This is a genomic window from Pseudomonas turukhanskensis (assembly GCF_027922365.1).
In the GTDB taxonomy this organism is placed as follows: domain Bacteria; phylum Pseudomonadota; class Gammaproteobacteria; order Pseudomonadales; family Pseudomonadaceae; genus Aquipseudomonas; species Aquipseudomonas turukhanskensis.
This window is the reverse complement of sequence record NZ_BSFN01000001.1, coordinates 644,291-699,254: the sequence shown is the minus strand read 5'-3', so window position 1 is coordinate 699,254 and position 54,964 is coordinate 644,291. Positions and strand designations below refer to the sequence as shown.

Sequence of the window (54,964 nt, the reverse complement as noted above, 5' to 3'; positions counted from 1 at the left end):
CGCCAACGCTGAAACCTTACAGATTGGCGCCGAAGACGATTGGTACCCCTACACCGCCCTGCGTGACGGCGAAATTCAGGGCATGTCGGTGGACATCGTCAAAGCCGCCTTCGCGGCGAGCGGCACCGAGATCGAGCTGGAGTCCTTCCCCTATTCTCGCTGCATGCAACTGGCGCTGCGCGGCCAGATCGTCGCCTGCTTCAACACCTCGCCAAATCCCAAGATTGCCGAAGAATACCTACTGCCCAAGCACCCGCTGTTTACCGACGCCATCCTGCTGTGGGCGCGCAACGATAATGCCGCGCCGCTCAACAGCCTCGACCAGTTGGTGGGCAAGACCGTAGCCGTCACCAATGGCTACGAATACGGCGCCGATTTTGACAACGACACCCGCTTGAGCCGCATTCTGGTACGTAAAGACCTCAATGGTTTTCTGATGCTGCAGCGCTCGCGGGTGGACTATATGGTGGCCTTTCGCGGCACGGCGTTGCAGCTGTTCGAGGAGTATCCGCAGTTGCGCGGGCAATTTATCCCGGTAATGACCGTGCACCGCCCCGATCTTTATCTATCCTTTTCTCGGCACCACCCCAAAGCCGCCGAGTTGCTGGAGCGCTTCGACCAAGGCATGCGCCTGATCGAAGGCAGCGGCCGCTACCAACAGATCATCGACACCTGGAGGAACAAGCAGAACGCCAGCCGTTGACTGGTCGCCACCACCCGCCACCCCTGCCCGCTTTCTGGGGTCACCACTGCGCCACCGACTCGTCGTCATGAGCGGGGCACCTCTACAAGAATCTGGAGCCAACATGTCATTTACCCCTGATCTGATTGCTGAGCTGGAAATTCTTGCCCTGTACAACCTTTCCAACACCAAGGAAGGCCTCAAGGTCCACCATATCGCGTCGCCAACGGCCATCGCCGCCACTCAGCGCCTGCATGAAAAAGGCCTGGTGACCCTGCCCGATGGCGGTTACCTGACCAGCCTGGGCCTGGATGCCGCGCAACATGCCCAGGACTTGCTGACCATTCTCACCGTCGAAGAAGCGGCCTAACCGGCCTCTGCTCCAGCCGGCAAAAACAGCCACCGAGCGACGTGCATCGTCTGCTTCAAGCTGTTTTTGCCTGGCGTGCCTAGCTGCAGTAAATCTGGCTCTGCCAACGGCGTTTCGCGGCTGCTAATCTAGCCGCACCAACTGGCATGAGTTAGCTATGACGCGCACCCAGGAAATTCGTCCCGATATCGACGATGGGATCGATCGCAAGGTTCTGACGCAACTGCGCGCGCGCTTTCTCACCGTGAATGCCGGGCGGCTGGACCGTGCCATGCAGGGCCTGTCGACGCGCCAGCAACTGGTGCTCAAGTTGCTGCCGCTGCTGTTTCACGTTAACCACCCTCTGCTGCCGGGCTATGTATCCGGGCTAACGCCGGCTGGCCTGTCCGGTTATGAGCCGGACGACGAACTGCTCAGCGAAGCCCAGCGCCTGACACGCTCCTTCGTTTATAAACCGCGCCGCGGCAACCCGCCCATGCCCATCCATGGCCTGTTTCTGATGGGCAGTTTGGGCACAGTGGCGCAGGCCGAACAAAGCGATATGGACGTGTGGGTGTGCCACGCGCCCAACCTCAGCGCACAGGAGGTGCAGGAACTGACCCGCAAATGCGCGCTGCTGGAGGCCTGGGCCGCGACGCAGGGCGCCGAAGCGCATTTCTTTCTGATTGATCCGGCACGCTTTACCGTTGGCGATCGCGAAGCCCAGCTGACGTCCGACGATTGCGGCACCACCCAGCATTACCTGCTGCTGGACGAGTTCTACCGCACCGCGATCTGGCTGGCCGGGCGCACGCCGCTGTGGTGGCTGGTGCCGGTGTATGAAGAGAAACGCTACGCCGAGTACACCCATCAGCTGTTGAGCAAACGGTTTATCCGCGCCGATGAAGTGCTCGACCTCGGCCACCTGGCCACCATTCCGCCCGGTGAATTTATTGGCGCCGGCATGTGGCAGCTGTTCAAGGGCATCGAGTCGCCGTACAAATCGGCGCTCAAACTGCTGCTCACTGAGGTGTATGCCAGCGAGCACCCTCACGTCGAATGCCTGAGCCTGCGCTTCAAGCAAGCGGTGTTCAGCAATCAATTGGACCTCGATGAACTGGACCCTTACGTGGTGGTGTACCGCCGCCTGGAGGAATACCTGAGCGGGCGCGGCGAGACCGAGCGCCTGGAGTTGATCCGCCGCTGCCTGTACCTCAAGGTGAACAAAAAAATCAGTACCCCGCCGCGCAACCGGCGCAAGAGCTGGCAGCGCTTGCTGTTGGAAAAGCTCACCGCCGGCTGGGGCTGGCAGCATCGGCAACTGGCGATGCTCGATAGCCGCAGCCAGTGGAAAGTGCGCCAGGTCAGCGCCGAGCGCCGGGTATTGGTGAACGAGCTGACCTACAGCTACCGTTTTCTCTCGCAGTTTGCCCGCACCCAGCAGGCCGCCAGCTCGCTCAACAGCCGCGACCTCGGCGTGCTGGGCCGGCGCCTGTACGCCGCGTTCGAGCGCAAGGCCGGCAAGATCGAATTTATTAACCCGGGCATCGCCCCGGACCTGGCCGAAGACAACCTGACCCTGGTGTTCAATGCCAACACCGATGGCAAAGACGACAGCCAGTGGGCGTTGTACAACGGCAGCATCAGCGGCCAGGAATGGCGCGACTTCGCCCCACTGAAACGGGCCCGAGAGCTGATCGAACTGCTGGCCTGGTGTCACCGTAACGGCGTAATCGACAGCAGCACACGCATCGCCCTGCACCCGGGCGAAAGCGACCTCACCGACTTCGAACTGGCCAATCTGCTCAGCAGCCTGCAACAGGCCGTGCCGCTTCCGCTGCCCGCCGTCAGTGAAGATGCCTTGCTGCACAGCAGCGCGCCGAGTGAAGTGCTGCTGCTGGTCAACGTCGGCATCGACCCGCTCAAGCAGCACAGCCAGCTCAATGTGCACATGACTACCGGCCGCACCGACTCGCTGGGCTACTCGGGAGTGCGCGAGAACCTGGTGCTGACCCTCGATCAGGTCAGCCTCAACAGCTGGAACGAGTTGTCGGTCAGCCGCTACGACGGGCCTCATGCCCTGCTCGACTGCCTGCGTGATTTCCTCAACAGCCTGCCAGCCGGCGGCAAATTGCCGACCCTGAAAGTGCGCTGCTTCTGCCGCAACCGCGCCCAGGCCATTGCCGAGCGAGTGGAAGAGTTGTTCCGCGACATCCTTTCCCACTTTGTGGGCGAGCGCGGGCAGCGCTATCTGGTGCAGATTCAACAGCAGTATCACGTGCTGCAACTGACGCCGGGGCATGTCGACCATGTGGCGCTGAACAACCTGCCGGCATTGCTCGAACAACTGGGTAATGAGCAGTCCAGCTACAGCGCGCTGCACCTGGACCGTCATGCTTTGGAAGGCGAAGACCTGGCGCTGATTCTGCCGCTGGGCCGGCCCAACTGCATTCAGGTGTTCTACCGTTTGCAGGAAGAAACCGCCGAATTGACGGTGCTGGATGAGCGCAATGCCTTGTGGCGGCAACGCTTGCCGTACCGCGACGAACAAAGCCTGCTCACCCCGCTGCAGCGCTTTCTGCAGTCGGTGTTTTACCGACGCAATGCCCAGCTGCCGCTCGATGCCGACCTCAGCCAAACCGACGCGCTGGAAATTCTCTACTACGAAGTGCTGCCACCGGCGCCCTCGCGTGCGCAGTTTCTGGAGCGCCGGGCGCCGCCGCAGTCGGCGGTCAGCCACCCGTTCTATGATGTGCAGGCCATCGTTGAACCGGCAGAGCAGGGACGCGTGCACGTCAGCCTGTTCTGTAACCATCGAGAGTTTTCCGAGCTGGAATATGGCAACGAACTGTTCAGTGCCGTGGCCCGCCACATTCTCTCGCAACGTAGCGGCCATGAGCGTTACCCCTGCTACATCACTGACCTGGACCTCTCGCGCGTGCTGGGCGAAAGCCAGACCCAGACCATTCATTACCTGCGCTACAAAACTCGGCTGGAAGCGGCGTTGAATAACGCCTTGCAGCGGGCCTAAGCCGCCGTCAGGTGCGCATCGGCGCCTGCGGATTGTTCAGCGCATACAGGTAGCAGTCAGCCAGGCTATGGTCGCCGGCCACGCTGGCGTAGCTCGCAGTAAAGGTAATGGCCTGGCCCAGGTGCTGATACAGCCAGTTGTCACTGACTCCCGGCGGCATCTGCGGCACCAGATCGCTGTCGTTCACCACACGGAAAGTCGGCACGCCCAGCGCGTTGTAATATCCGGCAAAAGCCGGCGATGCCAGCCGCGGGCTGGCGAAGTTATAGTGCTGAAGGCTCAGGCCCGGCCAGCGTTCACGCATGTCCACAACTGCCAGGCTCGACAGGCTGCTGCCCAGGCTGTGGCCGCAGACCCACAACGGACCTTCGGGACGCAGGTCGTCGACAACCTGCAAGGCCAGATCACGCAACGAGGTGTAAAGACGGAGAAAGCCGTCATGCACCAGGCCAACATCGGTTAACCAAGGGTAACTGCGTTGCTTCAGTTCCAGGTCATCGAGCCAGTCTTGCGCCGTGTCGGTGCCGCGAAATACCAGGTACACAGCCCCTTGGGGGTCGCGGGCGGCAAACCCGAAGGGTTCCGATTCATTGAGAAAATGTAGCTCGCTGAGCACGCTCCACACCGGCGCGGAAAACTGCCAGCCCTCCAGGGTTGGCAGTTGCCAGGTAAAGGCTTGCGGCTTGCGCGGTTTGCCTTGCGTCACCCACTGGTCGTACTGCAGATACGCGCAGTTGACCAGTTGGGCACAGAGCAACGCCTGAGGAAGGGAAAACGTGGGTGGGAAGTACATCGGTAGGCTGGGCATTGCGGCCTCCTTGCCAATAAATGAACCCCTACTTTATAAGCGCTCGCCGATCAGAGGCTATAGGCTCCGGCCGCCTCCGGTTGATACTCGACTGCCAACAGCGTCAGCTGAATCAGCTTGCCAGCCGGCGTCGGCCAATCGATATGCTGCCCCACCGACAGCCCCAGCAAGGCGCTGCCCACCGGGGCCAGAATCGATACCGTGCCCTCGCTGCCGGCATCGTCGGGGTACACCAGCGTCAGGTGGTACTCCTTGCCGCTGCTTTCCTCGCGGCACACTACCCGCGAATTCATCGTCACCACACCGGCTGGCACTTCGTCATGGCCCACCACCTGGGCACGCGCCAGTTCGGCCTCCAGCGCCTGGGCACCAGGGCCAAAGTCTTCCAGGCTGTCGAGCAGGCGTTCCAGGCGTTGCAGGTCGAGACGGGTAATGGTGATGGCAGGAGCATTCATGGCTCGGCACTCATATTCGGTGGGCGGTAAATCCCAGGCGGCAATAAAGAAAAACCCCGACCGGAGCCGGGGTTTGCAGGTGCCTCATTCGAGTAAGGCTGGGGCGACCGTAGCACAAGACATGACTACTTGGTCAACTCTGAAAGCATCTGCACTGGGTTAAGCGGCGTTGAAAACAGCCTTGCACTGCACAGTGGCTAGCGGTCGCTCGCTACTGGTCGTTACCTGAAAGGTGAAGGCTTAACCCGCGCCTGCGCCAGCTCGATAATGGCCCGGCGACGCGGGCTGTCGGCGGCTTTCCATTCTCGGATTTCCGATAGCAGGCGCCCACACCCTACGCACACATCCTCGTCATCAAGGCAGCATTCGCGGCGGCAGGGGGACAGCACGATATCTTCAGGCGGTGCTACGGTTCCGGCCACCGGCTCAAACAGAACGGCGCAGGAGGCTGGGCTTTCAGAGCTCATCGAACTCGATCGCCTCTTCCGCTTGCTCCAGGGTGATGCGGGCAAGCATCTCGCCCAACAGTTCGTCACTGGTATCGCAGATCCAGCGGTTGCTGGCGCTGTCATAATCAAAGTGGAAACCGCCGGAGCGCGCCGCCACCCAGAGCTGGCGAATGGGCACCTGACGGCTGAGGATCAGCTGTGTGCCGTTGGCAAAGCGTACGGTTAGGATGCCGGCGGAATTTTCCAGATCAAGGTCCAGGCCGCTGTCATCGAAAATGTCTTCTACCGATTCCTGGGTGGCATCCACCAGGTCGTGAAAACGCGCTTCGGTCAAACTCATAACGGGCACCTCAGGCAAAAAATAGGGCAGCGTCACTCAAGGGTGCGTTGCTTTCATGTGTATCGGCGACTTTAACCCAGCAGCGTACGGCGGTACTCGGCGGGGCTCTGACCGGTCCAGCGGCGGAACGCGCGGGCCAGTGAACCGGCTTCGCTAAAACCGACGAAAAAAGCGATGTCGGCGAGTTCCAGCGTCGGGTCGCGCAAATAATGCAGCACCAATTGCTGCCGGGTTTCATCGACAAGCTGGCTGAATGATAACCCGGTCTCGCGCAGACGGCGCTGCAAGGTGCGCGGGCTAAGCGCCAACGCCTGGGCCAGACGCTCCAGGTCGGGCCCCTCGTCGGCCAGTTGCCGGGCCAGTTCCACGCGCGCGCGGTCCAGCACTTGCTGGCCTTGGCGCAGCTCACTGAGCAGGCGGTCGGCATACCCATCGAGCATCTGCCGCACCTGCGCATCGGCCTGACCGAGCGGCGCCTGCAGCAACCGTTTGGGGAAAACCAGGGCGTTATCGGCTTGGGAAAACAGTACCGGGCAGCGAAAGATGCGCTGGTATTCGCCGGTATCAGCGGGGGCTGGGTGCTGGAAGCGCACTTCGGTAGGCGGAATATCCAGCCCACTGATCCAGTGGCCGAAGGTGGTCCAGCCCGCGAGCGTTTCTTCGCTCAGGTGGCGTTGCTGCTGCGCCAGCAACGGTTGCCAACTGTGCGCCACTTGCGGCTCGCGGCCCGGCTTGTCCGGCTCGTCGGCCAGATCCACCTGCCCCAGGCTGCCGACCAACGTCGCGTAACGCGCCTGGCGGTGCAGCGCATCGCCCAACGTGGCGCAACTCATCAGCAGGTAGCCGAGCACGCCGTAGTAACCCGGCCGCACCGCTTCGCCCAGGTGCAGGCCGAAAAACTCATCACCGCTAAGCGCGACGCCCCGCGCCATCAATTCCAGGTACACCGACGCCGCCACCCGCTGATCACGCTGAGCCAGCAGTTCGGGGCTCAGTTGCAGCTGTTCAAGCAGCGTCGGAACGGCCACGCCCTGGCGCTGGAGATAGTCCAACAGGCCCTGTAAATAGGCGACCGAGACCGAGCCTGCCAGCGGCGGTGACGTATCCATCGAAGCTCCTGATCCGGTCTCAAAGGGTGGCGGCATGGCCCCATACGATAGCGCCAGCGCCCGCCGCACGGGAGCCCCGGTAGATGGGGCTGGCGCATAGGCAAGGCGCCGGGGGGCCGGTATACTCGGGCCCAATCACTGCTTTTACAAGGAACCCGCCATGAAGCGGCTACTGACTGCCCTTATCGCGCTCGTCGCCATTTCGTCTCTGCTTAGCGGCTGTGGCCAGAAAGGCCCGCTGTACCTGCCAGGCGAAGATCAACCTTCCGCTGAACACACCCACTAAGGAGGCGGTATGCACGCCTTCAATTACCGCACAGGCGAACTGTTTGCGGAGGGTGTGGCGTTGTCCGCCATTGCCGAGCGTTTTGGAACACCCACCTACGTTTACTCGCGGGCGCATATCAGTGCGCAATTCAACGCCTACGCCGACGCCTTGCAGGGCGTAGCGCATCTGGTTTGCTACGCGGTCAAGGCCAACTCCAACCTGGCCGTTCTGAACCTGCTGGCCCGTCTGGGCGCCGGTTTCGATATCGTGTCGGCAGGCGAGCTGGAACGTGTGCTGGCCGCCGGTGGCGAGCCCGGCAAAATCGTGTTCTCCGGCGTTGGTAAAAGCCGTGACGACATGCGCCGCGCCCTGGAAGTGGGCGTGCACTGCTTTAACGTCGAGTCCACGGACGAGCTGGAACGCCTGCAACTGGTGGCCGCCGAACAGGATGTGATCGCACCGATCTCCCTGCGCGTGAACCCCGACGTGGATGCCGGTACCCACCCGTACATCTCCACCGGCCTCAAAGAAAACAAGTTCGGTATCGCCATTGCCGATGCCGAAGCGGTGTACGCCCGCGCCGCCGAGCTGCCCAACCTGAAGGTGCTCGGTGTGGACTGCCATATCGGTTCTCAGCTCACCAGCCTGCCGCCGTTTCTCGATGCGCTCGACCGCCTGCTGGCGCTGATTGACCGCCTTTCGGCGCGCGGCATCCAGATTCACCACCTCGATCTGGGTGGTGGTGTGGGCGTGCGTTACAAAGACGAAACCCCGCCGCTGGTCAGCGACTACATCAAGGCCGTGCGTGAGCGTACCGCCGGCCGCGACCTGAAGCTGGTGTTCGAGCCGGGCCGCTACATCGTCGCCAACGGCGGCGTGTTGTTGACGCAGGTCGAGTACCTCAAACACACCGAACACAAAGACTTTGCCATCGTCGATGCGGCCATGAATGACCTGATCCGCCCTGCCCTTTATCAAGCATGGATGGACGTGGTGCCGGTGCAGCCCCGTGAAGGCGCTGCGCGCGCATACGACATCGTCGGGCCGATCTGCGAAACCGGCGACTTCCTGGCCAAAGGTCGTGAACTGGCGCTGGAAGAAGGTGATTTGCTGGCGGTGTGTTCAGCTGGCGCCTATGGTTTTGCCATGAGCTCCAACTACAACACCCGTGGCCGTTGCGCCGAAGTGCTGGTCGACGGCGAACAGGCTTACGAAGTGCGTCGCCGCGAGACCGTGCAAGAACTCTATGCTGGCGAAAGCCTGCTGCCGGAGTAACGGTCATGCTGCTGCGATTCACCAAAATGCACGGGCTTGGCAATGACTTCATGGTCCTCGACCTGGTCAGTCAGCACGCGCACATCCTGCCCAAGCACGCCAAACAATGGGGCGACCGCCACACCGGCGTCGGTTTCGACCAACTGCTGCTGGTGGAGCCGCCGACCAATCCGGACGTGGACTTTCGCTACCGCATCTTTAACTCCGACGGCTCGGAAGTGGAGCAATGCGGCAACGGCGCCCGCTGCTTTGCCCGCTTCGTGCTGGACAAACGCCTGACCATGAAGCGTCAGATTCGCGTGGAAACCACCGGCGGCATCATCGAACTGGATGTACGCGCCGACGGCCAGATCAGCGTCAACATGGGCGCGCCGATCCTGGAGCCGGCACGCATTCCATTCCAGGCCGACAGCCAGGCACTGAGTTATGACGTCGACGTAAACGGCACGACGATAGCGCTGGCTGCGGTATCGATGGGCAACCCGCATGCCGTATTGCGCGTTGACGATGTCAGCACTGCCCCCGTGCACACGCTGGGGCCTGTGCTGGAACATCACCCGCGTTTTCCACAGCGCGTGAACGTCGGTTTTGTGCAAGTGCTCGACCGCCAGCATGCCAAGCTGCGCGTCTGGGAGCGCGGCGCCGGGGAAACCCAGGCCTGCGGTACCGGCGCCTGCGCGGCGGCTGTCGCGGCCATCAGCCAAGGCTGGATGGATTCCCCCCTGCAACTCGAACTGCCTGGCGGTCGCCTGTTTATCGAATGGGCAGGCCCGGGGCACCCCGTAATGATGACCGGACCCGCTGTCCGGGTTTATGAAGGGCAGGTTCGCCTATGACCGACAAGCAGCAAGACCCAAGCACGCCTCTGGACGCCGACGCAGTGGCCGCCTACCTGCGCGCCCACCCGGAGTTCTTCGTTGACCACGACGAGCTGATTCCCGAACTGCGCATACCGCATCAGCGCGGGGAATCGGTGTCGCTGGTGGAGCGTCAGGTCAAGCTGCTGCGCGAGCGCAACATCGAAATGCGCCACCGTCTTTCGCAACTAATGGACGTCGCCCGCGATAACGATCGACTCTTCGACAAAACCCGCCGCCTGGTCCTCGACTTGCTGGACGCGAATACGCTGGAAGAAGTGGTGAGCGCCGTCGAAGACAGCCTGCGCCATGAATTCCAGGTGCCCTTTGTCAGCCTTACCCTGTTCAGCGAAACACCTACCGGTGTCGGTCGCTCGGTCAGTTTTGCCGAAGCCCATCAAGCCATCGGCGGCTTGCTGGCCGACGGCAAGACGATCTGCGGCGTGTTGCGCAGCCACGAGCTGGCGTTCCTGTTTGGTGAAGAAGAGCAAGGCAGCGTAGGTTCAGCCGCCGTGGTTGCCCTCAGCCATCAGGGTCTGCATGGCGTGCTGGCCATCGGCAGCCCCGATCCACAGCATTACAAGAGCTCCCTCGGCACATTGTTTCTCGGCTATATCGCCGAAGTTCTCGCCCGCGTTCTGCCGCGCTTCGCCACGCCGCTGCGCTCAGTACGCTAACCAGCCTGGCAAGCAGCCCATGGCTGCCGCCTGGAGGAGCAAGACCTGATGCAAGCGGCCCTGGATGCCTACCTGCAACACCTGCGCAGCGAGCGGCAAATGTCGCCGCACACCCTGGATGCGTACCAACGCGACCTGCTGAAACTGCTGCAGCTTTGTGAAAAACAGGGCGTCGCCAGCTGGGCCAAACTCGATGTAAGGCACCTGCGCAGTTTCGTCGCCCGCCTGCACCAGCAAGGTCTGTCGGCACGCAGCCTGGCGCGCCTGCTGTCGGCCACCCGCGGCCTGTACAGCTACCTGATTGGCGAAGGCGTTTGCCAACACGACCCCGCCACCGGCGTGGCCCCACCCAAACGCGAACGACGCCTGCCACGTACCCTGGATGCCGACCGAACGTCGCAGCTTCTGGATGGCGCCGTGGAAGACGATTTTATCGGCCTGCGCGATCAGGCCATGCTCGAGCTTTTCTACTCTTCAGGCCTGCGTCTGGCCGAATTGGCTGGCCTCAATCTGCAACAGCTCGACTTGCCCGGCGGCCTGGTTGAAGTGTTCGGCAAGGGCAGTAAAACCCGCGTTTTGCCGTTAGGCCGTAAAGCCCGTGAAGCATTGGAAAACTGGCTGCCGCAGCGCGCCCTGGCGGGCCCGGCAGATGACGCCGTATTTGTCAGCGCCAAGGGCCGACGCCTGGGGCCAAGGGCCATCCAGTTACGCGTCGGTCAGGCCGGCGTGCGCGAGCTCGGCCAGCACCTGCATCCGCATATGCTGCGCCACTCCTTCGCCAGCCACATGCTCGAATCCTCGCAGGACTTGCGTGCGGTGCAGGAGCTGCTCGGCCACGCCGATATCGCCACCACACAAATCTACACCCACCTCGACTTCCAACACCTGGCTACGGTCTACGACGGTGCCCACCCCCGCGCCAAACGCAAAAGCAGCGAACCATGAGCATTCAACTGATCACCTTCGACCTCGACGACACCCTGTGGGACAACCTGCCCGTGATCACCGGTGCCGAGGCAGCGATGCGCTCCTGGCTGGCCGAACACGCCCCCTTGCTGGCGGCGCTGCCGGTGGAGCATTTGTGGGGCATACGCAGCCAGGTGCTGGCTGCCGAACCCGCGCTGCGCTATCGCCTCAGTGAACTGCGCAAGCGCACGCTGTTTCAGGCACTGGAAGGGGTCGGGTACAGCGCCGAGCAGTCCAAGCACATGGCCGAGCAGGCCTTCCACGCGATGCTCGATGCCCGCCACCGCATCACGTTTTTCGACGACACCGTGCCGACACTGGAGCACCTGACCGAGCGCTACACCCTCGGGGTGATCACCAACGGCAACGCCGATGTTCGCCGGCTTGGCCTGGCCGATTACTTCCGCTTCGCCCTGTGTGCCGAAGACCTGGGCATCGGCAAGCCCGACCCACTGCCATTCGTGACCGCGTTGCAGCATGCCGGCGTTGAAGCAAGCGCCGGCGTCCATGTAGGCGACCACCCCGCCGATGACATTCGCGGCGCGCAGAACGCCGGCATGCGCGCGATCTGGTTTAACCCGCAGGGCAAAAGCTGGGAAGGCGAAGGAAAGCCGGATGCGGAGATTCGGGCGCTGGCGGAGTTGCCGGGCGTTTTGCAGACGTGGGCGTAGGGCGAATACCGCCAGCGGCGATACACAAAGATGAACCGAAACCGAGAATCGGCGCAATGCGGATACGCCCCGAGCAGGGAACGGCCACTTTCAACGCTACAACGCCGACGCGCAGCCAATCGCCAAGCCAATAAAAAACCCGCCAAAACAGGCGGGTTTTTTATTGAGCCAAACCTAAATAGGGCGGCTGCCGTATTTGCTGTCGGGCTTCTTGGGCGGATCGGCGACCACATTCGGCTCGACTTCCTGCACCTTGCCACCACGGGACAAGAACTCCTGCATCGCACGCTCCAACGCATCGCGCTCCTTCTGCTTGGCTTCGATGCTCGGCAGCTCATCGATATCAACGGCGGCCTTGGCTTTCTTGCCAGACTTTACCGGGACATCGCTGTCACTGTCGCTGTCGTCGCCATCATCGGCTACGCCATCATCAGCAGCCGCCAGCTCTTCGCCGTCGTCTTCCGCACCACTTTCCAGGTCGTCTTGTTCCAGATCTTCGTCGCTCATGTTTAACCTCATGACTTGCGAAAAGCAGGTTAGTTATAGCCCAGCAATGCACGCTGTCGCGCATTGCCAGAAAAAATTCAAAGAGCCTCGCCCGAGAGGGTCGCCAGCACTCTTCTAGGGCCACCGTGATCGCGGTGCTCCCCCAGGTAGATCCCTTGCCAGGTGCCCAGTGCCAAACGTCCCGCACTAATCGGCAGCGTTATCTGACAGCCCAGCAAACTGGCCTTGAAATGCGCCGGCAGATCGTCCGGGCCTTCATCGTTGTGTTCGTAATCGTCGTCGTTCCTGCTATCGGCAAAAGCACTACCGGCTTGAGGTACCAAACGATTGAAAAACCGCTCAAAGTCGCGTCGCACAGCCGGGTCGGCGTTTTCATTGATAGTCAGAGAAGCCGAGGTGTGCAACAGCCACAGATGTAACAGACCCAAGCGATAGCTGCGCAGTTCCGGCAATTTGGCCAGCACTTCATCCGTCACCAGATGGAAGCCCCGAGGCCTTGCCTGCAAGCTGAATTGGCGTTGCTGCCACATATGCATCTCCGCCTTTTCGGCGCGCATTCTAGCGTGCTGCGAGAAAAAGCAAAGAGCGCAGGCCAGAGCGTTTGAGTTTATTTAAGCGATGAGAGTTTTCAAGCTTAAGCGGGCTCGACAAAGGTCGTAATTGTGCGTTAGCAAAAATGCAAAATGCCCGGCAGAGCCGGGCATTTTTTGTACAGGTACAGCCTATAAGAAGCGCTTACAGGTTGTAGCCACGCTCGTTGTGTTGCGCGAGGTCCAGACCAACAGTCTCTTCCTCTTCGCTGACACGCAGGCCAATCACCAGGTCCAGCACCTTGAGGATCACGAAGGTGACAATCGCAGTGTACAGAACGGTGAAGCCAACCCCTTTGAGCTGGGTAATCACTTGGGCGCCGATATCTTCGACGGTGCCGAAGCCACCCAGAGCAGGAGCCGCAAATACGCCGGTGAGGATCGCACCAACGATACCGCCGATACCGTGCACACCGAAGGCGTCCAGGGAATCGTCGTAGCCCAGTTTGCGTTTCAGGGTAGTGGCGCAGAAGAAGCAGATCACACCAGCAGCCAGACCGATTACCAGGGCGCCCATCGGGCCTACAGTACCCGCAGCCGGAGTGATGCCAACCAGGCCGGCAACCACACCCGAAGCGATGCCCAGCGCGCTTGGCTTACCGTGGGTGATCCACTCGGCAAACATCCAGCCCAGTGCAGCAGCAGCGGTAGCGATCTGGGTAACCAGCATGGCCATACCGGCAGTGCCGTTGGCAGCGACAGCGGAACCGGCGTTGAAGCCGAACCAGCCGATCCACAGCATGGCCGCACCGACCAGGGTGTAACCCAGGTTGTGAGGCGCCATCGGGGTGGTTGGGTAGCCTTTACGCTTGCCCAGCACGATGCAGGCAACCAGGCCAGCAACACCGGCGTTGATGTGCACCACCGTGCCGCCAGCGAAGTCCAGTACGCCCCAGTCCCACATCAGGCCGCCGTTACCGCTCCAGACCATGTGAGCGATTGGTGCGTATACCAGGGTGAACCACACAGCCATGAAGATCAGCATCGCGGAGAACTTCATGCGTTCTGCGAAGGCGCCGACGATCAGAGCCGGGGTGATGATGGCGAAGGTCATCTGGAAGGTGATGAACACGGCTTCCGGCACAGCATACGTCAGGCTGGCTGGGGTAACGCCGGCGAGGAAGGCCTTGGACAGACCGCCTACGAAGGAGTTGAAGTTAACAACGCCTTGTTCCATGCCAGTTACGTCGAACGTCATGCTGTAGCCGTAAACGACCCACAGAATGCTGATCAAGCCAGTGATGGCAAAGCATTGCATCATCACCGAGAGGATGTTCTTGGAGCGGACCATGCCGCCGTAGAACAGCGCCAGGCCAGGGATAGTCATAAACAGCACCAGCGCGGTGGCGGTGAGCATCCACGCCGTGTCGCCGGTGTTCAACACAACCTCGTCCGCCATGGCCAAGCCTGGGGTTACGAGGGACAAAAGGGCTCCTAGCCCTGCGAGCTTACGCAGAGTCATATTGTTTTCTCCTGGGGCGTTGGGTTCGGCGGCGGTTTAGATTGCGTCGGTGCCGGTTTCACCGGTACGGATGCGAATTGCCTGTTCCAGATTGACCACGAAGATCTTGCCGTCACCGATCTTGCCGGTGTTGGCCGCCTTGGTGATGGCTTCGATAACGCGGTCCAGCTGATCATCAGCAATGGCCACGTCGATCTTCACCTTGGGCAGGAAGTCGACCACATATTCGGCGCCGCGATACAACTCGGTGTGGCCTTTCTGACGCCCGAAGCCTTTGACTTCAGTGACAGTGATGCCCTGCACGCCGATCTCCGATAGCGACTCGCGCACATCGTCCAGCTTGAACGGTTTGATGATGGCAGTTACTAACTTCATGAAACTCTCTCCCGTATTGGTGGACTTGCCCCAGGAAAAACGAACCCGGCTCAAGTCTAAGCGCAGTGTCTGGCTTTGTAACGCATCGAACGTCCTCAGGGAGGGCTCTCGACACAACCAATCGCTCCTGGCGAAACGACTCCCCCGCTTCGCCTTACGCATCCGAACTGCATCGGTGCATGCGTCATAGGCCACTAAGCAGAAACCTTGCCAGCTCGCCGAAAAGCTTGAAATTCAGCGAGTTACCGCCGCTGAGCAGTGGCGTGACCAGACAGCGCGAGCGAGTCACGCGCAACAACAGTGCAGGCTCCGCTTCACCGACGCTCCAAAACCGTGCAAAACCCTGCAGCCGTTAGCCTAGATGCTGCGTGGTACACTGCCAGCCGTCTTTTCGGGAACCTATTTATGCTGCCGCCCAAAGCTTTGCTCGACGCCCTCAGCACCCACGCCTCGCGCCTGTTCAATGGTGAAACGCCATTGCCGCGCAGCGAATTCGAAACCCAGTTCAAAGCCCTTCTGCAAAGTGGTTTCAGCAAGCTTGATCTGGTCAGCCGCGAAGAGTTCGACAGCCAGATGGCTGTGCTTGCCCGCACCCGCGCGCGCCTTGAAGCACTCGAGGCCAAGGTCGTCGAACTGGAAGCCAAAATAACGCCGCCCAGCGAGTGAAATACCTCGTGTGAGCGGCATGTGATCAAGGAGTGATCCATGTCTCTGGCTGTCGTCCATAGCCGTGCCCAGGTCGGCGTCGAAGCGCCCACCGTGATTGTCGAAGCGCACCTGGCCAATGGGTTGCCTTCATTCACGCTCGTCGGTCTTCCAGAAACGGCGGTCAAAGAAAGCAAGGACCGCGTGCGTAGCGCGATTCTGAATTGCGCCTTTGAATTTCCCCAACGCCGTATCACCCTTAACCTCGCTCCCGCTGATTTGCCCAAAGACGGCGCACGCTTTGACCTCGCCATTGCCTTGGGCATTCTTGCCGCCAGCGGCCAGGTACCGGTCGCCGCGCTGGAGAATGTCGAATGCCTGGGTGAGCTGGCGCTGTCTGGCGCGGTTCGTCCGGTTCAGGGCGTATTACCCGCCGCGCTCGCCGCACGCGCGGCCGGGCGCACCCTGATCGTGCCGCGCAGCAACGCCGAAGAGGCAAGCCTTGCCTCGGGCCTGAGCGTATTGGCCATCGACCATCTGTTGGAGCTGACTGCGCACTTCAACGGCCTAACGCCCCTGACGCCCTACGAAGCCCAAGGCTTGCTACGGCAATGCGCGCCGTACCCGGACCTCAATGAAGTGCAGGGCCAACTGGCCGCCAAACGCGCTTTGCTGGTGGCGGCAGCAGGGTCACACAACCTGCTGTTTAGTGGTCCTCCAGGCACCGGCAAGACGCTGCTCGCCAGTCGCCTTCCGGGGCTGTTACCGCCGCTGGCAGAACAGGAGGCGCTGGAGGTGGCCGCTATTCAGTCGGTAGCCAGCCACACGCCCATGAGCGCCTGGCCACAACGTCCGTTCAGGCACCCACACCACACCGCATCCGGGCCGGCACTGGTAGGGGGAGGCAGTCGTCCGCAACCCGGAGAGATCACCCTGGCCCACCATGGCGTGCTGTTTCTCGATGAGCTGCCCGAGTTCGACCGGCGCGTGCTTGAAGTACTGCGCGAACCATTGGAAAGCGGCCAGATCGTGATAGCCAGGGCAAAAGACAAAGTGCATTTCCCCGCTCGTTTCCAGCTCGTGGCGGCGATGAATCCCTGTCCGTGCGGCTACCTGGGCGACCCGAGTGGCCGTTGTCGCTGCAGCACCGAGCAACTGCAACGCTACCGGGGCAAATTATCCGGCCCGTTGCTGGACCGCATCGACCTGCATGTGACGGTGGCACGAGAAACCACGGTGCTGCACGCCTCCCCAAGCAAAGGCGCAGACACGGCCGCCGCGGCGGCTCAAGTCGCGGAAGCCAGAAACATCCAGATGAATCGCCAGGGCACAGCCAACGCCTTTCTCGACCTGACCGGCCTGCGTCAACACTGCCTGTTGGCGCAAGAGGACCAAAGCTGGCTGGAGACTGCGTGTGAACGCCTGGGCCTGTCGTTACGGGCAGCTCACCGCATTTTGAAAGTGGCTCGCACGCTGGCAGATCTGGAAGCCTGCGGCTCCATCAGCCGCGCTCACTTGGCTGAAGCCCTTCAATATCGAGGCGTTACGCCAACCTGAAGCAATTTGTGGGATTTCTCGGCGGCACGCTCAAAAATTGCCGCGCCAAACCCCGGCGGTAGTGGATGGATATCCAGTAAAAAAATGCACAAACTGCAGGTGTAAGGCCGGTCCGTGCAATTTCGTACGCCCGCTACCCACACGCCATTGCAGGAGTTCACCATGACAGTCCATGAAATCGCACTCGCTCCCGAATTCACCGAACGCCACCTGAAAGTGGCCGCCAACTACAGCGCTCCGAACAAGGGCGACAGCCAGTACGCACTCCCGAAGAAAACGCCCTGGATCCAACTCAAAGGCCAATGGTTGCAAAAAGCAGGGTTCGAGGTCGACGACACCGTCAAAGTGCGTGTCATCAAAGGCTGTCTGGTGATTACCGCCGCATAAAAAAATCCCCGGTTGGCGCCGGGGATTTTCTTTTACTGGAAGCGTCCGACTTCAGCCCGCAAATCAGCCGCCAGTTTGTCCAGCTCCCGGGCAGTTTCTGCCAGGTTGGTGATCACCTCGTGCTGCTCGCTGTTAGCCAGGGCGATGCTCTGTAGGTTGCTACTGAGCATGGTGGCCGTGCTGCTCTGCTCCCCAGTGGCCGTGGTAATGGCAGCAAATTGCTCGCCGGCAGCCTGACTTTGCTCGGCGATCTGGGTGAGCGCCTGGGCAACTTTGGCGTTGCGCTGCAAGCCGTCCTGCATTTGCAACTTGCCCTGCTCCATGGTGGCGATGGCGCTGCTGGTTTCGCCCTGAATGCTTTGAATCATGGCGGAGATTTCGTTGGTGGCATCTCGAGTGCGGCCAGCCAGGCTGCGCACCTCATCGGCCACCACGGCAAAGCCGCGGCCTTGCTCACCTGCGCGCGCGGCTTCAATGGCTGCGTTGAGCGCCAGCAGGTTGGTCTGGTCTGCAATGGAGGTGATCACACTGACGATGCCGCCAATCTCCTGGGAACGCTGCCCCAGGGTGTTGATCACATCGGCAGTGCCGTTGAGCGAGCTGGAAATCTGCTCCAGCGCTGCCGATGCCTCTTCCATGGAGGTTCGGCCAATGCGCGTTTGCTGCGAGTTTTCGTTGGCCAGGCGTTCGGTGTGGCGCATGTTGTCGGCAATGTTCAACGAAGTCGCGCTGAACTCCTCCACCGCGCCAGCCATGCTGGTGATTTCGCCAGATTGCTGTTCGATGCCTTCGTATGCGCCGGACGACAACCCCGCCAATGCCTGGGCACGGCTACTGACGTTTTCTGCAGCACCGCGAATACGCGACACCATGGTCGATAGCGCCTCACCCATCTGGTTGAAGTTGCGCGCCAAGTCGCCGATTTCGTCGTGGCTGGTGATGTTCAACCGCACGCTCAGGTCGCCATTGCCCAGCGCCTGTGCCTGCTCGACCAGGTCACCCAGTGGCCGCAGTTTGCGACGCAGCAGCCAGATAACGGCGCCCACAGCCAGCAGCAAGGTGATGAGGCTACCAATGGCCAGCTGACTGCCCACGTGCCAGGTCACGGCCTCGATTTCCGCCTTAGGCATGCTGGCCAGCACCGTCCAGGGGCCGCCTGCAAAAGGCATCGCCACGCTATAGAACGTTTGCTCACCGTCTTCCCAGAACTCGCCATGCCCCGGCTTGGCCGCCAACGCGACAACGCCGTCAATGGCCTTCTCCGGTTGTTTGGCACCGGCCGGCGCTACCAGCCAATGCTTCTGCTCATCGAGCAAGGCCAGCGAGCCGGTCGACCCGATTCGAAAACGTTTGAGGTTATCGAATTGCGCGTTCTGCGCATCGGTGTAATCGAACCCCACAAACAACACGGCAATCACCCGGCCAGAGGGATCGGTAACCGGTGTGTACTGGGTCATGTAGAAGCGATCAAACAACAGCGCCCGGCCCACGTAGTTCTGCCCGCTCAATAGCCGCTGATACGCCGGGTGAGCGTGATCCAGTGCCGTGCCGATGGCGCGACTGCCGTCCTGTTTGGTCAACGAGGTCGTGACGCGGATGAACTCGTCACCATCGCGGACAAATACCGTGGCTACACCTGCCGTCAACGTGCGGAATTCGTCCACCTCATTGAATTCGTTATTCAGGCGCACATCGCCCAGATACAGCGCCGGCGTCTGCATCGCGCCTACCGCCACGCGCTCGTCAGCGTGCACATTCAGGCCGTCGCGAAAACGCTGCTCGAACAAGCCTGCCAGGCGCTGGGTGCTTTCACGCAGGCTGTCGTGAAACGTACTCAACTGATCAGCCAGCAGGCGCGCTTCGCTGCCCAGGTGTTCTTCACGGGTCGTCAACGTTGCGCTACTCAGCGAGCGCAGTGCGAACAACGTACTCAAACCAATCAACAACACCAGAATGACCGCCAGTGCCGAGGCCAATTGCCAGGCAATACGGGAACGGGGCTGGGACATTTACATCTCCGTGGGGTAATACGGGTTTAAACGAGAGCCGTATGCCTTATAGAAGCAGAAATATGGCCGTTCGCTTGTGGCGGCAGCCTGCTGAACAGGTGGTCGGCGGGGCGCGCAGAATACTTGAGTAAATTCGTGCGTCAATTAAAACGCGGCATTTAGCCAGCACTCTGTCGCAAATTACACCTGGAAAGGTTACAGAAGATGTACGACGTCTGGTAACTGCATAGCCTCGACCTCTGCCAGCAGGTAATCGCGCAGGCGGTGATAGCGTGCCTGGCCTCGCCGGGCCTTGGGCCAAACCAGAAAATAACTGTCGCCACTGGCCGCCGCACTGGGCCACGGCAGCCCCAAACGACCCTGGGCCACATCTTCGGCAACCATCACCAGATCACCGATGGACACACCGTAACCTCGCGCGGCGGCAACCATGCCCAACTCCAGCGTGTCGAACACCTGTCCGCCTTTGAGGGCGATGTCGTCCGTCAACCCAGCCGCCTGCAACCACCGGCGCCAGTCCCGGCGATCGGGCGTGGGATGCAGCAGCTCGGCTTGTTGCAACCGTGGCAGATCCCAGGGACCGTCCGCCACGGCTTCTGGCGCGCAGACGGGTATCAGCCATTCGGCAAACAGCTCGACGCTTTCCCACTCCTCGGAAAAGCCGCCCTTGCCCAGCAACACGGCGCAGTCGAACGGCTCGTGGTGAAAGTCCACCCGGTCCACGTCCATCCAGGCGCTGGTCAGTTGCACTTCCATGCCATCACCGAGCAAGCGAAAGCGCGACAGGCGCGCCAGCAGCCAACGCATGGTCAGCGTCGAAGGCGCTTTAAGCCGCAGGACGCTGTCGTCCGCGCTCAACGTGCCACACGCCCGCTCCAGCGCCGCAAAGCCATCGCGCACCCCGGGTAACAACAAATGGGCGGCCTCGGTGAGCTGCAGATTGCGCCCCGAGCGCTGAAACAAGCGGCAGCCAAAATGCTCCTCAAGGGTGCGGATATGCCGACTGACTGCGCTTTGAGTAATGGCCAGTTCCTGCGCTGCCTGAGTGAACGAGGCATAGCGGGCCGCCGCCTCGAAGGCACGCAATGCATACAGACCGGGTAAACGCTGAGACATGAACAGGGCTCCAGAACGCTCAAGCATGAGTTTAAATCATGCCTGGCATCGTTTTTATCCTTTGTGCGCTTGCATACAAACCCGGACTATTGCTGCTCGCACGCCATGACCCTTCAGTCTGGCGCTTATCTGTATTGAGCCAAACTCATCATGCCAACTCCCACCCGCGCTGAACTGAACGCCATCCTGCGCCTCGCCGGCCCCCTGATTGCCGCGCAGCTGGCACACGTGATGATGGTGTTTACCGACACCGTAATGATGGGCCTGCTCGGTCCCGCCGCACTCGCGGGCGGCGGGCTTGGCGCGGCGAGCTATTCCTTTGTGTCGATTTTCTGCGTCGGGGTCATTGCGGCGGTGGGCAATCTGGTGGCAATCCGTCACGGCAGCGGCGATCAACGTGGCGTTGTGCAGATTACCCAGAATGGCCTGTGGCTGGGCTGGGGCCTGGCGCTGGCGGCCGGCCTGCTGCTGTGGAACCTGGGCCCTATTCTCTTGCTGTTCGGCCAGACACCCGACAACGTGCAGGGCGCCGGGCAGTTTCTGTCCACCCTCGCCTTCGCGCTCCCCGGTTATATGACTTTTATGGCCCTGCGCGGCTTTACCAGTGCCATCGGCCGTGCCGGCCCGGTGATGGCGATAAGCATTGGCGGGGCCGTTGCCAACCTGGTGCTCAACTATGTCTTGATCAAGGGAATGTTCGGCCTGCCTCACCTGGGGCTGGCGGGTATTGGCCTGGTCACGGCGATTGTCAGCAGTCTGATGGCCCTGACTCTGGCGCTGCATGTGATGCACAACACCGCCTACGGTCGCTATTCATTGTTCAAGGGCCTGCTGCACGCCGAGCGTGTTGCCATGGTCGAACTGCTGCGCCTGGGTTTGCCCATCGGTGGCACCTACGCGGTGGAGTCCGGGCTGTTTGCATTTGCCGCACTGTGCATGGGCGCTTTGGGCAGCACACAACTGGCCGCCCACCAGATCGCCCTGCAATCGGTTTACGTGGCCTTTATGGTGCCGGTGGGTATTTCCTATGCGGTGACCTTCCGCATCGGCCAGCACTTTGGTGCCGGTCGCCTGGAAGAAGCACGGCGGGCCGGGCGCCTGGGCATTGCGATTGGCGGCGGGTGCATGCTCGGGTTTGCCCTGTTGTTCTGGCTGGCGCCGGAAGCGGTGGTGGATCTGTTTCTGGACGCCAACGACCCAGCCTTTACCGACATCATTGCGCTGGCCGTCAGCCTGTTGGCCATCGCCGCCCTGTTCGAGCTGTTCGACGGCATCCAGACCATTGCCATGGGCGCCATTCGCGGGCTCAAGGACGCCAACACCACCTTTGTGGTGGGCATCGTCTGCTACTGGCTGGTAGGCGCGCCGGCCGCCTGGCTGCTGGCGTTTCACCTGGGCTGGGGCGCGCAAGGCGTGTGGTGGGGCCTGGCAGCGGGGCTGGCCTGCGCAGCACTGGGGCTGACGCTGGGCTTTGAATGGAAGACGCGTCGACTGCTGGCAGCGGTCAAACCGTCATCGGGCTCGACAGCATCGCCTGACGGTTGCCAAATACCAGAAAGCGCGCCAACTCGGCCAACGGCAGAGGTTTGCTGACCAGGTAGCCCTGCACTTGGTCGCAACCAAACTGGCGCAGCAACGCCAACTGCTCGGCGTTCTCCACGCCTTCGGCCACCACGGCCAACTCTAGGTTATGGGCGAGGTTGATCATCGCCCGCACCAGCTGGCGGTTTTCCGGGCGATCGTCCATGCCGCCGACAAAGCTTTTGTCGATCTTGAGCATGGTGATGGGCAGGTTGTTCAGGTGCACGAACGAGGAGAAACCGGTGCCGAAGTCGTCCAGGGAAAAGCGCACCCCCAGCTTGCCCAGCGCCTTCATGGTCTGCTGCACATGGTCGCTGCGGCGCATCACGGCGGTTTCGGTGAGTTCGAACTCCAGCCACTGCGCATCGACGCCGCGCTCCTCGATCAGGCGCCCTAGAGTCGACAGTAACTGGCTGTCCTGGAACTGACGGAACGACAGGTTTACCGCCATATGCAGCGCCGGCAGTCCACGGCCGCGCAACCACTGCATGTCGCGCAGCGCCCGGGAAATCACCCAGTAGCCGAGCGGCACGATCAGCCCGCTCTCTTCAGCCAATGGCACAAACTCGTTGGGCGACAGCAAGCCACGCTCGGCATGCCGCCAGCGCACCAGCGCCTCCAGGCCGAGAATATGCCCAGTCTTCAGGCACAGGCGCGGCTGGTAGTGCAGTTCCAGTTCGTCGCGGCGCAAGGCGCGACGCAGCTCGGTTTCCAGGTCGGCAATGCTGCGCGCATTGCGGTTGATACGTTCATCGAACACATGAAAAGTACAGCCTTGCTGGCTTTTGGCTTGTTGCATGGCGATATGGGCATGCCACATCAACGGGTCCGCCCCGGCATCGACGCGAGCATGAGCCACACCCAGGCTGCAGCCAATCAGCAGGCTCTCGCCATCCACCCAGTAGGGTTCGGACAGCGCTTCGGTAATCCGCTCGGCAATTTGCTCGGCGCGCCGGGGGTCGCGGCGGATATCCAGCAGCAAGGCAAACTCATCACTGCCAAGGCGCGCCAGGTGGTCATCTACGGACAACTGCGCCTTCAAGCGCGCCACCACCTGCAGAATCAGACGGTCACCGGCCTGGTGGCCGAGGGCATCGTTGGCGTGGCGGAAGTTGTCGAGATCGAGGTGGCCAAGCGCCAGGCCGCGGCCTTTGAATTCTGCGAGCTGAGCCGTGAGCAAGGTCTGAAAGCCCTGGCGGTTGGCGATGCCAGTCAGCGGGTCTTGCTCGGCCAGGCGCTGCAGGGTGTCTTTCAGCACGCCATGCTCACGCACATAACGCAGGCAGCGGCGCAGCGTGTCAGGGGTCAGGGTGTCGCGCACCAGCCAGTCGCTCACGCCCACGGGCGGCTCGGCAGGTTCGTGATCCAGTAGTAGCACGGTGGGCAGCGGGCAACTGCCCGGTGCGGGTTGCAGCCGCGCGGTAGTCAGAAGCAAGCCCTGGCCGGGATCGTCGAAAAGGCCGCTGGCGGCCGCCCAGGAAGGCGCGGTAATCAACGCCGACGGATTGCCCATCGCAACCAGGTGCTCACGCAGTAACGCCGCCCACTCCGGCGCTTCGGCCAGCAGGACAATACGCAAGGTTTCGACATGCGCAGACAAACGACTTCCCCCAAAGCATTGCACATGGCGGTTCTACCGCCCTTTCGCGCCGTTATCGGCGTCTCTTGCGCACATCCTGTGCGATGTATATTTACATCAGCCCCCGCTGATGCGGCACTAGCGTACTGCATTGTCCGAAATATCCAAGGCCGTCACGCAGCCAACAAGTGCTGCGTCACAGTATCCAGACGGTTACGGCATTCTGCATCAGGCCTGCTAAAATGCGCGCCCCTTTCCTTTGATACACGACGATGTCCCGACTCAATCCCCGGCAGCAAGAAGCCGTGAACTACGTCGGCGGCCCACTATTGGTGCTCGCTGGCGCCGGCTCCGGCAAGACCAGCGTGATTACCCGCAAGATTGCCCACTTGGTGCAGCAGTGTGGCATCCGCGCCCAGCATATCGTGGCGATGACCTTTACCAACAAGGCCGCGCGGGAAATGAAAGAGCGCGTCGGCACCCTGCTCAAGGGCGCCGAAGGCCGCGGCCTGACCGTGTGCACCTTTCACAACCTGGGCATGAACATCATCCGCAAGGAAGGCGCACGCCTGGGTTACAAGCCCGGCTTCTCGATTTTCGATGACGGCGATATCAAGGCGCTGCTCAGCGACATCATGCAGAAGGAATACTCGGGCGACGACGGAATCGATGAAATCAAAGGCTACATCGGCTCGTGGAAAAACGACCTGATTCTGCCGCCCGAAGCGTTGGAAAACGCACGCAACCCTAAAGAGCAAACCGCCGCCATCGTCTATATGCACTATCAGCGCACGCTCAAGGCGTACAACGCGGTGGACTTCGACGACCTTATTCTGCTGCCGGTAAAGCTGTTCCAGGAACACGCTGACATTCTGGAAAAATGGCAGAACAAGGTGCGTTACCTGCTGGTGGACGAATACCAGGACACCAACGCCAGCCAATACCTGCTGGTGAAAATGCTGGTGGGCATGCGCAATCAGTTCACCGTGGTGGGCGATGACGACCAGTCGATCTACGCCTGGCGCGGCGCCCGCCCGGAAAACCTGATGCTGCTCAAAGAGGACTTCCCCTCGCTGAAGGTGGTAATGCTCGAGCAGAACTACCGCTCCACCAGCCGCATCCTCAAGTGCGCCAACACGCTGATCGCCAACAACCCCCACGCGTTCGAGAAACAACTGTGGAGCGAGATGGGCCATGGCGACGAAATCCGCGTGATTCGCTGCAAGAACGAAGACGCCGAGTGCGAGCGCGTGGCGATGGAAATTCTCAGCCTGCACCTGCGCACCGACCGTCCGTACAGCGATTTCGCCATCCTCTACCGTGGCAACTACCAGGCCAAACTGATGGAGCTGAAACTGCAGCACCACCAGATTCCCTATCGGCTCTCAGGCGGCACCAGCTTCTTTGCCCGCCAGGAAGTAAAAGACCTGATGGCCTATTTCCGCCTGCTGGTAAACCCCGACGACGACAACGCCTTTCTGCGCGTCATCAATGTGCCGCGCCGGGAAATCGGTTCCAGCACCCTGGAAAAACTTGGCAACTACGCCACCGAGCGCAAGATCTCGATGTACAACGCGACCGATGAAATGGGTTTGAGCGCGCACCTGGACAGCCGCTACAGCGAACGCCTGCAACGCTTCAAACACTGGATGGACAAGATCCGCCAGCAATGTGCGGAGAACGAGCCGATTGCCGTGCTGCGCAGCATGGTGATGGACATCGACTACGAGAACTGGCTGCGCCAGAACGCCTCCAGCGACAAGGTGGCCGAGGCGCGGATGGGCAACGTCTGGTTCCTTATCGACGCCCTGAAAAACACCCTGGAGCGCGACGAAGATGGCGACATGACTATCGAGGACGCCATCGGCAAGCTGGTTTTGCGCGACATGCTCGAACGTCAGCAGGAAGAAGAAGAAGGCGCCGAGGGCGTGCAGATGCTGACCCTGCACGCCTCCAAGGGCCTGGAGTTTCCGTACGTCTTCATCATCGGCATGGAAGAAGAGATCCTGCCGCACCGCTCCAGCATCGAAGCCGACACCATCGAAGAAGAACGCCGCCTGGCTTACGTGGGCATTACCCGCGCCCGGCAGACGCTGGCTTTCACCTTCGCCGCCAAGCGCAAGCAATACGGCGAAATCATCGACTGCTCACCCAGCCGTTTCCTGGATGAATTGCCGGCTGAAGACCTGGCCTGGGAAGGTCTGGAAGACACTCCCGTGGAAGTCAAAGCCGTGCGCGGCAATGCGGCCTTGGCCGACATCCGCGCCATGATGAAAAAGTGACCGGGCGCGCTTGCACGCATGCCCTACCTTTACTAAACCCAGCAACAACTGAAATGAGAGCCCTGAGATGGAAGCGCTGAAAAACAAGATTATCGAAGAAGGCGTGGTGCTGTCCGACCAGGTGCTCAAGGTCGATGCCTTTCTTAACCACCAGATCGACCCGCGTCTGATGCAGCAAATCGGCTCGGCGTTTGCCGAGCTGTTCAAAGATCAGGGCATTACCAAGATCGTCACCATCGAAGCCTCGGGCATCGCTCCGTCGATCATGGCCGGTCTGGAGCTGGGCGTGCCGGTGATTTTCGCCCGCAAGTACCAGTCGCTGACCCTCACCGACAACCTGTTGGTGTCCAAGGTGTTCTCCTTCACCAAGCAAACCGAAAGCACCATTGCTGTCTCGGCCAAACACCTGCTGGCCAGCGACCGCGTGCTGCTGATCGATGACTTCCTGGCCAATGGCCGTGCCGCCCACGGCTTGATCGACCTGATCAAGCAATCCGGCGCCACCATCGTCGGCATTGGTGTGGTGATCGAGAAGTCGTTCCAGAAAGGCCGTGAAGAGCTCGACGAGCAGGGTTACTGGGTCGAGTCGCTGGCGCGGATCAAGTCGTTGGAAGGCGGCAAAGTCGAATTCTTGGAGTAGCAGAGAGATTCTGGGCCCCCGCCTTGGCGGGGACGACCGAGAGATTAGAGCTCACCGTCATTCCCGCGTAGGCGGGAATCCAGAATCGTTAGCCAGGCGCGTTGCCTGCAACCCTGCCAACACCAGCTTCTGATACACCTGCTCCTTAAGCCCTTCCGGCTGCGACAATTGCAGGCGCGCCAGATGCGCGTCGAACACGCCCGGCTCCGGCTGATCGAACAGCGCCGCCTTGCCCAGATCCAGAATTTCGCTGAGCTTGAGCTTGCTCTTCAGCCAGCGCAGCGCCCGCAGCAAATCCTGCTCCTCTTCGGTGAAATCGCAGCCCAACGGGTACTCGGCAAATAACTGGCGATGCCGCTCGTAGCAGGCCTGCAAGCGCTCCGGTGTGTTATCGCGGTAGGCCTCATCCAGCACAAAATCCTTGCCCAGCTTGCCGGCATCCTGGGCTTGCTGGATCAGTTCATCCTGAAACCGTGAGTCGGCAATCTGCAGCAACGCGCTGATCACCTGCGCATCATTCTTGCCGCGCAGGTCGGCGATGCCGTACTCGGTAATCACGATGTCGCGCAGGTGTCGGGGAATGGTGGTGTGGGCGTACTGCCAGCGGATATTGGAACTCACCTCGCCATCCGCCTCGCGCCAGCTGCGCAGCATCAGGATGGCGCGCGCATCGTCCAGCTCATGGGCTTGCGCATAGAAATCGTACTGGCCGCCCACTCCGCTGATAACCCGGCCGTCCTCCAGCTGATCGGCCGCACTGGCGCCGAGCAAGGTGATGCAAAAGGCGCTGTTGATAAAACGCGCCTGCGTTCGTTGCAGGCGCTTAAGCTCTTCCTGGCCATACAGGCGGTTGATATAGCTGATACCGGTCATGCCGATACGTGAGCGTCGCTCGTCATTGAGTTGCTGCAACCGGCGGTAAAACGCCTGTGGCCCGAGGAAGAAACCGCCGTGAATGCACACGCCGCTGCTGGTCGGTTGCAGATAGGGCTGCAAGGCCGCGATACAGGCGGGGTTGTGCAGATCGGCGACGATCATCTGGCCGTTGGCAAAACGCAGATTCTGGCCTTCGACACTCACCTCGCCCGTGAGCAAGCCTTGCGTTTGCAGCCAGGTGACGAGGGGCTGATCCAATTGCAGGTTCGGTTCGGCGTCGCGCCAGGCAGCGGGATCCAACTGGCCGTGTTCATCAAGCACGTCGGCATTGGCCAGGCGCTGCAAGCGTTCATCGGGGAACACCGGCCGGCGCACAATGCCAGCGTCGAACAAAGCCACCAGCCCCGGCACCAGCATTTCGCTACAGCCGTACAACCCCTTGGCGAACGGCTGCAAACCACCGAACCGCTCGATCAATGTCGCCCAGCGGGGTGAATTCAGGTCCTTCAGCAGCGCTTGATACCCGGCGTTGTCCGCCTGGCGGTTGAGCAATGCCGCCGTGACCGCATCGCCCATCGAACCGATGCCGATCTGCAACGTGCCGCCATCACGCACCAGGCTGCTGGCGTACAAGCCAATGGCATGGTCGGCAATGCCCACCGGCATATTGGGCGTGGAAAACAGAGTGCTGGGCTCGCCGGCCTCGACCAGCAGATCGAAATCCTCCAGCGGCCGCTCGGCATCGCCCGGCATATACGGCAGATCGGCGTGCAATTGGCCGATGCAGAGAATGGTCTCGCCGGCCTGCTTGCGTGCTTGCAGCATCGGCAACAGGTCGAGGGTGATATCGGTGTTGCAGCTCAGACTCAGGTGCTGCGCACGGGTGGGATCGCTGGCCACCAGTTGCGCGACGACATTGATGCCCTTGCGGTTAAGGTCGCGCGCCACCTGGCTGTAATTGAGGCTGACGTAAGCCTGCTGGGCTTTGGGGTTATGCAACTGGCTGCCCGGCTGCAGGTAGAACTCCTGCAACTGCACGTTGGCCGGCAGCTCGCCGCGGCGTTGGTCTTTGAGGTAATCGAGCTCGGGATAGTTGCCAAATACGCGCTCCAAAAACGGCGCCATCAAGCGCTGCTCAAGGTCGCTGCTGGCATGGGGGCGGCCGAGGGAAAGGGCAGTGTAGATGGTCAGGGAGCGGTTAGGCTCTGCCTTGATCCGCTGATACAGCGCGTTGACCAGGCGATTGGGCTTGCCAAGGCCCAGGGGCAAACCGAGGTGAATCGGCCCGTCGATGCGCTGCAGAATCTGCTCGACGACAGTGTCCAGGGAGCTAAGGGCCACAGATCAATCTCCATAAAATGGCGTATGGAGTGTGACTGCAAAATCGCCGGAATGACGCCGCTTTTCATTGAAAAGATAAAAGCGTGCTCGCGAAGCTTTTTACCCGCCCATAAAAAAAACCGCCCGAGGGCGGTTTTTTTTCAATGCCAAACCTTATTTCAGGCCGGACATTTTCTGGATGGTGGCTTTAAGCTCATCATCGCTGCAATCAGCACAGGTGCCTTTCGGCGGCATGGCGTTGATACCGGTGATGGCTTTGGCCAGCAGACCATCGAGGCCGCCCTGGTGGTCGGCACGGTCTTTCCAGGCCGCGGTGTCACCGATTTTCGGAGCACCCAGTACACCGGCGGTGTGGCAAGCGCCACAATGAGCGGCAATGATGTCGTCCGGCGTTTTCGCGCCACCGCCAGCTGCGGCAGCAACGGTTTCAATACCTTTGCACTCTTCGCCCTGTACGCAGACTTCACCCACTGGCTTGAGTCGCGCAGCGATATCGTCATTGGTGGTCGCAGCCTGAGCGCCGACCGCCCAGAGGGCCAACACAGCGACATGCGCCGCCAGCATTTTCTTAATTAGGTTCACGCTTACACCCTCTATCGTGGCTAGTCACGCTCGCGGCCACGGTTGCGCGAGCGGGCGACAGTATACCGATTAGGTCAGCGAGTCGAAACACGCCATCCTGTCGCAGGTCTTTGGAATGAAGCATTGCCGCCCAATGGGCGACGATTTTCTAGTTTTTATAGAAAGCCGGGCCTTTCAGCCCATTACAGCACTCAGAAATTGGCGGGAGTGGTCGCGCTGATCAGCCGCGCCGGTTCGCCAAACGGGTTACGGAAACGATGGGGCTTACTGCTTTCAAAGTAGTAGCTATCGCCGCTTTCGAGAATATAAATCTCGCCGCCCACCGTCAGTTCAAGACGCCCATCCACCAACAGACCAGACTCTTCACCCTCGTGGGTGAGCATCTCGTCACCGGTATCGGAGCCCGGCGGATAGGTTTCGTCAAGGAAGGCGATGGCCCGGCTCGGATGCGCCTTGCCAACCAATTTCATGGTGACCGCGCCACTGGACAGATCGACCAGTTCGCTCGCTTTGTAAACCACTTGGGTGTGGTTGTCCTGTTCCACTTCGAGGGAGAAAAACTCGACCAACGACATGGGTATGCCCGCCAGCACCTTTTTCAGCGAACTGATCGAGGGGCTCACGCTGTTTTTCTCGATCATGGAAATGGTGCTGTTGGTGACGCCCGCCCTTTTGGCGAGTTCACGCTGAGACAGGCCTTTAAGCTTGCGAATAGATTGCAGTCGAACGCCGACGTCCAATGATAGAGCCCCCTTGGGAAGATACGGATTTGAGGCCGCATCATCGCAACAGCGTTCAGTATTTACAACACTTGGACTGCAATCCTGTTCGGGTTCGGCGCTAAGCCCCGGAATAGACGAGTGGCGCCCGTCGCAAATTACAGAAAATCTGGTAGGGAATGGTATCCGCGGCAGCCGCTACGTCGCTGGCAAGTACCTGTTTACCCCACAATTCCACCCGGCTTCCTACACCAGCCTGAGGCAGATGGGTGAGGTCGACGGTCAGCATATCCATTGAAACCCGGCCAATCAGACGGCTCGGTTGGCCGTCGATGGCAACCGGCGTGCCGCTGGGCGCATGGCGCGGATAGCCATCGGCGTAGCCCATGGCCACAACGCCGACCCGAGTCGGTTGGTCAGTGACATACCGCGCGCCATAGCCAATCGGCTCGCCGGCCGGCAGTTCACGCAAGCTGATGATTTTCGATTCGAGCGTCATTACTGGCTGCAAGCGGGCCGCATGCTCGTGTGGGGTTTCGAACGGGCTGGCACCGTAAAGCATCAGGCCGGAGCGCACCCAATCGGTTTTCTGCAAGGCAGGAAACCTTGGCGACCAGCCGAGGATGGCCGGCGAGTTATACAGACTGACCTCGGCGTGCAAGCCCTCGCGGGCCTGGGCGAAGGCGGCCATTTGTTCTTCGCTGCGCGGGTTTTCCAGCTCGTCGGCGCGGGAGAAGTGCGTCATCAAAACGATCTTTTCCACCTTGCCGCTGGCCTGCAGACGGCGGTAAGCGTCCTGATACTGCTCCGGGAAAAAGCCCACCCGGTGCATGCCGGAGTCCAGCTTGAGCCACACCTGCAACGGCTTGCGCAGTTGGGCGCGCTCAATGGCTTCCAGCTGCCAGGGCGCATGCACCACGCACCAGAAATCATGCTCGACGATCAGCGCCAACTCGTCGGCTTCAAAAAAACCTTCCAGCAACAGGATCGGGCCGGTGATGCCGGCGGCGCGCAGGCTCAATGCTTCTTCGATCGCGGCCACCGCAAAGCCATCGGCTTCGCTCTGCAACGCCTGGGCGCACCGTACCGCGCCATGGCCGTAGGCATCAGCCTTGATCACCGCCAACGCCTGGGCGCCGGTCAGTTCGCGGGCCAGGCGGTAGTTATGGCGCAAAGCAGCGAGATCGATGAGGGCACGGGCGGGACGCATGGCGACGGTCTTCTTGGTGTTTTCTAGATGGATTTGCTTATGGCAGGGCCGCGATCACGGTCATTTCCACCAACGCTTCGTCGGTGTAGAGCTTGGCTTCAACACAGGCCCGGGCTGGTGCGGTTCCGGGGGTTACCCAGGCGTCCCACACGGCATTCAGGCCGGCATAACCGCTTGCCATGTCCTTGAGGTAGATGGTCACCGACAGGATGCGGCTCTTGTCGGTACCAGCCTCGGCGAGCAGGCGGTCAATGTTGTTGAGGGTTTCCCGCGTCTGCTGGGCCGCGTCGCCTGCGTAACTGTCAGCCAACTGGCCGGCCAGGTAGACCGTGCCGTTGTGGATAACAATTTCGCTGTAACGGGTTTCAGTGCGCTGGCGCTGGATGGGCATGCTTGAGGCTCTCTTTGGAATGGCCATAACGGGAGATATCCAGACCTTCGGCGCTGATCTGCGGCTGTTTTTTCGCCATCAGGTCAGCCAGCAGGCGGCCAGAGCCACAGGCCATGGTCCAACCGAGGGTACCGTGGCCGGTATTGAGGAACAGGTTTTTGTACGCGGTAGCACCCACAATCGGCGTGCCGTCCGGCGTGGTCGGGCGCAGGCCGGTCCAGAATTCGGCCTGGGCCAGGTTGCCGCCCTGTGGATACAGATCGTTGACGATCATTTCCAGGGTTTCGCGGCGACGCGGGTTAAGGCTCAGGTCGAAGCCGGCGATTTCCGCCATGCCGCCCACGCGGATGCGGTTGTCGAAACGGGTGATGGCGACCTTGTAGGTCTCATCGAGAATGGTCGAGGTCGGGGCCATATCGCCATTGGTGATCGGCACGGTCAGCGAGTAACCCTTGAGCGGGTACACCGGTGCTTTGATGCCCAGCGGTTTGAGCAGCTGCGGCGAGTAACTGCCGAGGGCCAGCACGTAGCGGTCGGCGGTTTCCAGCTTGCCGTTGATCCACACGCCGTTGATGCGGTCGCCGGCGTGGTCGAGGCCTTCGATGGTCTGACCAAAACGGAATTCCACACCCAGCTCTACGCACATTTCGGCCAGACGGGTGGTGAACATCTGACAATCGCCGGTCTGGTCATTCGGCAGGCGCAAGGCACCGGCGAGAATATTGGTGACGCCGGCCAAAGCGGGCTCCACGCGGGCAATACCGTCGCGGTCGAGCAGCTCGTACGGCACGCCGGACTGCTCCAGCACGGCGATGTCTTTGGCGGCGTTATCGAGCTGTGCTTGAGTACGGAACAGTTGAGTGGTGCCCAAGCTGCGACCTTCATAGGCGATACCGGTTTCGGCGCGCAGCTCGTCGAGGCAGTCGCGGCTATATTCGGACAACCGCACCATGCGCTCTTTGTTCACCGCATAACGGCTGGCGGTGCAGTTGCGCAGCATCTGCAGCATCCACAGGTACTGGTCGATATCGGCGGTGGCCTTGATGGCCAGCGGCGCGTGGCGCTGCAGTAGCCACTTGATGGCTTTAAGCGGCACGCCAGGCGCGGCCCAAGGTGAAGCGTAACCAGGCGATACCTGGCCGGCGTTGGCGAAGCTGGTTTCCTTGGCGGGCGCGTCCTGGCGGTCGACCACCACCACTTCAAAGCCGGCACGGGCCAGATAGTAGGCGCTGGTGGTACCAATCACACCGCTGCCCAACACCAGAACTCGCATGGTTTGCTCCCTCGCCGCGACTTTACGCTGACGTTTGATATCTTGATCGAAATTCCGCGCAGTATATGGACCACCTGCCAGTGCATTTCACTGTATTGATAGCTATATTTGGCGAGAATTCTTGGCAAAAGCCCTTAATACAGAGGCAGATTCCCCATGAGAACCCAGCATCAGAGCCGTCGTGAACTGGACAAAATCGACCGTAATATTTTACGGATCCTGCAGGAAGACGGTCGTCTGTCCTTCACCGAGCTGGGGGAACGCGTGGGCCTGTCCACCACGCCCTGCACCGAGCGGGTTCGCCGCCTGGAGCGCGAAGGCATCATCATGGGCTACAACGCCCGGCTCAATCCCCAGCACCTCAAGGCCAGCCTGCTGGTATTCGTTGAGATTAGTTTGGACTACAAATCCGGCGATACTTTCGAGGAGTTCCGACGGGCTGTGCTCAAGCTGCCACACGTGCTGGAGTGCCATCTGGTCTCCGGCCACTTCGACTACCTGGTGAAGGCGCGGATTTCCGAGATGGCCTCGTACCGCAAACTGCTGGGCGACATCCTGCTTAAACTCCCGCATGTGCGTGAGTCCAAGAGCTATATCGTGATGGAAGAAGTGAAGGAAAGCCTGACCCTGCCCGTGCCGGACTAAGCGCTCCCTAGACCAATACCTGCCGTGTGCTGGCAATCAGCTGGTGCACGCCATTTTCCACCCGCTCATCAATCCATTCCTGCGGCCGCTGCCCATTCGGGCACGGCATACGCGGCGTGGTGCCGAACAGACGGCAAATCAGCGGGCGCTCGTCATACACCGTGCAGCCTTGCGGCCCCAGGTGCACACAGTTGAACTCGGCCAGCGCGGCGTCATGCTCGGCATCGGTTTTCACGGGCAGGCGCGACATTTCTTCGGACGACGCGGTAACCGGTCCACAGCAATCGTGGCAGCCCGGCACACAGGCAAAGCTGGGGATGCGCTGGCGCAGGTGGTCGATCTTGCGGCTGTTGCAGGTCATGGGGCGGGCGTCCTCGAATATCGCGGCATGGTAGCAAAGCCGACATGATTCCCCCCTAATCCTGCCTGACCAAAGGTTTTTTCCAACGTGGCTCTTGGCTCGCTCGGACCCCACGCTTATCCTGCGTAAAATTTACCAAACATAAGAATCAGGATTTCAAACATGAACGCCAGCGTTCAGCCTTCCGTGAACCCGCACTCCCACGCCCCTTCCTATTACGCCGCTACCGCCAACCGTCAGCTCAGCTACCCGGCGCTGGCCGGCGATGTGCAAGCGGACGTCTGTATCGTTGGCGGTGGCTTTTCCGGGCTCAACACTGCCATCGAACTGGCCGAACGCGGCCTGTCGGTGGTGCTCTTGGAGGCCAACCAGATGGGCTGGGGCGCCAGCGGGCGCAATGGCGGGCAGTTGATTCGCGGCGTGGGCCATGACGTGGAGCGCTTTGCCAACGTGGTGGGCAGCGACGGCGTGCGCGAACTGAAATTGCTCGGCCTGGAAGCGGTGGAAATCGTTCGCCGGCGCATCGAGCACTTCAATATCCCGTGCGACCTCACCTGGGGCTACTGCGACCTGGCCAACAAGCCCAGCGACCTGGAAGGCTTTGCCGAGGACCTCGCCGAGTTGCGCAGTTTGGGCTATCGCCACGACCTGCGCCTGCTGCACGCCGACGATATGCACCAGGTGGTCGGCTCCAGTCGCTACGTGGGCGGCCTGATCGACATGGGCTCGGGCCATCTGCACCCGCTGAACCTGGCCCTCGGTGAAGCGGCAGCGGCGCAATCACTGGGCGTGCAGCTGTTTGAGCACTCGGCTGTTACCCGTATCGACTACGGCACTGAAGTGGTCGTGCACACCGCCAGCGGCAAGGTGCGCGCCAAGAATCTGGTGCTGGCCTGCAACGCCTACCTCAATGGCCTGAACAGCAACCTGGGCGGCAAAGTGCTGCCCGCCGGCAGCTATATCATCGCCACCGAGCCGCTCAGCCAGGCCCAGGCACGCACCTTGATTCCGCAGAATATGGCGCTGTGCGACCAGCGTGTGGCGCTGGATTACTATCGCCTGTCGGCCGACCGCCGCCTGCTGTTCGGTGGCGCTTGCCACTACTCGGGGCGTGATCCCAAAGACATTGCCGCCTATATGCGGCCGAAAATGCTTGAAGTGTTCCCGCACCTGGACAAGGTAAAAATCGACTTCCAATGGGGCGGCATGATCGGCATCGGCGCCAACCGCCTGCCACAGATCGGCCGACTTAAGGATCATCGCAATGTGTTCTACGCCCAGGCCTACTCCGGCCACGGCGTAAACGCCACGCACCTGGCCGGCCGCTTGCTCGGCGAAGCCATTGCCGGGCAGGAAAGTCGTGGGTTCGATCTGTTTGCCCAAGTGCCCCATGTAACGTTCCCCGGCGGAAAATACCTGCGCTCGCCGCTGCTGGCGTTGGGGATGTTGTGGCACCGGTTGAAGGAAGTGATGTAACTGGAGCATCCAGCACCGTCATTCCCGCCTTCGCGGGAATGACGAATGAAAGCTCCTACCTCGATCACAACGTCCAGAACGGCCGCAGCGCCTCGTAATTCGCTTGGGCGCGAGTAATGCCGATATCAGCAAGCTGGGCGTCGGTCAGGTTGAGCAAAGCGCGGCGGGTGGTCAGGCGGCGCCAGAAAGCAGCCCAGCGCGACATCGGCGCTTTCGGTGCAGCCACGCGGCTGGACACCGCTTTGGCCACGGCCAGTTTTCCCACCAATTCGTTGTGACCCAAGGTCAACCGAACATCGCTAAGCCCATTCATTTCCCTCACCCTGCTGTGTGTGTATGTGGGAAATGATGATGCCGGTCCGCGCAAAAGCAGGACAGTTTCAAAAAACCTCTATTTACTCCATACAGATTGCACCACTCACCAGCTGAATGGTGATTTTTCGCCATATCTGTATGGCTCTTGCCAAAATACCCTACAGAACGCACGATCTGTTTTTTCTGCCGCCCCGCAGGCGAACCGCCATGACCCTTTATGTAAACCTTGCCGAGCTGCTCGGATCGCGCATCGAACAAGGCCTGTATCGCCCCGGCGACCGCCTGCCCTCGGTGCGCGCGCTAAGCGCCGAACACGGCGTCAGCCTGAGCACCGTGCAGCAGGCTTACCGCCATCTGGAAGATCAGGGGCTGGCATTGCCCCGGCCCAAGTCCGGCTATTTCGTGCCCGAAGAACGGGAGAAGCCGGCCTTGCCCATGGTCACACGCACGGCGCAGCGGCCAGTAGAGGTGTCGCAATGGGACCAGGTGCTGGAGCTGATCAGCGTGGCGCCGGGCAGCGAAGGGCTGATTCAGCTGGGGCGTGGCCGCCCAGACCACACCAGCCCCACCCTCAAGCCGCTGCTGCGCACCCTGTCGCGCTTGAGCCGCCGGCAGGACCTCAATGGCCTGACCTACGGCTGCATTCACGGCCACTTGCCGCTGCGTGAGCAAATTTCGCGGCTGTTGGTGGATTCCGGCTGCCAGATCCCAGCCGATGACATTGTGATCACCACCGGCTGCCACGAAGCGCTGTCGGCGGCCATTCGCGCCATTTGCGAGCCGGGCGACATCGTTGCCGTCGACTCGCCGAGCTTTCATGGCGTGATGCAGGCATTGAAAGGCTTCGGCATGAAGGCCCTGGAGTTGCCCACCGACCCGCTGACCGGCATCAGCCTCGAAGCCCTGGAACTTGCCCTCGAACAGTGGCCGATAAAGGCCATACAGCTGACGCCCAACTGCAATAACCCGATGGGCTACATCATGCCCGACGCCAACAAGCGCGCCCTGATTGCCCTGGCCCAGCGCTATGACGTGGCGATTATTGAAGACGATGTGTATGGCGAGCTCGCGTACCACTACCCGCGGCCACGGACCATCAAGTCTTACGACGATGACGGTCGGGTGCTGCTCTGCAGCTCGTTTTCCAAGACCGTGGTGCCGGGGCTGCGCATTGGCTGGATCGCCCCCGGGCGTTACCAGGAGCGCGTGCTACATATGAAATACATGGGCACCGGCACCACCGCCCAGCTGCCGCAACTGGCACTGACTGAATACTTGGAGGCGGGGCATTACGAGCCGCATATCCGCCGCATGCGCGCGCAGTACATGCGCAGCCGCGACCAGATGATCGACTGGGTGAGCCGCTACTTTCCGGCCGGCACTCGGGTCAGTCGGCCGCAAGGCAGCTTTATGATCTGGGTGGAAATGCCTGAGGGCTTCGACAGCATTCGCCTGAACCGTGAGCTCAAACCGCACAAGATCCAAATCGCGCCGGGCAGCATCTTTTCCGCCGCCGGCAAGTACCGCAACTGCCTGCGTATGAGCTACGCGAGCAAACCGGATGCGAAGACGGAGGCGGCGGTGCGGGTTGTTGGCGAGACGGTGGCGCGGCTGTTGGCCGAGCACGCTTGACGCGTTAAAAGCCCCTCACCCCTAGCCCCTCTCCCGCACGCGGGCGAGGGGAACCGATCACCTTATGCAGCCCCACCTCAATCGGCCCCCTCTCCCTCTGGGAGAGGGTTGGGGTGAGGGCTCTGCGGTCTATTCCCCACCAACCATCTTCGCCGGCGCAGGCTCGCCCAGCCCATTGCCCGCAGCAACAGCACCACAAACCCCGCTGCCCCTACCGCCATCAACAGCGGTAGTGCATGCCCGCTCACCCACTGGCTCACCGCACCGGTCACCAGCGGCCCGATCAGGCAACCAATGCCCCACAGCTGAGAAATATGGGCATTGGCGCGTACCAGTTGGTCATCGCGATAGCGCTCGCCAATCAAAATCAGCGACAGGGTAAACAGCCCGCCCGCACTGGCGCCGAACAGCACCCACACCGGCCAGATCAACGGCGTGTGCAGCAGCAAAGGCACACACAGGCTGGAAATCATCAGCACCACGCCGCAGCCGAAGAACAGGCGTTGGCGCGACATGCGGTCCGCCAGCCAGCCAATGGGCAGTTGCAGCAAGGCATCGCCCACCACCACCACGCTGGCCATCAACAAGGCGGTTTCCTGGCTAAAGCCCTGGCGCAGGCCGTACACCGGCAATAGCGTCAGCATCATGGCTTCGAAGGCGGCAAACAGGCTCACCGCCCAGGCAATCGCCGGCATGCCCGCGCAGAATGCCCACAGGCCACGGCCCGAGGCGCTATGGGCATCGACCCTCGGCGCGCCGGTACGGCCCCACAACATCAACGAGCCGGCGATCAGTAAACCGGTGCCGGTCCAGAAACCCAGGTCCGTGCTAGTGCCGAGCAGACTCAATACCAGCGGACCACACAGTTGGCTCAGTGCATAACCGGTGCCATACAGTGCCACCAGCCGGCCACGCCAGCGATCTACCGCCAATTGGTTGATCCAGCTTTCGCCGAGGATAAACACCACCGTCAGCGCCACGCCCAGCAGCAGGCGTAACACCAGCCAGACCGGATAGCTGGGCAACAGCGCCATGGTGCTCACACCCACAGCGCTCACCACCAGGCAGATCTGCATCAGCCCCGTGGTCCCGAAACGTGCCGCCAGGCGCCCGGCCAACACCGAACCCAGCAATACGCCCACCGCCGGCATGGCCGCCATTACGCCAATGGCGAAGTTGCCGTAACCCCAGCCCTCCAGGCGCAACGACACCAACGGCATGGTCACACCCAGCGCCAGGCCGATGCTGACCACCGCCGAGACCACGGCGAAATACGTACCCCAACGCATGACCACAGGTCATCTCCTTGCAGGGTTTGCCCAATAAAAACGGCCGGGTTTCCTCTCAGAAACCCGGCCGCAGGTATGGCTCGTAGAGCCGGCCCCTTTTTAAGCCAGGGGCGGACCTTAAAACTTTGTTATCCAGCCTTACCTCGACTGAAGACAACGCAACTCGAGATCTCCTGGGCTAAGGCCAGACAAGGCGCCGCATGGCCGACGACCAGGAGATCGCCGCGATATCGTTACAGCTTGATCCAGGTGGATTTGAGCTCGGTGTACTTGTCGAAAGCGTGCAGCGACTTGTCGCGACCATTACCCGACTGCTTGAAACCACCAAACGGTGCAGTCATATCGCCGCCGTCGTACTGGTTCACCCACACGCTACCGGCACGCAGGGCCTTGGCGGTGAGGTGGGCTTTGGAGATGTTGCTGGTCCATACCGCCGCCGCCAGACCGTAGATGCTGTCGTTGGCAATTTGCACGGCTTCTTCAGCGGTGTCGAAGGCAATAACCGACAACACCGGCCCGAAGATTTCCTCCTGGGCGATACGCATGGAGTTGGTCACACCGTCGAAAATGGTCGGCTCGACGTAGGTGCCGCCAGTGGACTCCAAGGTGCGTTTGCCACCGGCGACCAGCTTGGCGCCATCGGCGTGGCCGGCTTCGATATAGCTCAGTACCTGGTTCATCTGCACGGTATCGACCAGCGCACCGACGTTGGTTTCCGGGTCCAGCGGGTTACCGGGTTTCCAGCCTTTAAGGGCTTCGATCACCATAGGTACGAATTTGTCTTTGATCGAACGCTCGACCAGCAGACGGGAACCGGCGGTGCACACTTCGCCCTGGTTGAAGGCGATGGCGCCAGCGGCCGATTCAGCGGCAGCTTGCAGGTCCGGCGCGTCGGCGAAGACGATATTCGGGCTCTTGCCGCCGGCTTCCAGCCAGACGCGTTTCATGTTCGATTCACCCGAGTACACCAGCAGTTGCTTGGCGATCTTGGTGGAACCGGTGAACACGATGGTGTCCACGTCCATATGCAGGGCCAGGGCCTTGCCGACGGTGTGGCCATAGCCTGGCAGCACGTTCAGCACGCCAGCCGGAATGCCGGCTTCGATGGCCAGTTGGGCAATACGGATGGCGGTCAGCGGCGATTTTTCCGAAGGCTTGAGTACTACCGAGTTACCGGTGGACAGGGCCGGGCCAAGTTTCCAGCACGCCATCATCAACGGGAAGTTCCACGGCACGATGGCGCCGACCACACCGATCGGCTCACGGGTGACCAGGCCCAGTTCGTTGTGGGCGGTAGCGGCCACTTCGTCGTAAATCTTGTCGATGGCTTCACCGCTCCACGACAGCGCGCGGGCAGCGCCCGGTACGTCGATGTTCAGCGAGTCGCTGATCGGCTTGCCCATGTCCAGGGTTTCCAACAGAGCCAGTTCTTCGGCGTGCTCGTCCAGCAAGGCGGCGAAGCGGATCATGATTTCCTTGCGCTCGACCGGCGCCTTACGCGACCACACACCGGAGTTGAAGGTGGCGCGGGCGTCTTTGACGGCCAGTTCGGCGTCGGCCAGGTCACAGCTGGCGACTTTGCCCAGCACACGGCCATCGACCGGGCTGACGCAGTCGAAGGTGTCACCGGATACCGCAGCGGTGTATTCGCCATGGATAAAGGCGCGGCCTTCGATCTTCAGGTCCTGGGCACGTTTTTCCCAGTCAGCGCGGCTCAAGGTAGTCATGTGTGCGTCCTCTTGTTAATCGAGCTTCAATCAAGACTAAACAGCCGGCGTGGGCCACGCGCGTCTGTCAAAAATTCTGCAAGGCCTGCTCGGCCCGGTGTGCCGGCCACACTAAACCAGAGCTCGGCGCCTTTCCATTATTTTTTACAGTCGGGGGCAAAACGCCCTTGTCATGTTCGTTTTATTAAACATAGACTGCGAGCCTCTTTGCCAGACCGGCAAGCACCCGCCGCCCGGCGGGGTCCGTGAGCAATAAAACCAACACCTGGACCCTTGCATGAATATTCAAGCCATCGTCGACTTCGCCGCCACCACCACCGCAGCTGAACACTACCGCCCTGCTGCGGAAAAAGTGCTCAAGGGCGATCCCGAGCAAAACGTGCGCAACCACTACGCAAGCCCGTGCGGCCAATTTGCCAGCGGTGTCTGGGAAGGTGCAGTGGGCCAGTGGACGGTGAACTACACCGAACACGAATACTGCGAAATTCTGCAAGGCGTGTCGGTACTGCGCGATGCCGACGGCAATGCCAAAACCCTGCGCACGGGCGACCGTTTCGTTATCCCGGCCGGTTTCAAAGGCACCTGGGAAGTACTGGAAACCACCCGCAAGGTGTATGTGATGTTTGAACAGGCGGCGAGTTGATCGACGCCACTACCGTTTTTCCTGCGTGAACGTTTAGCCCGCCCCCGCGGGCTTTTTTACGCCCGCACATTGCCAGTGTAGGAGCGAGCTTGCTCGCGAACCCTGGAAACGAAATTCGCCACCCGGGTTCGAGGGTTCGCCAGCAAGCTGGCTCCTACGAGATCTCGATTAACGCTAGAACTCCACCGTACTCGACACCTCGAACATCCGCGGATCCCCAATCGAAATCAGGAACGCGTTGGTGGACGACGAGTAGTAGGTCTTGTCGAAGATGTTCTTCACGTTGAATTGCAGTTTCACGTTCTTGCCACCCAGCTGGGTGTCGTACGTGGCGAAGGCATCGGCAGTGGTGTATTGCGGCAGGGTGAAGGTGTTTTCCGCGTCACCGGCGCGCTCGCCGACATAGCGGGCGCCCGTACCCACGCGCAAGCGGTCGCCGCCCAGCATCTGGCCGAAGTCGTAAACACCAAACAACGACGCACTGTTGCGCGCCACGTTGGCCAGACCATTGCCTTTGAGGGTCGGGTCTTTGGTCACCCAGGCGTCGAGGTAGGCGTAGCTGCCAATCAGGCTGACCTGGTCGGTGAGCTGGCCGGTGATATCCAGCTCGACGCCGCGCGAGGTAACGGCACCGGCGGCCCGCGCAATGGTGTCGGTGTCACCGGAGGGCAGCTCGTAGGTCTGGGTGACCATCACGTTTTCTTTGTCGATGTTGAACAGCGCCAGCGTGCCGGTAATGCGCCCGGGCATATCCAGCTTGGCGCCGATTTCCCAGGATTTGCCCTCTTCCGGATCGAGCCCGTTGATGGTCGCAGTGCCCGCCAGGGCGGCGATGGTGGAGTTGGGCTTGAACGACTCACTATAGCCGCCGTACAGCGAGAACTCGTCACTCCACTGGTACACCAGGCCCGCGCGCGGCAGCCATTTCTGGCCGTTGATATCGGTGTTTTTCTGGAATGGTCGGCCCTTGCCGGCCAACTGGTCATAAAGCTGATAACGCGCGCCGCCCACCACGATCCATTGGTCGTTGAGGTGGATGGAGTCCTGCACAAAGGCCGACTGGCTGTAGACCTTGTCAGTCTGGTCGCTGTCGGTGGCCGAGATGGTGGTTGGGACCGGCACCTGGTCATACACCGGGTTCTGGGTGTCGAACCGCACGCTGGTGGTCTCGCGCAACAAATCGGCGCGAAAAATCTTGCGGTATTCGTGATCCACACCGGTCAGTAGTTCATGGCGCAGGCCGCCCAGTTGCACATCACCGGACAGATCCATCGTGCCGAAATGCTCGGTGCTCACCGCACCCCGCGTACCGTCCAGCCGGCGCACCAGCAAGGTGCTGCTGTCGGTAACGTAGCGGGTCACCCGCGCCTGGTAGTCGTCGTAGCGATCGCGGTAATAGCTGTAGGCGAAGTGGGCTTTCCACTCGTCGTTGAGACGGTGCTCGACATCGAAAATTGCCAGGTCCGAACGCCCTTCGGTCTTGTTGTAGGGCTCGTCCAGACGCTGCTCGCGCGGCACGCTCAACGGCTTGGTCGAGTTGGCAGCGAGGATGGTGCCGCGATCGAACGGGGTGACGTAATCGCGGTGCTCCCAGGAAACATTCACCGTGGTGTCATCACCAAACCAGGCCAGCGACGGCGCGATGGTTTTTTCCCGGCTATTGCCGAAGTTGCGCCAGTAATCGGCATCGTCGTAATCGGCTACCAGGCGGTAAGCGAAGTTGCTGTCGCCAATGGCTCCGGTGCTGTCGAGCTGGCCACCGCTGCCGTTCTTGCCTTCGGTATAAGTGGAAGCCCGGGCGGTGATGGCGTTGTACGGCGCCAGCTGCGGTTTCTTGCTGACCAAGTTGATCACGCCGCCCGGGTCGAGAATGCCGTACAGCATTGACGCCGGCCCCTTGAGCACTTCCACGCGCTCGACATTGGCGGTGAAATTGCGGCCCTGCACCGTGCGCATGCCGTCGCGCAGAATCGAACCGTCGCGGTTGTCGCCAAAGCCGCGCTTCATGACCGCGTCCATGGTGCTGCCCAGGGTGTTGGCCTGGGTGATGCCGCTGACATTCACCAGCGCATCGTCCAGGTTGCGCGGTTGCTGGTCCTGCAGAACCTGCCTGGGCACCACGGCAATGGCTTGCGGAATTTCCAGCAACGGCGCTTCGGTACGCATGATCTTGCTGGTGGGTGGCGGCTGATAGCTCTGCGCTGGCTGCGATTGGCCGTCGATATTGGCGGCATCCAGATTCATGCCGCTGTCGCTGCGCAGGCGTTGCAAGGTCAGGGTGCGTTCGTCCGCCCGGCGAAAGGTAAACCCGGAGCCTTGCAGCAATTGGCTCAACGCCTGCTCGGCGCTCATGTGCCCGCGTACGGCCGGCGTCTGCAGGCCATAGGGCGCATCGTCGCTGTAGACCAGGCTCAGGCCCGTAACCCGGCTAAAGGCGCTCAGTGCCTGCGGCATGGGCTGGGCGGCGATAGCAAAGCTGTACTGCGCCTGCGTGGCGGCGGCGGGTGCATCGGCCGCCTGAACCAGCAGCGGTATGCCGGCTGCCAGTACCAAGGAAAGACCGAAGCCGTGTTTTCCAGCCAGTAGCCTGTACGTCATAAGCACCTAATCCGTGAAAGTGTCCCGCAACCGGGCTGCTGCGATCTATTCGCAATTACAAGCACTACACGGATGCCGACGAGAGATACCTCACCGTCGGCTGAAATTATTTTCAGGGCTAACGCACCACGGTGATGCCCAGCAGTTGGTGATGCTCAAAGCCCACCACGCTGCCTATTGAATCCAGCACTTTGCCGGGGTCCTGGGTGGGGAAACTGCCACTGATGCGTTGCTGTCCCAACGCCTGGTTGAGCAGAACGATAGGCGTGGGGCTATAGCGCTGCACTTCATCCAGCACCTGCGCCAACGGCAGTTGGTAGAACGTCAGCCAGCCCTGGCGCCAGGCCAGGCTGGCGTCGCTGTCTACGCCCTGCACGGTACCGGCAAGCCCCTGTTGATAACTGACCTGCTGATTGGCGCCGAGCACCAGCGGCGTTGCGCCCGTCTTCGCGGTGACCGCTACACGGCCCGACTGCACCGTTACCTGGGCACCCTTGTCGTGCAGGCGCACCTCGAACTGGGTACCCAGCACCTGGGCCTCGCCGTCGGAGGCGCTGACGATAAAAGGCTGGCCGGTGTGGCTGACCTGAAAATACGCTGCGCCGCGCAGCAATTCGATGCGTCGCTGCTGGTCAGTGAAATGCACCTGCACGGCGCTGTCGGCGTCGAGCAGCAGTACGGATTGATCGGCCAGGGTGATCTGCCGCAACTGCCCCGGTGCCGACATATAGTCCGCGCGTAACGAGTCCACCCAGCGCTGCGGCTGCCAGCCCAACAGACCCAGCATCAACAGCACACTGGCGGCGGTCGCCAGCGTGCCCTGCCACCAGCGCGACGCGCGGCGCGGCGTCGGCGCCATGGCGTTGAGGTAATGCGCCATGGCCGCGGCCTCCTCGTCGGCCAACTGCTGGGCCGGCTGCTCGGTCAGCGCCCACAACCCTTGCACCTGGGCATAGGCCTCGACATGGGCCGGGTCGGCATACAGCCATGCATCAAAGGCTTGCCGCTCAGCTGCGGTGGGCTGCGCGCGCAAGCGCTCGTGCCAGCTCAGGGCAACCTGCTCAAGCGACGGAGCGGCGTCGGCAACGACGCGCAAAGAATGCGAATGGCTCATTGATCAGGCGACTCCAGGCTCGCCTTGCAGGCATCGAGGGCGCGCATCATATGTTTTTCCACCGCGCTCTGGGACAGCTGCATCACCTTGGCGATTTCGCCATAGGTGCGGCCGTGCACCCGATTGAGCAGAAAGATATGCCGCGTGCGTGCAGGCAACGCCCGCAGGGCCTGTTCCACACGCTGCAAGTCGTGGCTGGCAGCCAGCGCCGCGTCGGGTGCCGAGGGCTCGCCCAGTTGCTCGGTCAGCAACCCGGTTTCAGTGCGGTTGCGCGAGCTTTCGCTGCGCAAATGGTCAATGGCCATATTGCGCGCCGAGCGCAGCAGGTAGGTGCTGAGTTCTTCCACCTGCACCTGTGGGCGGCGCCAGAAGCGCAGAAACAGGTCCTGCACAAGGTCCGCCGCCGTGGCCCGGCACCCCACGCGGCGACTGACCAACGCCTCCATCTGCGAACGCTGGGAAAGAAACACCCGCAGAAAATTCGCTCGCAGTGCCGGTTCGGCCGCGACCAATGCCTCGGGCTGCGGATCGGTGTGGGGAGTGGAGTCAGCCATGCGGGCAGAAGTCGCAAAATCAGAATAATGCGCAAATGATAATGCCTTGCATTAAAGCCCGATAGAGGCCCCCGGTCGGATCCCGCATAATGGCCGCCGCCTTCACCTCCAGGAAAACCGCCGTGACCCTCACGCCCGTCCCCAACAGCTTGCTGGTTATCGGCTATGTCTGGCCCGAGCCACGCTCCTCGGCGGCCGGCGGGCACATGATGCAGGTGCTGGAGTGTTTTCTGGCGCGCGGCTGGCGTATCACCTTTGCCAGCCCGGCCAAGGAGGGCGAGCACAAGGCCGATCTGCAGGCGCTCGGTGTTGCCGAGCAGGTTATCGAGCTCAACAACGAAAGCTTCGACCACTTCGTGCAGGAACTGAACCCAGCCGTCGTGTTGTTCGACCGTTTCATGATGGAAGAGCAATTCGGTTGGCGCGTCGAACAACAATGCCCCAACGCCGTGCGCGTGCTGGAAACCTCCGACCTGCAATCGCTGCGTGATGCCCGCCAGCAGCTACTGAAAGCACACCTGGCCGCCGGTAAAGGGGATGACTGCCGCGAGCTGTTTGCCATCGAGCCAGCCGAGCTGTTCCGGCATATGGCCGCCAGCGACACGGCGCTACGGGAGATCGCCGCGCTGTACCGCTGCGACCTCAACCTGATGATTTCCGATGCCGAAATCTCGTTGCTGTGCGATCACTTCAAACTGCCGGACGCGCTGCTGGTGCACTGCCCCTTGCTGCTCGATGCCACACCGCGCGAGGTGCTGCCTTACCGCGAGCGGGCGCATTTCATCAGCATCGGCAACTTTCGCCATGCGCCCAATTGGGATGCGGTGCTGTGGCTGAAACAGAGCATCTGGCCGCTCATTCGCGAACAACTGCCGCAGGCGCAATTGCACGTGTACGGCGCCTACACGCCGCCCAAAGCGACCGCCTTGCACAACGCGCCACAGGGTTTTCACGTTATGAACTGGGCGCCCGATGCCTTGGCGGTAATGGAAGGGGCGCGGGTGTGCCTGGCACCGCTGCGCTTTGGTGCCGGCATCAAGGGCAAGCTTGCCGACGCTATGCTCTGTGGCACCCCGAGTGTCACCACGCCAATCGGCGCGGAAGGCATGCACGGCCAATGGCCCTGGCCAGGTGAGGTGGTTGGCGATGCGGCAGCATTTGCCGAGGCAGCGGTGCGTTTATACCGCGAAGAAAATGCCTGGCAGCAGGCGCATAGCCACAACTGGCCGCTGTTGGCGGCACGCTATGAGCGGCATGCGTTCGGGGAATTGTTGATGCAACAGATCGAACAGTGCCAAGCCAATCTGGCGGAACACCGCGCGCGGAATTTTACTGGGGCAATGCTGCGTCACCACCAGCACAAAAGCACCAAGTACATGGCGCAATGGATCGAGGCGAAAAGCCGCCGCGATTGACTACCGTCGTCCCCGCGCAGGCGGGGCCCCAGATTGTCACGTCAAGCAACGAGCGCGCTGACCTGCACAATTCTGGATTCCCGCCTTCGCGAAAATGACGTGCGCGAGGTAGCGCTTAGTCGTTGTTGCGAAACAACAGGTAACCTGCCAGGGCCACTACGCCCAGCGCCAAGCTGGCCGTTGCTACCGGGTGTTCACGGGTGTAATCGCGGGTGGCGGCGCCGGCCTGAAGCGTTTTTTCCTTCACGTCCGAATAGGTGTCGCTCAGCAGATCGCGGGAATGGCCGAGTACGCGTTCGGCGCTGCTGCGCAGGCTTTTCAGCGATTTCTGCGATTCATCACTGAATTCACTTTTCAGGCTGTCGAGGCTGGAGATCAGGTGTTCGATCTCGGTTTCGATGCTGTGCAGGGATTTGTTGCGCGATGCGAAAATAGCCATGGTCAGTCTCTCCTATCGTTCATAAGGGCGTACGAGGTGTGACTGCGCTCAACTTGGAAAGTGCAGCTAATCTGAACTTATCGGGCGCCAGGCAGGACTCATTCTGTAAGCGCGTTTCCCTATAAGAGAGGACTACAGCATGTCGGATCATCACACCTACAAACTGATTGATATCGTCGGTTCTTCGCCTACCAGCATTGAAGAAGCCATTCAGAACGCCCTGGCCGAAACGGCGAAAACCGTGCGTAACCTGGAATGGTTTGAAGTGGTTGAGACACGCGGTCACATAGTTGACGGAAAAGTCGGCCACTATCAGGTGACCTTGAAAGTCGGTTTCCGCATCGGCGACAGCTGATGCCCTGTTAATGCGTAGTGGCCTGCGGGCCGCTTACGCTCACCGGGCTATGGGACAAACGCCCGGTGTTGCTTTTGGCGGCCGCAGGTCGTCAATGTTGCTGCTCGAGGTTTGGCGTTGTGTTCGGGCATTTGTGTTACCAACGAGGGAGCGTTACCCCCATGAAGAAAGTGATCCTGGCCTTTGGCCTGTTAGCTATGGCTGGCTCGGCCTTGGCGGCGCCAAAACCCTGCGAAGAACTGAAGTCGGAAATCGATGCAAAAATCCAAGCCAAGGGCGCCACGTCCTACAGCCTGGAAATCGTTGAAAAAGGCAGCGCTGGCGACAAGCAAGTGGTTGGCAGCTGCGATGCAGGTACTAAAGAGATCGTCTACCAGCGCAATTGACCGCGCCTAGGCACTATCGAACCGGCGCCCAGTGGCGCCGGTTTTTTATTGGGTGTGACGTAGCGAGCGGCTGCGCGTCGGCGGGGCTGCGTTGAAAAAGGCTTTTGAATGCTCATTGGCTACAGCCAACTGCGCTTCAAAAGCCGTTTTCGCCTTGCTCCGCTCTAGCTCGCTCGCTCTGGATCTATGAGATGCCGAGATCGCAAAAGCTAAGAATTTGCCTTAAGGGTGACCGCGCAGTACAGTAAGCCCCACTGAAATAGTCGGGTATTACGACGCTGTATGGCCGACGACCAGGAAATCGCGCCCGGAGTGCAATCATGAAAACCGTTTCCGACATCAAAATTTCCGTTCTCGACCTCGCCCCCATCCGCGCCGATGGCGGCCCGCAGCAGGCGCTGCGCAATTCCCTGGCGTTGGCGCAGCATGCAGAAAAACTGGGGTTCACCCGCTTCTGGGTGGCCGAACACCACAACATGGACGGCATCGCCAGTTCCGCTACCTCGGTGCTGATCGGTTATCTGGCGGCCGGCACCAGCAGCATTCGCCTGGGCGCCGGTGGCGTAATGCTGCCTAACCATGCGCCGCTGGTGATTGCCGAGCAGTTCGGCACTCTGGCCACTCTGTACCCCGGCCGTATCGACCTGGGCCTGGGCCGCGCGCCCGGCGCCGATCAGTACACGGCCCACGCGCTGCGCCGTGAGCGCTCCGGCAGCGCCGATGATTTCCCCGAAGACCTGACCGAGTTGCAAACCTACCTCGGCCCGCTGCAGCGTAACCAACGGGTAATTGCCATGCCCGGCGCCGGCACCGCAGTGCCGATCTGGCTGCTCGGTTCCAGCCTGTTCAGCGCCCAATTGGCAGGCCAGCGCGGCTTGCCTTACGCCTTTGCCTCGCACTTCGCACCGCGCCTGATGCACGAGGCCATCCGTGTGTACCGCAACAACTTCAAGCCGTCAGCCGTGTTGGATAAACCCTACGTCATGCTCGGCGTGCCGCTGCTGGCTGCCGACACCGACGAGCAGGCGCAGTACCTGGCCACCAGCGCCTACCAGCGCATTCTCGCCCTGCTGCGCGGCCAGAGCCTAGTGCAAAAACCCCCGGTGCAAAGCATGGAAGGTCTGTGGCTGCCCCATGAGCGGCAGGCGGTGGGCGAGTTCTTCGGCTTGGCGATGGTGGGCGGGCCGGAGACGATCCGCAGCCATATCAATCAACTGCTGGAACAGACCGATGCCGACGAGCTGATTTTCACCAGTGACATGTACGACTTCGTCGACCGCCTGCATTCCTACGAGGTGTTGGCCAACTTGCGCTAAGCACCGGTAAAAAAAGCGAACGACTGCCGCGCCAGTGCCTCTGAACCCTATACCCAACGGCAAGGAGAACTCAGATGAAAAAGACAGCATCGGCCCACTGGCAAGGCGGCATCAAAGACGGCAAAGGCACCATCTCCACCCAGAGCGGCGTGTTGAGCCAGAGCCCCTACGGCTTTAACACCCGTTTTGAAGACAAGCCCGGCACCAACCCGGAAGAACTGATTGGCGCCGCCCATGCCGGGTGTTTTTCCATGGCCTTGTCCAAGGAACTCGGTGACGCCGGCATGACGGCCGAAAGCATCGACACCCAGGCCGAAGTCACCCTCGACAAAGCCGACGGCGGCTTCGCCATCACTGCCGTGCACCTCAAACTCAGCGCCAAGATTCCCGGCGCCGACCGCGAGGCGTTCGAAAAAGCGGTGGAAAGCGCTAAGACCGGTTGCCCGGTTTCCAAGGTGTTGAATGCAGAGATCACCCTGGAAGCCACGCTCGAAAACTAACTGTAGGGCGAATATCCGCATCGCGGATATCCGCCGATACCGGGTGTGCGGCGGATAGCGCTTTGCGCGATATTCGCCCTACGCCGCTTTATTGCGCTCATACCTGTCCAACAACGGCTGCGTCGTCAGCCCGTGCACCGCAATGCTCAACGCCACCACCGACAATGTCAGGCCAATCGCCTCCTGCGCCGCCTCGCCTTCCAGGCCGTGGTTAAGCACATAGGCCAGGTAATACAAACTGCCGATGCCGCGAATCCCGAACCACCCCATCAGCCAGCGCTGCCGTTCACACAGGGCATTGCCGCGCACGATCGCCACCACGCTCAGTGGCCGAATAATGCAGAACAGCGCCAGCCCCAGGGGCACCGCGCGCCAGTCCCAGTGAAAGGCCAGCAGCGCGCCGAGCAGGGTCACCAGCAGCACTTCCAGCACCCGTTCGACGATGTCGCCAAATGACAGAATCTCGCCAATCAGCAAGCCGGCCACCACCTTCGGCTCGCTAGTATCGCTGACCTGTTCCTTGACCTGATCCAGGCTGCCGCCGTCCTTGGGAAGGGCCGACGCCACTTCCTCGGCCGGTACACTGGAGTTATCCGATGAGTCGACTTCGGCATGGCGCAGGCCGATGCCAGCTGCAAACGCGGCCAGAAAGCCCAGCGCGCCGACCGTTTCGGCCAGCCAATACGACAGGGCGATCAGCGCCATGGCGAGAAAGTCGTTGGGGGAGATGGCTGCATCACGGTGGCGGGTGCGCAAGTAGATGGCCAGCCGCCCTACCCCGCGCCCCAGCAGAAAGCCGATCAGCAAGCCGGCCGGAATGGCCCACAGCAAACGCTGCGTGGCCCAGCCGCTCAGCCACTGCCCGCCAGTGCCGTCGTGCTGAATCCATAACAAGGCGAAGAACACAAAGGGAAACGCCACCCCATCGTTGAACCCCGCTTCGCCGGACAGGCCGTAGCGCATGCGGTCAAAGTCCCCGGCGTGGTTTACCTGCACCAGGCTAGCCAGTACTGGGTCGGTAGGCGCCAGCACGGCACCAATCAGCATCGATAGCCCAACACTAAGCCCCAGGCCGTAATGCGCCACCAGCGCCACCCCGGCAATGCACGCCAGCATCACAGGGCCGGCCAGCAAATAGGCGCTGCGCCATGCCGGGTCGGCAAAACCCAGGCGCAATTTCATGCCGCCACTGAACAGGGAAAACAGCACGGCAATTTCAGTGAGGTGTTCGAGCCAGTCGGCCACCTCGATGAAATTCATGTGCCACAACCCAAGCCCCAGCGGGCCGATGGCCAGGCCGAATGCCAGATAAAGCGTGGAGGTGGTAACGGGTAACCAACGCAGATAGGCCGAGGCCAGGGTGAGAATCAGCAAAATGCTGCCAAGCACCGCCATCCAGTGCAGAAAGCTCATATGGGCTCGCTCCCAGGTGCATGGCGGGTCGGGGTGACAGCGCGCGCTCTAGGTTTCGAGGCGCTTGCAGCCGATATGGTTCAGCCCGTAAGAGCCAGCTTGCTGGCGAACCCTGAAAACAAAATTTCTGAGCGCCGTTTGCAGGGTTCGCGACCAAGGTCGCTCCTACAGAAATGGCGCCCCCGTTACAACGGCCCGCACTTCTCCACAGTCACCTGCTTGAGCGCCTTGCGCGGTGTACCGTACAACCAGGCCTGGGTGCTCATGGCCACCGGCCGTGCTTCCAGGCGATAGCGCTGGCCGGCGACAAAGTCGTACTTCACCTTGAGGTGGCAGGTGATCTGCCGTGGGTTGCCCATGGTGCCGCCGCCCCCGCCGTTATCCACATCGAACTGAAACCGCGCACGCAACTCGTGGCTACCGGGTGTTACCTGGAAAAAACGGCCATCACTGACTTTTTTGCCGTCCAGTTTCTGCGCCATCAGGCTATTGCCCGGCGTGCTGTACAGCTCAATCCACGCCTGGGTCGCATCAGCCTCGGGCAATGCGGCGGCGCAGGCAGTCAGGGGCAGGGCGCAGAACAGAATGGGCAGCAGGCGCATGGCGATCTCATCCGGACGGTATGCAGGAATCATGGTGTCATTCCCACCTCGCCGCAACGGCCTTCTTTGGCGCGCGCCAACAATTGATTCTGCTGGTCATAGAGCTTGGCCCACGGGCGAAAGCCGATACTGCCAGCCACCAGGTTGTAGCGTTGGCCGGCGGCGAATTCGGGGTAGGCGAGCTTGAGTACGCAGGTGCGTTCCAGGCCCTGGCTATCGGGGCCGATATTGGTGGGCGCCACGTTAAATTGCAGGAACATGTGCAGCTCGTGCTGACCCGGCGTCACCTGAAAATAGCGGTCGTCATCGAGCGCGCTGGTGTCCACTTTGGCAGCCTGCAGGGTATTGGCTTCGCTGGTATGCAAATCCACCCAGGCCTGAGTTGGGTCGGGAGTGGGCATCATGGCGCAGCCACCCAGCGTGAGCAGGCAGGCGGCGAGTAGAAATGGGCGCATGGTCGGGCTCCGTGGTCTGTTTTTATAGCTATTGCGCAAGGCTGGCTGGAGCGCCGAAGCACGATGGGGTAGGTTTTGCGGCAGCGTGTCGCCGCCCTTTAGCCCTCACCGGATCGCCAATGCCGCCCTGCTTATCCTGGTTACTCGACCTGCCGCGCTGGCGCTGGGTTCCGCTACCCCTGGTTTTGCTGCTGAACGGTTGCAGCTATTACACGCAATTGCTCACCGGCCAGGTCGATTTGCTGAGCCGACGCGAACCCATCAGCACTTTACTGGCCAAGCCCAATCTGGACCCGCAGTTGCGCCAACGCCTGACCCTGGCCGAAGACGCCCGCACTTTCGCCAGCCGCGAACTCAGCCTGCCGGATAACCAGAGCTATCGCCTGTATGCAGACCTCGGCCGGCCGTATGTGGTGTGGAACGTCTTTGCCACGCCTGAGTTTTCACTGGAGCCGCAAACCCATTGCTTTCCCATTGCCGGCTGTGTGGCCTACCGCGGCTTCTACGACCAGAACCGCGCCCGTGGCGCCGCAGCCGTGCTCAAACAGGATGGCTTGGACACCTATGTGGCCGGCATCGAGGCCTATTCCACCCTGGGCTGGTTTGCCGACCCGCTGCTTAACACCATGCTGCGCTGGGACGATCAGCGCTGGGTGTCGGTGATCTTCCACGAGCTGGCGCACCAGCAGTTCTACCTGCCGGGCGACACCGCTTTCAACGAGTCTTACGCCAGCTTTGTCGAAACCCAGGGGCTGCGCCAATGGCGTGCCGCCCGTGGGCTGAAAGCCGCCGATGACGGCGCCCGGGACCGGCAGCGCGAACAATTCAGCGCCTTGGTATTGGCCAGCCGCGACCGCCTGCAAGCCCTGTATGCCAGCGGCCAATCCGAGCAGGCCATGCGCACCGGCAAAGCGGCTGAGTTTGAACGGTTGCGCAGCGAATACCGCGTGCTGCGCACAACGCAATGGGCGGGCGATGGCCGCTACGACGCCTGGATGTACAGCCCGCTTAACAACGCCAAGCTGCTGCCTTTTGGTTTGTACGACCAATGGCAGCCGGCGTTTGCCGCGTTATTCCGTGAGGTGAATGGTGACTGGCCGCAGTTTTATGCAGCGGTCAAAACCCTGGGGGAATTACCGGAGGCCGAGCGGCAAGCCCGCCTGGCCCGATTGCAAAACGCTCAGCCCTGAAACGCCGCGTGCAACTCGGCCAGGGTGCGGAAGTGATAGGTCGGGCTTTCGGCCAGAATCTCTTCTTCGCTGCCAAAGCCATACCCCACCGCCACCGACTCCAAGCCATTGCTGCGCGCGCCGATCAAATCGTGTTTGCGGTCGCCGATCATCAGGGTCTGCGCCGGGTCCAGGCGCTCCTGCTCGATCAGGTGAGCAATCAGCTCCACCTTGTTGGTGCGGGTGCCGTCCAGCTCGCTGCCGTAGATCACTTTGAAGTGTTTGGCGAAATCAAAATGTCGGGCAATTTCGCGGGCGAACACGTGGGGCTTTGATGTGGCGATATACAGCGTGCGGCCTTGGGCGTTAAGGCTGCCGAGCAGTTCGCCCACGCCTTCGAACACCAGGTTTTCGTACAGGCCGGTGACCTTGAAGCGTTCACGGTAGAAGTTCACGGCTTGCCAGGCCTTGGCCTCGTCGAACGCGTAGAACTGCATAAAGGCCTGCAACAGCGGCGGGCCGATAAAGTGTTCGAGCTTGGTCAGGTCGGGTTCGTCGATGCCTAGCTGGGCCAGTGCAAATTGAATGGAGCGGGTGATGCCTTCACGCGGGTCGGTGAGGGTGCCGTCGAGGTCGAAGAGAATGGTTTGCTGGTGCATGGACAAAGCGCCCTGATTGCCGGGGGCGCCATGATAACTCGCCTTAACTCCGTCGTCCCCGCACAGTCCGGGACGACGGAGTAGGTTCACGCGTTCAAATGCGGCTGCATCGTCACCGCCAACCACTCCATAAACACCTTCACCCGCTGCGGCAGATTGCGTCGGTGGGCGTACAGCAGGGTGACGTTCATCGGCGCCGGCACCCACTCGGGCAACACTTCCACCAACTCGCCGCGTGCCAGGCTTTCGCGCTTGCCGGCGACCGGCGCCTGAACGATGCCGAAGCCGGCCAGGCAGGCGGCGTTGTAGCAGTCGGTATTGTTCACCGTCACCGTACCGGCCATGGGCAGGCAGTGGCGCTTGCCGTTTTGCTGATACTCAAAGCCCACCGAGCGTGAGCCGAATGTGGTGACGTAATGCACCAGCCGGTGGTGGGCCAGGTCATCCAGCGTGCGCGGCGTGCCATAGCGTTCAAGGTAAGCGGGGCTGGCGTAGTTGGCCTGACGCAGCGCTCCGAGCGGCCTGGCCACCAGGCTGGCGTCCGGTAATTCGCCAACGCGCATCACACAGTCAAAGCCTTCGCGCACCAGGTCGACACGGCGGTCGGTGGCGCTGATCTCTAGTTCGATTTGCGGGTGCAGGTCGCTGAATTGCGGCAGGTGCGGCAGCACGTATTCGCGCGCGGTCACGGTTGGCAGGTCGATACGCAAGCGTCCGCGCAGCACGCTCTGGTCTTGGCGAAACAGGCTTTCCAATTCGTCCACCTGGTCGAGCATGTCTTTGCAGCGCTCGTACAGCACCAGCCCGTCCTGGGTCGCTTGCACCTTGCGCGTGGTGCGTTG

General features: G+C 61.3%; 56 protein-coding genes and 1 pseudogene (2 of these 57 cut by a window edge). 25 read left to right on the top strand and 32 right to left on the bottom strand.

What is annotated here, in order from left to right; all coding sequences use genetic code 11:
* The 3 genes from PKE98_RS03130 to PKE98_RS03120 all read left to right on the top strand — a co-directional run.
* A protein-coding gene (locus PKE98_RS03130; protein WP_271193803.1) for a substrate-binding periplasmic protein crosses the window boundary here: on the top strand, positions 1-703 show its 3' portion. Its footprint begins 77 nt before the window's first position; only the last 703 of its 780 coding nucleotides appear in the window; the start codon falls outside the window, past its left edge; its stop codon occupies positions 701-703.
* Positions 704-806: 103 nt separating this feature from the next.
* On the top strand, positions 807-1,052 hold the full coding sequence (locus PKE98_RS03125; protein WP_271193802.1) for a TIGR02647 family protein: 246 nt from the start codon (positions 807-809) through the stop codon (positions 1,050-1,052).
* A gap of 157 nt (positions 1,053-1,209) precedes the next feature.
* Positions 1,210-4,062 carry a class I adenylate cyclase gene (locus PKE98_RS03120; RefSeq protein ID WP_271193801.1) on the top strand — a complete coding sequence of 951 codons (2,853 nt, stop codon included), beginning with the start codon at positions 1,210-1,212 and terminating at the stop codon, positions 4,060-4,062.
* Between the two features lie 7 nt (positions 4,063-4,069).
* Here the strand turns inward: PKE98_RS03120 and PKE98_RS03115 are convergent, their stop codons facing one another.
* From PKE98_RS03115 to PKE98_RS03095, 5 genes are all read right to left on the bottom strand, one after another.
* Positions 4,070-4,870: a lipase family protein gene (locus tag PKE98_RS03115; protein WP_271193800.1), complete on the bottom strand. Its 801-nt coding sequence runs from the start codon at positions 4,868-4,870 to the stop codon at positions 4,070-4,072.
* Between the two features lie 50 nt (positions 4,871-4,920).
* Positions 4,921-5,325 (bottom strand): nucleoside diphosphate kinase regulator, encoded by a 405-nt coding sequence (rnk, locus tag PKE98_RS03110; protein ID WP_271193799.1) that lies wholly within the window; start codon positions 5,323-5,325, stop codon positions 4,921-4,923.
* 221 nt (positions 5,326-5,546) lie between these two features.
* Positions 5,547-5,792 (bottom strand): DUF1289 domain-containing protein, encoded by a 246-nt coding sequence (locus tag PKE98_RS03105; protein WP_373877797.1) that lies wholly within the window; start codon positions 5,790-5,792, stop codon positions 5,547-5,549.
* Positions 5,782-6,114, bottom strand: a complete 333-nt coding sequence (cyaY, locus tag PKE98_RS03100; RefSeq protein ID WP_271193798.1) for an iron donor protein CyaY — start codon at positions 6,112-6,114, stop codon at positions 5,782-5,784. The genes PKE98_RS03105 and cyaY overlap by 11 nt, the downstream gene beginning before the upstream one ends.
* Positions 6,115-6,185: 71 nt before the next feature.
* The gene (locus PKE98_RS03095) at positions 6,186-7,223 is read right to left on the bottom strand and encodes an AraC family transcriptional regulator (RefSeq protein ID WP_271193797.1); all 1,038 of its coding nucleotides are present in this window, start codon (positions 7,221-7,223) and stop codon (positions 6,186-6,188) included.
* Positions 7,224-7,383: 160 nt separating this feature from the next.
* On the opposite strand from PKE98_RS03095, the gene lptM reads away from it, so the two are divergent.
* Genes lptM through PKE98_RS03065 form a run of 6 tightly spaced genes read left to right on the top strand, consistent with a single transcriptional unit; the run spans position 7,384 to position 11,937 of the window.
* Complete coding sequence (gene lptM / locus PKE98_RS03090; RefSeq protein ID WP_110615808.1) at positions 7,384-7,509, top strand: LPS translocon maturation chaperone LptM; 126 nt, start codon at positions 7,384-7,386, stop codon at positions 7,507-7,509.
* A 9-nt stretch (positions 7,510-7,518) separates the two neighbouring features.
* On the top strand, positions 7,519-8,766 hold the full coding sequence (lysA, locus tag PKE98_RS03085; protein ID WP_271193796.1) for a diaminopimelate decarboxylase: 1,248 nt from the start codon (positions 7,519-7,521) through the stop codon (positions 8,764-8,766).
* Positions 8,767-8,771: 5 nt separating this feature from the next.
* On the top strand, positions 8,772-9,602 hold the full coding sequence (gene dapF, locus PKE98_RS03080; RefSeq protein WP_271193795.1) for a diaminopimelate epimerase: 831 nt from the start codon (positions 8,772-8,774) through the stop codon (positions 9,600-9,602).
* On the top strand, positions 9,599-10,300 hold the full coding sequence (locus PKE98_RS03075; RefSeq protein WP_271193794.1) for a DUF484 family protein: 702 nt from the start codon (positions 9,599-9,601) through the stop codon (positions 10,298-10,300). Before dapF ends, PKE98_RS03075 begins: the two co-directional genes overlap by 4 nt.
* A gap of 48 nt (positions 10,301-10,348) precedes the next feature.
* Positions 10,349-11,245, top strand: a complete 897-nt coding sequence (gene xerC, locus PKE98_RS03070; RefSeq protein ID WP_271193793.1) for a tyrosine recombinase XerC — start codon at positions 10,349-10,351, stop codon at positions 11,243-11,245.
* Positions 11,242-11,937 carry an HAD family hydrolase gene (locus tag PKE98_RS03065; RefSeq protein ID WP_271193792.1) on the top strand — a complete coding sequence of 232 codons (696 nt, stop codon included), beginning with the start codon at positions 11,242-11,244 and terminating at the stop codon, positions 11,935-11,937. The genes xerC and PKE98_RS03065 overlap by 4 nt, the downstream gene beginning before the upstream one ends.
* Positions 11,938-12,111: 174 nt before the next feature.
* On the opposite strand, the gene sutA is transcribed toward PKE98_RS03065, so the two are convergent.
* The 4 genes from sutA to glnK all read right to left on the bottom strand — a co-directional run bounded on the left by sutA (position 12,112) and on the right by glnK (position 14,871).
* On the bottom strand, positions 12,112-12,444 hold the full coding sequence (gene sutA, locus PKE98_RS03060; RefSeq protein WP_271193791.1) for a dormancy-specific transcriptional regulator SutA: 333 nt from the start codon (positions 12,442-12,444) through the stop codon (positions 12,112-12,114).
* A gap of 77 nt (positions 12,445-12,521) precedes the next feature.
* On the bottom strand, positions 12,522-12,974 hold the full coding sequence (locus PKE98_RS03055) for a secondary thiamine-phosphate synthase enzyme YjbQ (protein WP_271193947.1): 453 nt from the start codon (positions 12,972-12,974) through the stop codon (positions 12,522-12,524).
* Positions 12,975-13,179: 205 nt separating this feature from the next.
* A complete protein-coding gene (locus PKE98_RS03050) occupies positions 13,180-14,496 on the bottom strand; it encodes an ammonium transporter (protein ID WP_271193790.1) in 1,317 nt (438 codons plus the stop codon).
* 36 nt (positions 14,497-14,532) lie between these two features.
* Positions 14,533-14,871 (bottom strand): P-II family nitrogen regulator, encoded by a 339-nt coding sequence (glnK, locus tag PKE98_RS03045; RefSeq protein ID WP_003457590.1) that lies wholly within the window; start codon positions 14,869-14,871, stop codon positions 14,533-14,535.
* 405 nt (positions 14,872-15,276) lie between these two features.
* Between glnK and PKE98_RS03040 the strand changes: the two genes are divergently transcribed.
* The 3 genes from PKE98_RS03040 to PKE98_RS03030 all read left to right on the top strand — a co-directional run bounded on the left by PKE98_RS03040 (position 15,277) and on the right by PKE98_RS03030 (position 17,460).
* Positions 15,277-15,537 carry an accessory factor UbiK family protein gene (locus PKE98_RS03040; protein WP_271193789.1) on the top strand — a complete coding sequence of 87 codons (261 nt, stop codon included), beginning with the start codon at positions 15,277-15,279 and terminating at the stop codon, positions 15,535-15,537.
* A gap of 39 nt (positions 15,538-15,576) precedes the next feature.
* The gene (locus PKE98_RS03035) at positions 15,577-17,073 is read left to right on the top strand and encodes a YifB family Mg chelatase-like AAA ATPase (protein ID WP_271193788.1); all 1,497 of its coding nucleotides are present in this window, start codon (positions 15,577-15,579) and stop codon (positions 17,071-17,073) included.
* 162 nt (positions 17,074-17,235) lie between these two features.
* Complete coding sequence (locus PKE98_RS03030) at positions 17,236-17,460, top strand: SymE family type I addiction module toxin (protein ID WP_271193787.1); 225 nt, start codon at positions 17,236-17,238, stop codon at positions 17,458-17,460.
* 32 nt (positions 17,461-17,492) lie between these two features.
* Here the strand turns inward: PKE98_RS03030 and PKE98_RS27005 are convergent, their stop codons facing one another.
* The 3 genes and pseudogenes from PKE98_RS27005 to PKE98_RS03020 form a co-directional block, all read right to left on the bottom strand.
* Positions 17,493-18,215 carry a methyl-accepting chemotaxis protein gene (locus PKE98_RS27005; RefSeq protein WP_373877804.1) on the bottom strand — a complete coding sequence of 241 codons (723 nt, stop codon included), beginning with the start codon at positions 18,213-18,215 and terminating at the stop codon, positions 17,493-17,495.
* 132 nt (positions 18,216-18,347) lie between these two features.
* Positions 18,348-19,469 (bottom strand): annotated as a pseudogene (locus PKE98_RS27000) (Cache 3/Cache 2 fusion domain-containing protein); the annotation flags it as partial.
* 195 nt (positions 19,470-19,664) lie between these two features.
* Positions 19,665-20,585 carry a LysR substrate-binding domain-containing protein gene (locus PKE98_RS03020; protein WP_271193785.1) on the bottom strand — a complete coding sequence of 307 codons (921 nt, stop codon included), beginning with the start codon at positions 20,583-20,585 and terminating at the stop codon, positions 19,665-19,667.
* A 150-nt stretch (positions 20,586-20,735) separates the two neighbouring features.
* Here PKE98_RS03020 and PKE98_RS03015 point away from each other — a divergent pair, with 150 nt between their 5' ends.
* Positions 20,736-22,178, top strand: a complete 1,443-nt coding sequence (locus PKE98_RS03015) for a NorM family multidrug efflux MATE transporter (RefSeq protein ID WP_271193784.1) — start codon at positions 20,736-20,738, stop codon at positions 22,176-22,178.
* On the opposite strand, the gene PKE98_RS03010 is transcribed toward PKE98_RS03015, so the two are convergent.
* Positions 22,090-23,766: a putative bifunctional diguanylate cyclase/phosphodiesterase gene (locus PKE98_RS03010; RefSeq protein WP_271193783.1), complete on the bottom strand. Its 1,677-nt coding sequence runs from the start codon at positions 23,764-23,766 to the stop codon at positions 22,090-22,092. The two genes, PKE98_RS03015 and PKE98_RS03010, sit on opposite strands and share 89 nt — an antisense overlap.
* 251 nt (positions 23,767-24,017) lie before the next feature.
* On the opposite strand from PKE98_RS03010, the gene rep reads away from it, so the two are divergent.
* Complete coding sequence (gene rep / locus PKE98_RS03005; RefSeq protein WP_271193782.1) at positions 24,018-26,027, top strand: DNA helicase Rep; 2,010 nt, start codon at positions 24,018-24,020, stop codon at positions 26,025-26,027.
* Between the two features lie 67 nt (positions 26,028-26,094).
* Complete coding sequence (locus tag PKE98_RS03000; RefSeq protein ID WP_271193781.1) at positions 26,095-26,667, top strand: xanthine phosphoribosyltransferase; 573 nt, start codon at positions 26,095-26,097, stop codon at positions 26,665-26,667.
* A gap of 57 nt (positions 26,668-26,724) precedes the next feature.
* Here PKE98_RS03000 and PKE98_RS02995 read toward each other — a convergent pair whose 3' ends face one another.
* From PKE98_RS02995 to dadA, 6 genes are all read right to left on the bottom strand, one after another.
* Entirely contained in the window at positions 26,725-28,884 is a 2,160-nt protein-coding gene (locus PKE98_RS02995) for an acetyl-CoA hydrolase/transferase C-terminal domain-containing protein (protein ID WP_271193780.1), read from the bottom strand.
* Between the two features lie 153 nt (positions 28,885-29,037).
* Complete coding sequence (locus tag PKE98_RS02990) at positions 29,038-29,466, bottom strand: c-type cytochrome (RefSeq protein WP_271193779.1); 429 nt, start codon at positions 29,464-29,466, stop codon at positions 29,038-29,040.
* 191 nt (positions 29,467-29,657) lie between these two features.
* The gene (locus PKE98_RS02985; RefSeq protein WP_271193778.1) at positions 29,658-30,206 is read right to left on the bottom strand and encodes a cupin domain-containing protein; all 549 of its coding nucleotides are present in this window, start codon (positions 30,204-30,206) and stop codon (positions 29,658-29,660) included.
* A 100-nt stretch (positions 30,207-30,306) separates the two neighbouring features.
* The gene (alr, locus tag PKE98_RS02980; RefSeq protein ID WP_271193777.1) at positions 30,307-31,395 is read right to left on the bottom strand and encodes an alanine racemase; all 1,089 of its coding nucleotides are present in this window, start codon (positions 31,393-31,395) and stop codon (positions 30,307-30,309) included.
* A gap of 37 nt (positions 31,396-31,432) precedes the next feature.
* Positions 31,433-31,786: a RidA family protein gene (locus PKE98_RS02975; protein ID WP_271193776.1), complete on the bottom strand. Its 354-nt coding sequence runs from the start codon at positions 31,784-31,786 to the stop codon at positions 31,433-31,435.
* Positions 31,761-33,059 carry a D-amino acid dehydrogenase gene (gene dadA / locus PKE98_RS02970; protein ID WP_271193775.1) on the bottom strand — a complete coding sequence of 433 codons (1,299 nt, stop codon included), beginning with the start codon at positions 33,057-33,059 and terminating at the stop codon, positions 31,761-31,763. The genes PKE98_RS02975 and dadA overlap by 26 nt, the downstream gene beginning before the upstream one ends.
* A 156-nt stretch (positions 33,060-33,215) precedes the next feature.
* On the opposite strand from dadA, the gene dadR reads away from it, so the two are divergent.
* Positions 33,216-33,704 (top strand): transcriptional regulator DadR, encoded by a 489-nt coding sequence (gene dadR, locus PKE98_RS02965; RefSeq protein ID WP_108098017.1) that lies wholly within the window; start codon positions 33,216-33,218, stop codon positions 33,702-33,704.
* 7 nt (positions 33,705-33,711) lie between these two features.
* On the opposite strand, the gene PKE98_RS02960 is transcribed toward dadR, so the two are convergent.
* Positions 33,712-34,065: a YkgJ family cysteine cluster protein gene (locus tag PKE98_RS02960; protein ID WP_271193774.1), complete on the bottom strand. Its 354-nt coding sequence runs from the start codon at positions 34,063-34,065 to the stop codon at positions 33,712-33,714.
* Between the two features lie 162 nt (positions 34,066-34,227).
* On the opposite strand from PKE98_RS02960, the gene PKE98_RS02955 reads away from it, so the two are divergent.
* Positions 34,228-35,541 carry an NAD(P)/FAD-dependent oxidoreductase gene (locus PKE98_RS02955; protein WP_271193773.1) on the top strand — a complete coding sequence of 438 codons (1,314 nt, stop codon included), beginning with the start codon at positions 34,228-34,230 and terminating at the stop codon, positions 35,539-35,541.
* Positions 35,542-35,605: 64 nt separating this feature from the next.
* Here the strand turns inward: PKE98_RS02955 and PKE98_RS02950 are convergent, their stop codons facing one another.
* Complete coding sequence (locus tag PKE98_RS02950) at positions 35,606-35,854, bottom strand: DUF1127 domain-containing protein (protein ID WP_271193772.1); 249 nt, start codon at positions 35,852-35,854, stop codon at positions 35,606-35,608.
* A gap of 209 nt (positions 35,855-36,063) precedes the next feature.
* Here PKE98_RS02950 and PKE98_RS02945 point away from each other — a divergent pair, with 209 nt between their 5' ends.
* Positions 36,064-37,488: an aminotransferase-like domain-containing protein gene (locus PKE98_RS02945; RefSeq protein ID WP_271193771.1), complete on the top strand. Its 1,425-nt coding sequence runs from the start codon at positions 36,064-36,066 to the stop codon at positions 37,486-37,488.
* A gap of 77 nt (positions 37,489-37,565) precedes the next feature.
* Here PKE98_RS02945 and PKE98_RS02940 read toward each other — a convergent pair whose 3' ends face one another.
* Positions 37,566-38,777 carry an MFS transporter gene (locus PKE98_RS02940; protein WP_271193946.1) on the bottom strand — a complete coding sequence of 404 codons (1,212 nt, stop codon included), beginning with the start codon at positions 38,775-38,777 and terminating at the stop codon, positions 37,566-37,568.
* A 233-nt stretch (positions 38,778-39,010) separates the two neighbouring features.
* On the bottom strand, positions 39,011-40,504 hold the full coding sequence (locus PKE98_RS02935) for an aldehyde dehydrogenase (protein WP_271193770.1): 1,494 nt from the start codon (positions 40,502-40,504) through the stop codon (positions 39,011-39,013).
* 277 nt (positions 40,505-40,781) lie between these two features.
* Between PKE98_RS02935 and PKE98_RS02930 the strand changes: the two genes are divergently transcribed.
* Positions 40,782-41,147 (top strand): cupin domain-containing protein, encoded by a 366-nt coding sequence (locus PKE98_RS02930; protein ID WP_271193769.1) that lies wholly within the window; start codon positions 40,782-40,784, stop codon positions 41,145-41,147.
* A 174-nt stretch (positions 41,148-41,321) separates the two neighbouring features.
* Here PKE98_RS02930 and PKE98_RS02925 read toward each other — a convergent pair whose 3' ends face one another.
* The 3 genes from PKE98_RS02925 to PKE98_RS02915 form a co-directional block, all read right to left on the bottom strand.
* Complete coding sequence (locus PKE98_RS02925) at positions 41,322-43,745, bottom strand: TonB-dependent siderophore receptor (RefSeq protein WP_271193768.1); 2,424 nt, start codon at positions 43,743-43,745, stop codon at positions 41,322-41,324.
* Positions 43,746-43,863: 118 nt separating this feature from the next.
* The gene (locus PKE98_RS02920) at positions 43,864-44,859 is read right to left on the bottom strand and encodes a FecR family protein (protein ID WP_271193767.1); all 996 of its coding nucleotides are present in this window, start codon (positions 44,857-44,859) and stop codon (positions 43,864-43,866) included.
* Entirely contained in the window at positions 44,856-45,413 is a 558-nt protein-coding gene (locus PKE98_RS02915; protein WP_271193766.1) for an RNA polymerase sigma factor, read from the bottom strand. Before PKE98_RS02915 ends, PKE98_RS02920 begins: the two co-directional genes overlap by 4 nt.
* Before the next feature lie 89 nt (positions 45,414-45,502).
* On the opposite strand from PKE98_RS02915, the gene PKE98_RS02910 reads away from it, so the two are divergent.
* Complete coding sequence (locus PKE98_RS02910) at positions 45,503-46,828, top strand: glycosyltransferase (protein ID WP_373877796.1); 1,326 nt, start codon at positions 45,503-45,505, stop codon at positions 46,826-46,828.
* Between the two features lie 115 nt (positions 46,829-46,943).
* Here the strand turns inward: PKE98_RS02910 and PKE98_RS02905 are convergent, their stop codons facing one another.
* Positions 46,944-47,267, bottom strand: coding sequence for an ElaB/YgaM/YqjD family protein (locus PKE98_RS02905; protein ID WP_271193764.1), 324 nt, complete (start codon positions 47,265-47,267; stop codon positions 46,944-46,946).
* A 139-nt stretch (positions 47,268-47,406) separates the two neighbouring features.
* On the opposite strand from PKE98_RS02905, the gene PKE98_RS02900 reads away from it, so the two are divergent.
* From PKE98_RS02900 to PKE98_RS02885, 4 genes are all read left to right on the top strand, one after another.
* On the top strand, positions 47,407-47,622 hold the full coding sequence (locus PKE98_RS02900) for a dodecin (protein ID WP_108095094.1): 216 nt from the start codon (positions 47,407-47,409) through the stop codon (positions 47,620-47,622).
* Positions 47,623-47,783: 161 nt separating this feature from the next.
* Complete coding sequence (locus PKE98_RS02895) at positions 47,784-48,008, top strand: DUF1161 domain-containing protein (RefSeq protein WP_271193763.1); 225 nt, start codon at positions 47,784-47,786, stop codon at positions 48,006-48,008.
* 320 nt (positions 48,009-48,328) lie between these two features.
* Complete coding sequence (locus PKE98_RS02890) at positions 48,329-49,324, top strand: LLM class flavin-dependent oxidoreductase (protein ID WP_271193762.1); 996 nt, start codon at positions 48,329-48,331, stop codon at positions 49,322-49,324.
* Between the two features lie 74 nt (positions 49,325-49,398).
* The gene (locus tag PKE98_RS02885) at positions 49,399-49,824 is read left to right on the top strand and encodes an OsmC family protein (RefSeq protein WP_271193761.1); all 426 of its coding nucleotides are present in this window, start codon (positions 49,399-49,401) and stop codon (positions 49,822-49,824) included.
* Between the two features lie 78 nt (positions 49,825-49,902).
* Here PKE98_RS02885 and PKE98_RS02880 read toward each other — a convergent pair whose 3' ends face one another.
* The 3 genes from PKE98_RS02880 to PKE98_RS02870 form a co-directional block, all read right to left on the bottom strand.
* Positions 49,903-51,237 carry a cation:proton antiporter gene (locus PKE98_RS02880; protein ID WP_271193760.1) on the bottom strand — a complete coding sequence of 445 codons (1,335 nt, stop codon included), beginning with the start codon at positions 51,235-51,237 and terminating at the stop codon, positions 49,903-49,905.
* 185 nt (positions 51,238-51,422) lie between these two features.
* A complete protein-coding gene (locus tag PKE98_RS02875; RefSeq protein WP_309298739.1) occupies positions 51,423-51,872 on the bottom strand; it encodes a PA0061/PA0062 family lipoprotein in 450 nt (149 codons plus the stop codon).
* Entirely contained in the window at positions 51,869-52,294 is a 426-nt protein-coding gene (locus tag PKE98_RS02870) for a PA0061/PA0062 family lipoprotein (RefSeq protein WP_271193759.1), read from the bottom strand. The genes PKE98_RS02875 and PKE98_RS02870 overlap by 4 nt, the downstream gene beginning before the upstream one ends.
* A 119-nt stretch (positions 52,295-52,413) precedes the next feature.
* On the opposite strand from PKE98_RS02870, the gene PKE98_RS02865 reads away from it, so the two are divergent.
* A complete protein-coding gene (locus tag PKE98_RS02865) occupies positions 52,414-53,484 on the top strand; it encodes an aminopeptidase (protein WP_271193758.1) in 1,071 nt (356 codons plus the stop codon).
* On the opposite strand, the gene PKE98_RS02860 is transcribed toward PKE98_RS02865, so the two are convergent.
* Together PKE98_RS02860 and PKE98_RS02855 are read right to left on the bottom strand one after the other, a co-directional pair.
* A complete protein-coding gene (locus PKE98_RS02860) occupies positions 53,475-54,122 on the bottom strand; it encodes an HAD family hydrolase (RefSeq protein WP_271193757.1) in 648 nt (215 codons plus the stop codon). The two genes, PKE98_RS02865 and PKE98_RS02860, sit on opposite strands and share 10 nt — an antisense overlap.
* Positions 54,123-54,208: 86 nt before the next feature.
* A protein-coding gene (locus tag PKE98_RS02855) for a LysR family transcriptional regulator (protein ID WP_271193756.1) crosses the window boundary here: on the bottom strand, positions 54,209-54,964 show its 3' portion. 147 nt of this gene lie beyond the right edge of the window; 756 of the gene's 903 nt are visible here — the last part of the coding sequence; the start codon falls outside the window, past its right edge; it ends in the stop codon at positions 54,209-54,211.

What these genes read in the sequence shown, in the direction of transcription:
- PKE98_RS03125 (WP_271193802.1), top strand. Translation starts at nt 807, where the DNA reads ATGTCATTTACCCCTGATCTGATTGCTGAGCTGGAAATTCTTGCCCTG.
- PKE98_RS03120 (WP_271193801.1), top strand. Translation starts at nt 1,210, where the DNA reads ATGACGCGCACCCAGGAAATTCGTCCCGATATCGACGATGGGATCGAT.
- PKE98_RS03115 (WP_271193800.1), bottom strand. Translation starts at nt 4,870, where the DNA reads ATGCCCAGCCTACCGATGTACTTCCCACCCACGTTTTCCCTTCCTCAG.
- rnk (WP_271193799.1), bottom strand. Translation starts at nt 5,325, where the DNA reads ATGAATGCTCCTGCCATCACCATTACCCGTCTCGACCTGCAACGCCTG.
- PKE98_RS03105 (WP_373877797.1), bottom strand. Translation starts at nt 5,792, where the DNA reads ATGAGCTCTGAAAGCCCAGCCTCCTGCGCCGTTCTGTTTGAGCCGGTG.
- cyaY (WP_271193798.1), bottom strand. Translation starts at nt 6,114, where the DNA reads ATGAGTTTGACCGAAGCGCGTTTTCACGACCTGGTGGATGCCACCCAG.
- PKE98_RS03095 (WP_271193797.1), bottom strand. Translation starts at nt 7,223, where the DNA reads ATGGATACGTCACCGCCGCTGGCAGGCTCGGTCTCGGTCGCCTATTTA.
- lptM (WP_110615808.1), top strand. Translation starts at nt 7,384, where the DNA reads ATGAAGCGGCTACTGACTGCCCTTATCGCGCTCGTCGCCATTTCGTCT.
- lysA (WP_271193796.1), top strand. Translation starts at nt 7,519, where the DNA reads ATGCACGCCTTCAATTACCGCACAGGCGAACTGTTTGCGGAGGGTGTG.
- dapF (WP_271193795.1), top strand. Translation starts at nt 8,772, where the DNA reads ATGCTGCTGCGATTCACCAAAATGCACGGGCTTGGCAATGACTTCATG.
- PKE98_RS03075 (WP_271193794.1), top strand. Translation starts at nt 9,599, where the DNA reads ATGACCGACAAGCAGCAAGACCCAAGCACGCCTCTGGACGCCGACGCA.
- xerC (WP_271193793.1), top strand. Translation starts at nt 10,349, where the DNA reads ATGCAAGCGGCCCTGGATGCCTACCTGCAACACCTGCGCAGCGAGCGG.
- PKE98_RS03065 (WP_271193792.1), top strand. Translation starts at nt 11,242, where the DNA reads ATGAGCATTCAACTGATCACCTTCGACCTCGACGACACCCTGTGGGAC.
- sutA (WP_271193791.1), bottom strand. Translation starts at nt 12,444, where the DNA reads ATGAGCGACGAAGATCTGGAACAAGACGACCTGGAAAGTGGTGCGGAA.
- PKE98_RS03055 (WP_271193947.1), bottom strand. Translation starts at nt 12,974, where the DNA reads ATGTGGCAGCAACGCCAATTCAGCTTGCAGGCAAGGCCTCGGGGCTTC.
- PKE98_RS03050 (WP_271193790.1), bottom strand. Translation starts at nt 14,496, where the DNA reads ATGACTCTGCGTAAGCTCGCAGGGCTAGGAGCCCTTTTGTCCCTCGTA.
- glnK (WP_003457590.1), bottom strand. Translation starts at nt 14,871, where the DNA reads ATGAAGTTAGTAACTGCCATCATCAAACCGTTCAAGCTGGACGATGTG.
- PKE98_RS03040 (WP_271193789.1), top strand. Translation starts at nt 15,277, where the DNA reads ATGCTGCCGCCCAAAGCTTTGCTCGACGCCCTCAGCACCCACGCCTCG.
- PKE98_RS03035 (WP_271193788.1), top strand. Translation starts at nt 15,577, where the DNA reads ATGTCTCTGGCTGTCGTCCATAGCCGTGCCCAGGTCGGCGTCGAAGCG.
- PKE98_RS03030 (WP_271193787.1), top strand. Translation starts at nt 17,236, where the DNA reads ATGACAGTCCATGAAATCGCACTCGCTCCCGAATTCACCGAACGCCAC.
- PKE98_RS27005 (WP_373877804.1), bottom strand. Translation starts at nt 18,215, where the DNA reads ATGGCTGGCGCGGTGGAGGAGTTCAGCGCGACTTCGTTGAACATTGCC.
- PKE98_RS03020 (WP_271193785.1), bottom strand. Translation starts at nt 20,585, where the DNA reads ATGTCTCAGCGTTTACCCGGTCTGTATGCATTGCGTGCCTTCGAGGCG.
- PKE98_RS03015 (WP_271193784.1), top strand. Translation starts at nt 20,736, where the DNA reads ATGCCAACTCCCACCCGCGCTGAACTGAACGCCATCCTGCGCCTCGCC.
- rep (WP_271193782.1), top strand. Translation starts at nt 24,018, where the DNA reads ATGTCCCGACTCAATCCCCGGCAGCAAGAAGCCGTGAACTACGTCGGC.
- PKE98_RS03000 (WP_271193781.1), top strand. Translation starts at nt 26,095, where the DNA reads ATGGAAGCGCTGAAAAACAAGATTATCGAAGAAGGCGTGGTGCTGTCC.
- alr (WP_271193777.1), bottom strand. Translation starts at nt 31,395, where the DNA reads ATGCGTCCCGCCCGTGCCCTCATCGATCTCGCTGCTTTGCGCCATAAC.
- PKE98_RS02975 (WP_271193776.1), bottom strand. Translation starts at nt 31,786, where the DNA reads ATGCCCATCCAGCGCCAGCGCACTGAAACCCGTTACAGCGAAATTGTT.
- dadA (WP_271193775.1), bottom strand. Translation starts at nt 33,059, where the DNA reads ATGCGAGTTCTGGTGTTGGGCAGCGGTGTGATTGGTACCACCAGCGCC.
- dadR (WP_108098017.1), top strand. Translation starts at nt 33,216, where the DNA reads ATGAGAACCCAGCATCAGAGCCGTCGTGAACTGGACAAAATCGACCGT.
- PKE98_RS02960 (WP_271193774.1), bottom strand. Translation starts at nt 34,065, where the DNA reads ATGACCTGCAACAGCCGCAAGATCGACCACCTGCGCCAGCGCATCCCC.
- PKE98_RS02955 (WP_271193773.1), top strand. Translation starts at nt 34,228, where the DNA reads ATGAACGCCAGCGTTCAGCCTTCCGTGAACCCGCACTCCCACGCCCCT.
- PKE98_RS02950 (WP_271193772.1), bottom strand. Translation starts at nt 35,854, where the DNA reads ATGAATGGGCTTAGCGATGTTCGGTTGACCTTGGGTCACAACGAATTG.
- PKE98_RS02945 (WP_271193771.1), top strand. Translation starts at nt 36,064, where the DNA reads ATGACCCTTTATGTAAACCTTGCCGAGCTGCTCGGATCGCGCATCGAA.
- PKE98_RS02940 (WP_271193946.1), bottom strand. Translation starts at nt 38,777, where the DNA reads ATGCGTTGGGGTACGTATTTCGCCGTGGTCTCGGCGGTGGTCAGCATC.
- PKE98_RS02935 (WP_271193770.1), bottom strand. Translation starts at nt 40,504, where the DNA reads ATGACTACCTTGAGCCGCGCTGACTGGGAAAAACGTGCCCAGGACCTG.
- PKE98_RS02930 (WP_271193769.1), top strand. Translation starts at nt 40,782, where the DNA reads ATGAATATTCAAGCCATCGTCGACTTCGCCGCCACCACCACCGCAGCT.
- PKE98_RS02925 (WP_271193768.1), bottom strand. Translation starts at nt 43,745, where the DNA reads ATGACGTACAGGCTACTGGCTGGAAAACACGGCTTCGGTCTTTCCTTG.
- PKE98_RS02920 (WP_271193767.1), bottom strand. Translation starts at nt 44,859, where the DNA reads ATGAGCCATTCGCATTCTTTGCGCGTCGTTGCCGACGCCGCTCCGTCG.
- PKE98_RS02915 (WP_271193766.1), bottom strand. Translation starts at nt 45,413, where the DNA reads ATGGCTGACTCCACTCCCCACACCGATCCGCAGCCCGAGGCATTGGTC.
- PKE98_RS02910 (WP_373877796.1), top strand. Translation starts at nt 45,503, where the DNA reads ATGGCCGCCGCCTTCACCTCCAGGAAAACCGCCGTGACCCTCACGCCC.
- PKE98_RS02905 (WP_271193764.1), bottom strand. Translation starts at nt 47,267, where the DNA reads ATGGCTATTTTCGCATCGCGCAACAAATCCCTGCACAGCATCGAAACC.
- PKE98_RS02900 (WP_108095094.1), top strand. Translation starts at nt 47,407, where the DNA reads ATGTCGGATCATCACACCTACAAACTGATTGATATCGTCGGTTCTTCG.
- PKE98_RS02895 (WP_271193763.1), top strand. Translation starts at nt 47,784, where the DNA reads ATGAAGAAAGTGATCCTGGCCTTTGGCCTGTTAGCTATGGCTGGCTCG.
- PKE98_RS02890 (WP_271193762.1), top strand. Translation starts at nt 48,329, where the DNA reads ATGAAAACCGTTTCCGACATCAAAATTTCCGTTCTCGACCTCGCCCCC.
- PKE98_RS02885 (WP_271193761.1), top strand. Translation starts at nt 49,399, where the DNA reads ATGAAAAAGACAGCATCGGCCCACTGGCAAGGCGGCATCAAAGACGGC.
- PKE98_RS02880 (WP_271193760.1), bottom strand. Translation starts at nt 51,237, where the DNA reads ATGAGCTTTCTGCACTGGATGGCGGTGCTTGGCAGCATTTTGCTGATT.
- PKE98_RS02875 (WP_309298739.1), bottom strand. Translation starts at nt 51,872, where the DNA reads ATGATTCCTGCATACCGTCCGGATGAGATCGCCATGCGCCTGCTGCCC.
- PKE98_RS02870 (WP_271193759.1), bottom strand. Translation starts at nt 52,294, where the DNA reads ATGCGCCCATTTCTACTCGCCGCCTGCCTGCTCACGCTGGGTGGCTGC.
- PKE98_RS02865 (WP_271193758.1), top strand. Translation starts at nt 52,414, where the DNA reads ATGCCGCCCTGCTTATCCTGGTTACTCGACCTGCCGCGCTGGCGCTGG.
- PKE98_RS02860 (WP_271193757.1), bottom strand. Translation starts at nt 54,122, where the DNA reads ATGCACCAGCAAACCATTCTCTTCGACCTCGACGGCACCCTCACCGAC.